This is a genomic window from Aeromonas sp. DNRA1 (genome assembly GCF_963888745.1).
GTDB lineage: Bacteria > Pseudomonadota > Gammaproteobacteria > Enterobacterales > Aeromonadaceae > Aeromonas > Aeromonas hydrophila.
This window is the reverse complement of the sequence record NZ_CAWPKQ010000002.1, coordinates 1-57,671: the sequence shown is the minus strand read 5'-3', so window position 1 is coordinate 57,671 and position 57,671 is coordinate 1. Positions and strand designations below refer to the sequence as shown.

The following is a 57,671-nucleotide window of genomic DNA, read 5'->3' as shown; positions in this document are numbered from 1 at the left end:
GGCATAACTGAGCAGAAAGGTCGCCAGCCCGAAGAAGGCGGTCACCGGCAACCTGTCCTTGATGAGACCCCACACAGGTTCGTAATAGCGGGTCGATTCGCCAAGATCCAGTACCGCCAGCTTCTGCAGCCACTCCCAATAGGCGACCAGCATGGGCTTGTCGAGCCCGTAAAAGGCCTTGAGCTCCTCGATCTGTTCATCGGAGAGCGCCTGCGCGCCCTTGCTGCCGCTGGAGCGGCCCGATTCGTTCTGAGAAACCTGAGCTTGCAGCAGCATGCGTTCGACCGGGCCGCCCGGCACGAAGCGGGTGATGGTGAAGACGAGCAGGGTGATACCGAGAAACGTCGGGATGATCAAAAGCATCCGACGTAAGAAATACGACAGCATGGTGGAACCTCGTCCTTGTTGTTCTTTTATGGCCAGTCACATCCGGTGACGGGCCTGTCCTTCCTGGCATTACTCACTGGATAGCCGGTTATTGACAGACTATCCGCTCGGTCACTGTAAAAGCTCTGCAACAAAAATCAAGTAGAACGAAGGGCATGACATGCCCCTTTGGCAAACCATGGAATTTACTGTGAGTTTTTTATGAAAAAGCCAACTTCAAGATAAAAAACTGCGAGATGAACAATTTAAATAACGTTTAAAACTTAAATAAAACCCATAAAAACAGTCTCAACAAAGGATTTTTTGATTACAAAACAATGACATAATTGAAATTCAAAATAAAACTCCCTTCTTTATATGCAAAAGCTGAAATCCGCTTCGACTATGCAATCTGAACCTCAGCCGAACACGCTACCAAAACAGAAAATAATGCTGAAAAAGTCTTGGTTAACAATATAAAAACTATCGGGACATCGCCCTTATCGATAAGTTCAAAATTAATCAATAAAATGGGAAGCGTTCATTTTAACATCGATTTCACATCGTAAAATATCATCAAGTCAGAATAAATCGCTGCAAAACCAGAACTATTAAAACATAGTCAGCTTATTGCGCTCTCCTTCCCCATCCGCACCGCCTCAATTGACGTCAGCCGTCAAAGCTTGATAAGCCTTACGCATCGCTCCAACGAGGGCGGTATGGAAGCAAACAAAAAAACAACCAGGAAGGATATAGCGATGCTTAGGAAAAGCAGACTCTCTGCTGCCGTAGCGTTTGCCTTGGCGAGCGCGGCAGTAGTGGCCACCCCTGTCTTGGCCGAAGAAGGCCAAAACGTCGAAAAACTCCAGAAGATCAAGGTTACCGGCTCACGCATCTCCCGTGTCGACGTGGAAGGCGCCACTCCGGTCGTCGCCATCAGCAAGGCCAAAATCGAGCAATCCGGTCAACAGACCGTGGCTGACTACCTGAAACAGGCCTCCTACAACTCCTTCGGCGGCTTCTCCCCCTCCTCCGGCAGCTCAGCCCAATCCCAGGCCACTGTTGGCCTGCGTGGACTAGGTTCCGAGCGCACCCTGGTGCTGCTCAACGGCAAACGGGTCGCCGGTTCTCCTTCCATGGGGGGCAGCTCCATCAACCTCAACTCCATCCCCATGGCGGCGGTGGAGCGGGTGGAAGTGAACCTGGACGGTGGCTCTGCCCTGTATGGTTCCGATGCCATCGGTGGCGTCATCAACGTCATCCTGAAACAGGACTATGAAGGGCTGGCATTCCAAGGCCGTATCGGCTCTCCCACCGAAGAGGGTGGTGACGAGAAGAGCGGCTCCATCGTCAGCGGCATCACCGGGGAGAAAGGCGCCCTGATGATGGTCTACGAGCACGACGTCAAGGACGAGATCTACTACAAGGATCGCGACTACCTGGCCCGTGAAGGTGCCTCTGCACCCAGCCTGTATGGCCGCAACATCAAGGGCATCGACGCCGCCACCGGCAAGACCGTGACCCGTACCCTGGATGGCATCGACTGTGCCAATACCGGCCCCGGCTTCGTACCGGTCGGTACCGCCTGTCGCTTCGACTTTGCCCAGGTCGCCGCCAAGACCGCTTCCCGTACCCGGGACACCGTCTACGTCAACGGTCGCTATCACATCAATGACAACGTCGACTTCGTACCCCAGCTGATCGGCTCGCGGGTCACCAGCTTCGGCCGCTTTGCCCCGGCCGCCGGCCCCTTCTCCATCGACGGCACTACCCCGGGCGGCGCCGAACTGCTGGCCGACAACGGCTTCATCGGCGACAAGGCCACCGTCTACTACCGCTTCAGCAACGTCGGTCCCCGTGACAACCATGTCACCGACATGACCGGCAGCATGAACCTGGGCTTCGAAGGCACCCTGCCGACCGAAGCGGTGGGCGATGTGGAGTGGAATGCGGGCTACATGTATTCCAAGACCGACAACAAGAACCGCGGCACCGGCTATGTGCTGAACCCGGCGGTCCAGCAGGAGGTCGACAGCGGCAACTTCAAGAACGGCGAGTTCTCCAGTGCCGCCACCAACAGCCTCTCCTATGACACCAGCCGCACCTCCAAGATGGACTTCTTCCAGTGGTACGGTGGCCTGGGCTGGAGCATGGGTGAACTGCCGGCCGGCCCCATCGGCTGGTACCTGGGGGCCGAGTACAACGACTGGGTCTACTCCGACACCTATGACAGCCAGTCTGCGGCCGGCAACGTCATCGGTTCTTCCGGCAACTCGGGCGGTGGCGTGCGCGACGTCTTCGCTGCCTATATTGAGAGCCTGATCCCCATCACCGAGCAGATCGAGCTGAACCTGGCCGGTCGTTTCGACAAATACAGCGACTTTGGCAGCGCCTTCTCGCCCAAGGCGAGCCTGCGTTACCAGCCACTGGACAACCTGTTGTTCCGTACCTCCTGGTCGCAGTCCTTCCGCGCCCCAGGCCTGGAAGATCTGTATGCAGCCGATGCCGACTCCGCCGACTTCGCCAAGGACTATGTCTCCTGCCAGGCCAACGGTGTCGCCAACTGTCCGGAAGAGCAGTACTCCACGGTGCGTCAATCCAACAAGAACCTGAAGGAAGAGACGGCTGACACCTTCGGCATCGGCGCGGCCTACAGCCCGATCGACGATCTCAACCTCTCGCTGGACTACTACTACATCAAGATTGATGACGTGATCCAGCTGGCCACCACCCAGACCCAGTTCTATCAGGAGCTGAACACCGGCAGCAACCCGAACGTCATCCGCGATGCCAACGGCGATGTGGAACAGGTTTACGCCGGCATGGTCAACCTGGGTCAGCTCAAGACCAGTGGTCTGGACTTCAAGGCTGACTACAAGTACGACTTCAACGTCGTAACCGTGCGCTACGACTTCGGCAGCACCTACATTCTGAAATACGAAGAGGGTCTGTTCGCCGGTGGTCCCATGGTCGACAAGAAGGGCTGGAATGCCAAGCCTGAACTGCGCTTCAACTCCGGTGTCGGGGTCAATGTGCCGCAGTGGTGGAACATGGACGCCTACCTGAGTGCCAACTACATCGACTCCCAGAGCCAGGACTACGTGGATGGTCAGACAGAGGGCCATATCGCCTCCCAGACCACCTGGAACCTGAACGTCGGTGTGGACACCCCCTGGAACGGCAAGCTGCAAGCCGGTGTGAAGAACATGTTCAACGTAGGCCCCTCGCTCTCCAGCGACGGCTTCACCTACGACGAAGATCTCTACAGCATCGACGGGCGCATCGTCTACCTCGACTACACCCAGAAGTTCTAATCAACTCCCGTTGAGATATAAACCCAAGCCGGCCCGGTCGGGCCGGCTTTGCCCAACGTCCAAGGAAGTTACGGAGATAGGGTAATCCTATGAAAACAAGGACAATTACAATGAAGAAAGCGCTCCTCGGCAGCCTGGTTTCTGCTGCCTTGCTGACCAGCTTCAATCTGAGTGCCGCCTCTGCCAGCCAGGCAGTGGACGCTCAAGCCGCCACCGACAATGCATCCAAAGTTTCCCAGCAGAAGATCGACAACTACGCCGACTCTGCCGAATCCGCCCTCGCCCAGTACAAGGCCGCCTTGCGTCAGGTCGACAGCCTGCGTACCTACAACGAGCAGGTGGGCAAGATGGTCGACTCCCAGAGCAGCGAACTGGCCTCGATGCAGCGCCAGATCGCCCAGATCGATCAGACCAGCACCGAAGTGGTGCCGCTGATGCTCAAGATGATCGACTCCCTCGAGCAGTTCGTGGCGCTGGATCTGCCGTTCCAGAAGGTCGAGCGGGAGGATCGCGTGGCGGCCCTGACCGACCTGATGAACCGGGCTGACGTCACCATCTCCGAGAAGTACCGCAAGATCCTGGAGGCCTACCAGATCGAGGAGGGCTTCAGCCGCACCATCGAATCCTACAAGGCCAGCCTGGCCAAGGATGGCGGCGAGAAGACCTATGAGTTCCTGCGCGTCGGCCGCATCGCCCTGCTCTACCAGTCCCCGGACGGCAATGAGACCGGCATGTGGAACAAGAAGACCCGTCAGTGGGAAGAGTTGCCCCAGGAGTATCGCAGTGCAGTGGAACAGGGCCTTCGCATCGCCAAGAAGCAGGCGCCTCCCGCCCTCATCAAGCTGCCGGTTCAAACTGCGGAGAAAGCATCATGAAAGGAATCAAACTTGCCATCGCCTCGCTGATCGCGGGCGCTACCCTGATCACCCTGCCGGTGACCGCCGCAGAGAAACCGGTGGATCTGAACGCCCTGCTCAATCAGGTCAAGGCCGCCAGCACCACCGAATCCCAGCTCAACAAGGAGCGGGAAGCCCGCTTCCTGGCCGACAAGAACGAGCAGGCCGCCCTGCTGGCCAAGGCCAAGGCAGAACTGGCCGCCGAAACGGCCAAGGGTGAGCGGCTCAAGGCCACCTTCGATGCCAACGACAAGCAGCTGACCGAGCTGACCGAGACCCTGCGCCAGCGTGCCGGCAACATGGGCGAGATGTTCGGGGTGCTGCGCCAGTTCGCCGGCGAGTTCAAGGGGATCTTCAACGCCTCTGCCCGCCGGGTCGAGCATCCGGAGCAGACCGCCCTGCTGACCCGCCTGGCCGAGAGCAAGGAGCTGCCCTCCAGCGATGACCTGACCGCCTTCTGGACCACCACCCTCAGCCGCATGGTCGACGGTGGCAAGGTGAGCCAGATCCCGGCCACCGTGGTCTATGGCGAAGGCAACCAGGCCGAGAAGACCGTCACCCAGATCGGTGAGTTCAACACTGTCTCCGAAGGCAAGTACCTGACCTTCGTGCCGGAGACCGGCAAGTTCGAACAGCTGCCCCGCCAACCCGACAAAGGGGTGCTGGAGCCCATCGCCGACTTTGAACAGGGTGGCGGCGGCGTCAAGCCGATCTTCGTCGACCCGTCCCGCGGCGTGATCCTCTCCCTGCTGGTGCAGTCGCCGACCCTGAAGGAGCGGATCGACCAGGGTGGTGAAGTGGGTTATGTCATCATGGTGCTCGGCGTGCTCGGTACCCTGCTGGCGCTGTTCTGCGGCGCTCGCCTCTCCCTCATCGGCGGATCCATGCGCAAGCAGCTCAAATCCGATCAGATCATCAAGGGCAATCCCATCGGCGAGATGCTGGGGGCCTACCAGAGCCATCGTGGCGACAACATCGAGGATCTGGAGTCCAAGCTCGACGAGATCATCCTGCGCAACGTGCCCAAGTTCGAGAAGGGCATCAGCATCATCAAGCTGATCGCCTCGGTCGCACCGCTGCTGGGTCTGCTGGGTACCGTGGTCGGCATGATCGCCACCTTCCAGGCCATCACCCTGTTCGGTACCGGCGATCCCAAGCTGATGGCGGGCGGTATCTCCGAAGCCCTGGTCACCACCATGCAGGGTCTGGTGGTCGCCGTGCCCATGCTGTTCCTCTACACCATCGTGCAGACCCAGAGCCGTCGTCTGATCCAGGTGCTGGAAGAGCAGAGCGCCGGTTTCGTCGCCCGCTACCAGGAACGTCTGCACGCCTCCAAAGCCGCAGCGTAAGGAGTCACCATGTGGTTCTGGTTGATTGAAGAAGTCGAGTCGGTCCGCCGGTTTCTGGGATTGGGGGGCGACGTACTGGTCGCCCTGTTCTTCCTGACCCTGATGATGTGGGCCCTGCTGCTGGAGCGCTGGTTCTACTTCATGGCGGTCTACCCCAAACAGGTGAAGCAAACCAAGGCTACTTGGCTGGCCCGCAGCGATCACCTCTCCTGGTCTGCCAAGCAGATCCGCCGCGAGCTGGTCTCCCGGGTGGCCATGGCGGTGGACAAGGGGATGCCGGTCATCAAGGTGCTGATCGCCCTCTGCCCGCTGATGGGGCTGCTCGGGACCGTGGTCGGCATGGTGCAGGTGTTCGACACCCTGGCCATCACCGGCACCGGCTCACCGCGGGCGATGGCCTCGGGGATCTCCAAGGCGACGGTACCGACCATGGCGGGCATGATTGCCGCCCTTTCCGGCCTGTTTTTTGTCAACCAGCTCGATCACAAGGCCAAGCTGGCGGTCGAGAAGCTGGAAGACAACCTGAAACACGGTTGATGCAGGATGCACTCCCCCGCCGGGCCCGGCTCTGGCGGGGGCACAGAACAAGCAAGGAGTTTTTGCCATGAGAAAACGTCACAGCGACAGCAGTGCTGATGAGGCGGCCATCGATTTGACCCCCATGCTGGACATAGTGTTCATCATGCTGATCTTCTTCATCGTCACCACCTCGTTCGTCAAGGAGTCCGGCGTGGAGATCAACCGCCCGAGCGCCAGCACGGCCGAGACGGTGAAGAAGGGGAACATCATGGTCGCGGTCCGTGAAAACGGCCAGGTCTGGGTCGACAAGCGCATCGTCGAAGTGGGTGCCGTGCGCGCCAACATCGAGCGGCTGCGGGCCGAGAACCCGGAGAGCGCCGTGGTGATCCAGGCCGATACCGAATCCCGTTCAGGTCTGGTGGTCCAGGTCATGGATCAGATCCGCATGGCCGGTGTCCAGAACATCTCCATCGCGGCGAGCAAGAGCAGCTGATGCCGGAGCGAGCACCATGAGATACCTGATATCGTTGGCGGTCTCCTGTGTGGTGGTGTTCTTCCTGTTTCTGGGAATGAACAAGCTCATCACACCGGATCACCGGGAGTTGGTGGAGAAGGAGGACGTCAGCATGACCGACTTCATCCGCATCAAGCCTCAGGAGACCCTGCAAGAGAGACAACGCGAGCTGCCCAAGCCGCCGCCCCCGAACCGGCCCCCTCCCCCTCCCGAGATGGAAGTGGCCAGCACGGATCGGCCGCAGATGGAGAGTTCGCCGATGGACATGCCCAAACTCGACATCCCGGTCAACATCGGTGGTGGCAACGCCCTCGGTGCCTACAGCACCGGTGGCGGTGGTGGCGGCATGGGCGGCAACAACGGCGCCATTCCGCTGGCGACCTTCGAGCCCATGATGCCCCGCAAGGCGGCGCTGGCCGGCCTCGCCTCCGGCAAGGTGCTGGTGGAGTTCACCGTCACCGAGCGCGGCACCGTCAGCAACGTGCGGATCGTCAAAGAGGATCCCCGCAGCTACGACCTCGGCAAGGCAGCACGCCAGACCATCGCCAAATGGACGTTCAAGCCGGCCATGGTGGATGGCAAGCCGCAGGCCACCCGCATGCAGCAAGAGATCGAGTTTGCGACCAACTAAGGAAGGTGGCGATGAAAAAGTTACATACCCTGATCCTCGCCCCGGTCGCCATGGCGGTGCTGCTCAGCACCGCCGGCTGGGCCGCCGAGCAGCCCGCCCTCTCTGACCGCGCCTACCGCGCGGTCAACAAGGCGCAGGCACTGATCACCGAGAAGAAATACGGCGAGGCCAATGCCAAGCTGCAGGAGGCGCTGTCCGGCGCCGGCGAGCGGGTCTACGACAAGGGGGTCATTCTGCAGACCCTGGGCTTCGTGGCAGCGCAACAGGAGAAGTACGGTCAGGCGACCAAGTACTTCGCCGATGCCATCGCCACCGGCGGACTGCCCCAGCCGGTGGCCCAGCAGGTGCGCTACAACCTGGCCCAGCTCTACATGGCGGAGGGGAACTTCAAGGCCTCCATCAGCACCATGAACCAGTGGTTCGCGAACCTCGGCAAGGACGAGAAGCCGACCCCGCACGCCTACATCACGCTGGCCAACGCCCATGTGCAGCTCAAGCAGTATCGGGAAGCCATTCCGGCGGTGGACAACGCGATCAAGCTCTCCGCGGGCAAGGCACCGGAGTCCTGGTATTTGCTGAAGATGGCGGCCCACTACGAGCTGAAACAGTACAAGCCGGCCACCGAGGTGCTGACCGCGCTGGTCGACCGCTATCCGGAGAAGAAGAAGTACTGGACCCAGCTGTCGGCCATGCATATGCAGGCGGGCAACGATGGCAAGGCGCTGGCGGCGCTGGAAGGGGCCTACAACCTCGGCATGCTGACCGAGGCGGCCGAGTTGCAGCGTTTGGCCAACTACCTAGCCTTCGCCGGCATCCCCCACCGCGCCGCCCGCGTGATGGAAAAGGCGATGAAGGAAGGGACCATCGAGAGCAACGCGGCCAACTACAAGACGCTGGCCAACTACTGGCACCAGGCCAAGGAGCTGGACCCGGCCATCGATACCCTGGCCAAGTCCTACAAGCTGGCCCCCAGCGCCGATCTGCAGCTCAAGATGGCACGCATGATGATCCAGAGCAAGCGCTACCAGGATCTGGTGGCCTTCGCCGCCAAGCCCGCCGCCAATGCCAGCGGCGAGCAGCGGGCGGATCTGAAGTTCCTGACCGGGGTCGCCTATTTTGAGCAGCAAAAACCGAAGGAGGCGCTCAGCGCCTTCACTCAGGCTGCCCAGAACGGCAACGTCAGTGGTCGCGCTTCTCCTTGGATCAGCTTCTTGAAAGAGCAGCAGGGCGGCGCCGTCACCCAATAAGCAACCCAGGCGTGCCGGCCTGGGGCATTTGTTCCCGGCATGGCACGCAATGACACCCGGCAGGACAGGCACCCTCCCCGCCCTGCCGATCAACAACAAGGGGGTCACCCCGCAGATTGCCTTGGTGGCAATTGGCCGCTCCCCGGAGCGGTCTTTTTTATGACTCTGCCTTTATTATCCCGCCATAAAAAAATCCGGAGCCTGGGCTCCGGATTGGGTCATTGCCTTGCGAGAGGACAGGCTGAGTACCGGCCTTCCTCTGAAATGGTCATCAGTTCAGTAGCTGCATACCAGCTTCCAGCTACCATCGCCCGCTCTGAGCTCGCTGCTGGTACAGCAGCCTGGACAACTCAGTAGCTGCACACCAGCTTCCAGCTGCCATCGCCCGCCTTGGGCTCGCTGCTGGTCCACCAGTTGGCCTGCCACACCGCCTTGTTGTTGGTCATCCGGTCACCGCCGTTGGCGTGATCCCCCTGTGGCCAGGTCGGATAGGCCTTGTAGGCGGCCGGGTTGACGTTCTGGCTGCTGCAGGTGGCGCCGCCCGGGTTCTCGCCGCCACCACTGCTGCCCAATACGGCCTCCGGCAGGGTCGGGAACTCGGCCTTGAGGCCCGCAGTCTGGGTGCCGCTGATGATACGGATACCGCTCGGCACACCGGCGGCCGGCAGATAGTAGGTCATCGTCACTTCCACGTCGCTGCCCGGCGCCCACGCCTTCCAGGTCGGCAGCGTAAAGGCCGCCTTGTGGAAGTCCTTCTCGCCCGCGATGCCGTCGGAGTTCTGGTTGCCACCGCTCTCCACCACTTTCAGCCCCATCCCGCTTTGGTCGGTGATGGTGTCGGAGGTGGAGGTGGGCACCAGGAACTCGATGCGGGTACCGCCCGGAATGGTCTGGGTCGAGTTGTTGGTGAGCTTCAGGGTCGGGTTGATCGGGTAGTTGGAATCCCCCTCCTTGAAGCCGGAGAGGCTCACCGCGATGTCGAGCTGGACGGTTGGCGCCGCCAGATCGTTCTGCTTGGTGTTGTACTTGGTCGCCTTGGCAAACTTCTCGTAGGCGAGCGTGGTCAGCGTGCTGCCCATGCCGTACTCGTTCTTGGCCGGATCGAAGGCGTAGTCACCCGCCATCTCCCAGAACATGACCCCGCCCAGGCCCCGCTTGATGATGTAGTCGAGCTTGTGGCCCATGGACTCTTCATCTTCGGTGGAGAGGAACACCTTCTTCTCTTCGTTCCACAGCCAAGGCGCCTGCGCCTTGTCATCGTAGTAACGCACATACTTGCCCTGCATCACGTGGGCCGGGTTGTTGGGATCCAGACCCCAGGCCTGGCCGTAGCTCGGCATGGTGGTGATACCCAGGCTGGCGGCGTTCTCCAGGTTCTTGGCATGCCACATGGGCACGGCGCCACCGCCGATCTCCTTGCCGTTCTTGTCGAGATCATGCCAGATGTTGTCGATGCCGACCGCCCCGTTGCCACACGGAATGGTGCTGCCACCGGTGCCCGGCTGACAATCGCTCTGGCTCGGCAGGGCTGCCTTGCCGGCCAGGCCGTGGGTGCCACCGCTGACCCCCTGCCAGCCGCGGGTGTAGTAAGGCACGCCCACGTTGATCTTGCCGGCCGCCAGGGCGCCACGGAAGTAGTGGGCAGACCAAGCCGCGTTGAGGTAGCCGATACCGCCAAACTGGCTCTGGGTATAGACACCCCAGTGGGCAAGTTCGGCATCAGCCTTGTTGTCAAACAGGGCCGCGTTGTGACCGACGAAGTTGTTCCAGGCGCCGTGGAAGTCGTAGGTCATCAGGTTGACGTAGTCGAGGTACTGGGTGACCTGGAAGTTCTCCATGCCGCGCAGCAGGTAGGCCGAGGCCGGCGAGGCGATGGTCAGCATGTACTTGCGACCATCCTCGCTGCCGGCGCTGTCGAGTTTGCTGCGCAGGGTCTGCATCAGCACCTTGTAGTTGGCAAACAGCTTGCCGCGGCACTGGTTGGAGAGCGGGAAGTCATTGGGGTTGCCCGCATCCTTCATAGAGGTGGGGTATTCGTAGTCGACGTCGACCCCGTCAAAGCCGTACTGACGGATGAAGCTTACCGCCGAGTTGGCAAAGGCGTTGATGCCGTCATTGTTGACCGAGCAGTCACCCTTGGTGGTAGCGGTATAGAAGCCGCGGGTATCGGCCCAGCCCCCCACCGAGATCAGGGTCTTCACGTCCGGATACTGCTTCTTGTACTTCGACAGCAGGTTGAAGTGGCCCTTGTAGGCAAACTCCGGATCCATCTCGGCACCCGGCACGCCGTCCCAGGTCATCTTGGTCGCCGAGTCGTCCACCTTGATGGTGTGGCTCTGCTCGTCCACCGCCGCGAAGGCATAGTTGATGTGGGTGATCTTGTCCCAGGGGATGTCGCTCACCAGATAGGAGGGCAAGCCGTTCTTGCCGGTGCGCCAGGAGGTGAAATAACCGATGACCCGACGGGCGTGGTCATCCCCCATGCACTCGTAGCCATCCGGGCGGTAGATCTGGCGAATGTCGCAGGAGAGGTTGCCACCGGTGGGAGGCAGGGCTGCCTCTTCCACCTGTACGTCGACCTGGCTCGATTCGCCGCTCAGGTTCTCCTTGTCGGTCGCCACCAGCTTGAGGCCGGCCAGCCCCTTGCTCTGGGGCGTCCAGTTCACCTGCCAGGGGGCACTGGTGTCTTCGCCCACCTTCTTGCCATCGACGAACAGCTCGACCCTGGCGACGTCGTTGTTGGCATCGGTGACGTTGCCACTCACCGCCACGCTGCGACCCAGGGTCACCTTGGCGCCGCTGGCCGGGCTGCTGATGCTCACCTTGGGCGCCTCCGGCGCCACCACGGCGGCGACGTTGAAGCTCGAATCCGCCTCGCTCAGCACCTTGCCATCTTTATCCAGTGCCCGTGCCTTGAGGGCGTGGGCGCCGACACCGGCGGCACTCCAGCTGCCGTTCCAGGGCGAGGCGCTCGCCGTGGCCACCAGCTTGCCGTCGATGAGGTATTCCACCCGAACCAGCGCCGTCACCGGGCCGCTCAGGGTCACCGCCAGCGCGACGCTCTCCCCCTCGTTGAAACTGGCGCCGGCAGCCGGCGAGCTGACGGATACGCCGAGCACAGGGGGCGGCACGTCCCCGCCATAGAGTTTCCAGGCATCGGCCCAGACCACACCCACTCCGGGAGCGTAGTGATAGGGCGAGGCCCCGCACCAGCCGGAGTAGGGAAATTCTTTGCACTCATAGAGATTGCCGACGTTGCTGACGATGTCGCCGGCCTTGTAGGCGGTACCGGCCTGATAGGCGGGATAGGCGGCCTGTGCCCAGGCGGGCATGGCAGCCAAAGCCACCAGCATGGCAAGCCTGCTGGGCCTTAGGGTCTGTTGCATATTGTTATCTTCCTTGTTTTGTCTTGGCATTGGTCACCAAGGCAAGGGACAAGCGCAACCTGCGTGATGGGCGCAGACAACTGGCAATGGACCTGCCACAAACGTCACCCTCACCCTGGGAAGCCCCGCTATCTGGATCGCGCGATCTGAAGACCGGAGGCATTGCGTCCCGGCATCTCGACCGGTTTGCCCTTTACCTGGGTTCCGTGAGGAACAAACCGAGTATAGGAATCAACCAGCCGAGTCTCAATCTTCATTCTCGAGGAAAAATATGTGGATGCCAGCCAGATCACATTTTCACTGACGTGACGAAATAACTGTTTTGTCATTAATTTCATACTGTTAGCCAAGTCAAAAAAACCGGCATTGCCCTCATTTGTATCCCCGTAATGTGCGTTGGCTCACTGGTATGACATGCCAGAAATGTGACAATGCGCGCCCTTGGCCGATGCGCCAAGGCTATGGAAACACTGGCAAAAAATAAAAAAGGAACAGTTATGAAAGGAACACGTACCCTGCTGTCGCTGGCCGTGGGGCTTGCGCTCGCCTCCCCGTCCGTCTATGCCGCCGGCTTCAGCTGCCCGGCCGACAGCGCCCTCACCCCGATCCCGGTCATTCAGGGCAGCGGCGACAAGAGCCCGCTCATTCCCGCCGACAAGTTCGAAAGCCCCCAGAGTGTCATGGTCAAGGCAGTGGTCTCTGGCCTCGGCGAGAGCCTCAACAAGGGGTTCTACCTGCTGGATGTGCAGGGCGACGGCAACCCCCAGACCTCGGACGGCATCTTCGTCTTCCTGAACGACAAGAACTTCGCCAGCAAGTACCCGGACATCAAGCCGGGTGCCGAAGTCTGCCTGGAGGCCAAGGTCGAAGAGTATTACAACCACACCCAGCTCAAGCCGGTGTTTGACAGCGGCACCCCGCGCCTGCAGGTCGTCGCCCAGGGCTCGGTCCCGGCCGCCATCCCGCTGCGGGTGCTGGAAAACGAAACCCTGGCCCGGGCGCTGGAGCGCCACGAAGGGATGCGGGTACGGCTCGACGCCGACAGCGCGCTCAAAATCAGCCGCAACTTCAGCTATGACTACGCCGCCCGGCGCAACAACCTGGTGCTCTCCCACCAGGCGCCGCTGATGAAACCGACCCAGCTGCACGACGCCGACAGCAAGGCCGCCAAGGCACTGGCCAAGGCCAACGCCGGTAACCGGGTGTTCCTCGAATCGGACTTCAAGGCCGCCGACGGCAAACTGCCCTGGCTGCCGGCCTGGGAGCCGGAGCAGGGTTACCTGCGCATCGGCGACGCCCCGGTCAATCTGGACGCCATGGTGGGCTACAGCTACAACGAGTACCGGCTGATCGTGCCGCAGGATCAGGTGATCACCGCCGGCGATCTGCTGCGCACCAGCGACAATGACCGCCAGAGCGCCCCGGCCCGTGCCGACGGCACCGATCTGCGCGTCGGCAGCTTCAACGTGCTCAACTACTTCACCAGCCACTCCAGTGTGGGCGGTGCCCTCAACGTGCTGTGCAAGGATCAGGCGGATGCAGACAGCGCCAAGGGCTGCAACCGGGGCGCCAAGAATCTGGAAGATTTCCAGAAGCAGCGCACCAAGATCGTCAACGCCATCACCGAGATGGATGCCGACCTGCTCGGCCTGATGGAGATGGAGAACAACGGCTTTGACAGCCACTCCGCCATCAGCGACCTGGTACAGGCCCTCAACGCCCAGCAGAAAGAGGCGGGCAAGCAGTACGCCTTCGTCACCCTGCCCAAGGCGCTGCTGCAGGGCGAGCACTACTTCGGTGGCGACGCCATCATGGTGGCCATGATCTACCGGCCGGCCAAGCTGGCACCGCAAGGGGACGCCAACGTCATCACCCTGCCGGTGCAGAAATACCTGGATGCCAAAGGGGTCGAGAAACAGGCCTCTCAGCGTGACTCCCTGGTGCAGACCTTCACCGTCGAGGGCAGCAAGGATCCGCTGACCCTGGTGGTCAACCACCTGAAATCCAAGGGTTCAGGCTGCCTCGAGAACCTGGACGGCAAGGAGCCGGCCGATCTGCAGGGCAAGTGCACCGAGTTCCGGGTCAGTGCCGCCAAGGTGCTGGGCGATGCGGTGAGCAAGCTGCCCGGCCAGGTGCTGCTGGTGGGCGACTTCAACTCCTACGCCCGGGAAGATGCGATCCGGGTGCTGACCGACTATGTGCCGACCGACGGTCAGCGCAAGATTGTCTCCGCCTCCCAGACCTTCCTCGGTGACCAGGTCTTTGAGCAGACCGGCAGCGAAGTGGCCAAGAGCTACGGCCTGGTGGACATGAACGTCAAGTTCAACAAGGAGAAAGCCATCTCCTACAGCTACGAGGCCGAGCTCGGCACCCTGGACTATGCCCTCGCCAACCCGGCGCTGGCCGGCAAGGTGATCGCCGTGGCCGACTGGCACATCAACTCGTTCGAGAGCAACCTGTTCGAATACGGCCGGGACTTCTCCGGCGACATGATCAAGTCGGACAACCCGTTCAGCGCCTCCGACCACGATCCCATCATCGTCGACCTCAAGCTGCAAGAGGAGAGCAACGGCGGTGGCGGAGCCATGGGCGCCCTGCTGCTGGCGCTGCTGCCGCTGGCCTGGCGTCGTCGCCACGGCTGATGAGCCATCGCCATCAAACCAAAAGCCCGCAGCGATGCGGGCTTTTTTATGGGCCGGCCGGCACGCCCGGTGAACGGAGCGCAAAACAAAAAGGCCACCGCAGTGCGGTGGCCTTTTCTACTTTCGTTACGAAAGATGGTGGAGCTACGCGGGATCGAACCGCGGACCTCTTGCATGCCATGCAAGCGCTCTCCCAGCTGAGCTATAACCCCGATATATGTGAGCGACATTGAGTCACTCTGAATTTGGTGGAGCTACGCGGGATCGAACCGCGGACCTCTTGCATGCCATGCAAGCGCTCTCCCAGCTGAGCTATAACCCCAAATTCGGCACTGAATGAATGGTTCTGGCGGCCATTCATCCTCAATAATGGTGGAGCTACGCGGGATCGAACCGCGGACCTCTTGCATGCCATGCAAGCGCTCTCCCAGCTGAGCTATAACCCCACAAAGGTCGGCCTGGGTGATACACACCGCACTGCCCTGGGTACTTCATTTCAATCAGGAACCTGGTGGAGCTACGCGGGATCGAACCGCGGACCTCTTGCATGCCATGCAAGCGCTCTCCCAGCTGAGCTATAACCCCTTTGATTCCAGATTGTTCGAGGAGAATTTGGTGGAGCTACGCGGGATCGAACCGCGGACCTCTTGCATGCCATGCAAGCGCTCTCCCAGCTGAGCTATAACCCCAACTCACCTCGGCGCTACCAAAGTTATCTCCGGCAACGGAGGCGCATGATAGGCACCGACCGCTTTGCTGTCAACCCAAAAATAACGCCGATTCACGCGTTTAGTCAAAATTCAAGCAGTTAGCCGATTTAACCGGCAATGACATAGCTATCTCGCTGTTTTATGTCACAAAACCGGCCTTTGACCAAAAACAAAGGGCCCCCGTACGGGAGCCCTTTCGCAAGCACTGACTGGCGCTTATTCAGCGGCCATGCGCGCTTCGATATACGCCAAAGCGCGGTCGATGCGGGCCAGTACCCGCTCCTTGCCCACCAGCGCCATCACGGCATCGATGGCAGGAGAGAGATTACCCCAGACCGGTGACGGCAATGTGCGACGGCAAGCTTACTCGGCGGCCATGCGTGCTTCGATGTACGCCAGGGCGCGGTCGATACGGGCCAGTACCCGCTCCTTGCCCACCAGCGCCATCACGGCGTCGATGGCAGGAGACTGACCCAGACCGGTGACGGCCACACGCAACGGCATACCAACCTTGCCCATGCCCTGACTCAGCTCGGCGGCGGTCGCTTCAATCAGCTCGTGCAACGCTTCGGTGGTCCAGCTATCCAGGGCAGCCAGCTTGGCCTTGGCCAGGGTCAGCGGCTCGGCAGCCACACCGCGCAGGTGCTTCTTGGCAGCCGCTTCGTCGAGCGCTTCGTACTCTTCGAACAGGTAGCGGCTCTGGGCAGCCATCTCGACCAGGGTGTTGCAGCGCTCGGCCAGCAGGGTGACCACGTCGGCCAGCGCCGGGCCATTGCTGGTGTCGATCTTCTGGTTTTCCATGTGCCATGCCAGATGCTTGGCAACATAAGCCGGGTCCAGGCTGCGCATGTAGTGGTTGTTCAGCCACAGCAGCTTGTCGGTATTGAAGGCAGAGGCGGACTTGGAGATGGCATCCAGGCTGAACAGCTTGATCATCTCTTCCAGGCTGAAGATCTCCTGATCGCCATGGGACCAACCCAGACGCACCAGATAGTTCAGCAGCGCTTCCGGCAGGTAGCCGTCGTCGCGGTACTGCATCACGGACACGGCACCGTGGCGCTTGGAGAGCTTGGCACCGTCGTCACCCAGGATCATGGAGACGTGGGCAAACTCCGGCACCGGCGCGTTCAGCGCCTTGTAGATGTTGATCTGGCGCGGGGTGTTGTTGATGTGGTCTTCGCCACGCACCACGTGGGTGATCTCCATGTCCCAGTCATCGACCACCACGCAGAAGTTGTAGGTCGGCGCGCCGTCGGTACGGCGGATGATCAGATCGTCCAGCTCGGTGTTGGCGAACTCGATGCGGCCACGGACGTGGTCATCGAACACCACAGAACCTTCGGTCGGGTTGCGGAAGCGGATGACGTGCGGCGCATCGGCCGGGTGATCGTGGGCGTGGTCGCGGCACTTGCCGTCGTAGCGGGGCTTCTCGCCGTTGGCCATCTGGCCTTCGCGCAGCGCTTCCAGCCGCTCCTTGGAGCAGTAGCACTTGTAGGCACGGCCGTCAGCCAGCATCTCGTCGATCAGCCCGTTGTAGCGATCGAAGCGCTTGGTCTGGTAGTAGGGACCCTCATCCCAGTTCAGCTCCAGCCATTCCATGCCCTCAATGATGGCGTCGATCGCCTCCTGAGTGGAACGTTCCAGGTCGGTATCCTCGATACGCAGCACGAACTCACCGCCCTGGTTCTTTGCAAACAACCAGGAATAGAGTGCGGTACGGGCACCGCCGACATGCAAAAAGCCGGTCGGGCTGGGAGCAAAACGGGTTTTGACTTTCATCTTTAAGCCTTGTGTAGAGGGCCTTGGGCCAATTCGTTAAAAAAACCGTCGCATTTTAGCACCGACAATGACGGATGGGAAAACCATGCAGTCGCAGCGGGCAAAAGTAGGGGGTTGCACAGGCGTCCCAGCCGCTTGCCGCCTGATATTTGAAGGGGATCGCAAAACAAAATCCCGGTTTCCGTTTTGCTATGACAAGTGTTGGAGAGCTGCCTCCTCCGGCCGATATCCAAATAACGCTCACCAACAAGGAAGAGACGATGCAGTTCCGTTCTATCCAGAATCGTATTCTGGTGATGGCCGGGATCGCCATGACCGCCGCCCTGGTCATCCTGATCCTGCTCAACCAGTACTCGGGTCAACAGACCCAGAAGCTGACCATCAGCTCCAGCCGCGCCGCCCTGCAGCAGGAGGCATGGCAGAAGGTCAGCGCCAACGCCCGTGCCGAGGCCGCCACCATCACCCAGTTGCTGCAAAAGGGGCTCTCCTATACCCAGCAGATGGCCAGCGCCCTCGCCCTGCAGCAGGAGGGCAAGCTGCCGCTGGATCGCCAGCAGGCCACCGATCTGCTCAAGGCCCAGCTCGCCCTCGAACCCCAGCTCTACGGCGCCTTCGCCGGCTTCGAACCCAACGGTTTCGACGGCCAGGATGCCAGCTTCGCCGGCCAGACGGCGCTGGGCAGTGACAGCAAGGGGCGCTTCGTGCCCTACTTCTATCGCGACAAGGAGAGCATCGGCACCGACCTGCTGCTCTCCATCGAGAAGAGCGATCCGGACGAGTTCGGCAATCCGGCCAACGACTACTACGCCTGCCCGAAACGGGAGGGACGTTCCTGCCTCATCGACCCCTTCAAGGTGGACATCAACGGCCAGCAGGTGCTGGTGAGCACCATCACCACCCCCATCATGGTGGGCGGCCAGTTCAAGGGGATCGCCGCGCTCGATCTGGCGGTGGACTCCATCAGCCGTCAAGCCCAGTCCCTCAACAGCAACATCTATGACGGCAAAGGCGAGACCCTGATCGTCAGCGCCGCCGGCGTCATCACCGGCACCAGCGGTGATGCCAGCCTGCTCGGCAGCCGCGCCGACAAGCTGCTCGGCAACGGCTGGCAGCAGTACCTCAAACCCGAGGTTCAGCGCCAGGAGCTCGACGATGCGTTCCGGATCTCGGTGCCCATCGCGGTGCCGGGCATGAGCCGCAACTGGGCCATCATCGTCACCCTGCCCTACAAGGTGGTGCTCGCCGGGGCCGACCAGCTGGAAGCCCAGCTGAGCGACATGAACCGGGCAGCCATGACCCAGCAACTGGTGGGCGCCGTCGTCGTGCTGGTGCTGGCGCTGGCCACCATGCTGGTCATTGCCCGCAGCATCACCGGCCCCATCCGCCAGATGGTCAGCCTGGTGGATGACATCGCCGATGGCGAAGGAGATCTCACCAAGCGGCTCAATACCCAGTCCAGCGATGAATTGGGGGACTTGGCCAAGGGCATCAACCGCTTTATCGACAAGCTGCAGGTGCTGCTGGGGGATGTGCTCAAGACCGCCAGCGAGGTCAACCGTCACGCTGGCGACACCGATCGCATCGCCGGCCAGACCGACACCAACCTGCAGCACCACCAGGCGGAGATGGAGCAGATGCTGACTGCGGTACAGGAGATGTCCTACGTCAGCCAGGAGGTGGCCACCCACGCCAACAACACCGCCGACTCGGCCAAGCAGGCCCAGGGGGCGGCGGATCAGGGCAAGGTACGCTTCCAGCAGGTGATCCAGTCGATGCACAAGGTGGCCGCCGAGGCCGGCAAGGGTGCCGAGGTGGTCGAGGGGCTGGCCCACGACAGCGAGCAGATCACCAGCATCCTCACCGTCATTCAGGGGATCGCCGATCAGACCAACCTGCTGGCGCTCAACGCCGCCATCGAGGCGGCCCGGGCCGGCGAGCAGGGCCGCGGCTTTGCGGTGGTGGCCGACGAGGTTCGCAAGCTGGCGGGCAACACCCAGCAGGCGGTGCAGAACACCCAGGAGCTGATCGAGAAGATCCGCCACAGCTCGGCCAACGCGGTCAACGCCATCAACCAGAGCCAGCAACTGACCCATCAGGCGGTGGGCGAGGCGGATCTGGCGGAAGAGGCGCTCGGCAGCATCTATCAGGCCATCTCCACCATCAACGACATGACCTACCAGATCGCCTCCGCCGCCGAAGAGCAGAGCTCGGTTTCCGAGACCGTCTCCGGCAACCTGTCAAAAACCAACGCACTGGCCAACGACATCGCACTGGATGCGACCGAAACGGCCAAAGCCAGCCAGGCGTTGCGCCAGGCGGCCGAGCGTTTACAGCAATTACTGGGACAATTTCGTCTCAGCTGATAATTTTCCACCTCAGGACTCTCCCCCTCGGGGGCGAGTCCGTTTACCATAGGCACGAATTTGCCTGATGGCAGGCAATGTAGTGAGAGGTAAATGCCGTGCCCACCCCGGACCGTCGCCCCCGTGGCCACAACAGACGAGCCCAGCAGCGTCGCCAAGACGAATCACAAGGATCCCTGCTCCATCGTATCAATACCGCCACCCTGCCCCTGCGCCAACGCATCGGCCAGGGCATGAGCGGACTTGGCCAACGCGGCCAGGAAGCCAAAACAGGCAAGTTCAAGCTGGCGAGCCCGCTGCCGCGCAAGCACACCATTGGGCTGCTGATCCTTATCCCGCTCTGGCTGCTGGTGCTGGCCTGGGAACCGGCCGCCCCCGCGCCCAAAGCCGCGCCGTCCGGTTCGCTGGCGGTCCCCATCGCCGTACCGGCGCAGGCCCTCACCGTCGGCAATGGCGCCGCAGGCAGTGCAACGGCAGCTGCCAAACCGGTCGAAGAGAAGGTGGATGGCACCTGGCTGCAGCACGACGTGCAAGCCGGCGAGACCCTCTACTCCATCTTCCGCAAGTTCGAACTGCCGGGCGCCGAGCTCAGCCGTCTGATCGCCATCGAAGGGCCTGATCGGCCGCTGACCCGCCTGCAATCGGGCCGTGCCGTGTTCATCCTGATCGATGACACCCGCCGCATCCAGCGGGTCGAGATCCGCTCCTACGGTCAGGCCATCTACCGCTACGACCGACAGGGCGAAGGATTCGCCCTCAAGGAATGAAACAACGGGAGGCCTGATGCCTCCCGTTTTTTTGACCTGAATCCATGAAATAAGCCGCTGAGTTCACAATATTTTTAGCTTGCTCAAAAAATGAAAAGTGCCAAATTGACAAGGGATCGCGCTCACGTACAATCGTTTGTGCTTTAGACAGGGATTGTTCTACATGCTACTGGGACAAATTGACGTGGTCAGTCATGCTTCAACCCCTGATTTCTAGGCAAATGCTGCCCAACAAGGCTTAGTTTCATTTTGTTATAGATAGGACTTACCACATGTCTGACATTCGCACCGGCCAAGTAAAATGGTTCAATGAGACCAAGGGTTTTGGCTTCATCGAGCAATCCCAGGGACCGGACGTTTTCGTTCACTTCTCCTCCATCCAGAGCGCCGGTTTCAAGACCCTGGCTGAAGGTCAAAAAGTCCAGTTCACTGTGACCCAGGGCAAAAAAGGCCCTCAGGCTGAGAACGTTACCCTGCTCTAAGCCACGCCAGTGAGCCTGTAGGAGGAGCCATCGGCCCTCCTATTTTTTTGCCCGCCGTTTCCCCTTCCCCGCCACGCTCACAAGCCTGCCCGCAGCAACAGCAACAGCAACCCTCCCCACGACAATCATAAGCTTGCCTATAACCACAGCCCTCCCCAGCACCTGTGTACCACGCGGGTGCAGAAGACATGGGCCTGATCTGGCTGAACGCCGGATACGACAAATCATCGCGGCGCGATGTGATGGGCAATTCAAAGGGATGATGAGAACTTCGAAGAGAGATTGGAGCGGGAAACGAGACTCGAACTCGCGACCCCAGCCTTGGCAAGCGCGGATCATGCCCTACCAACTGAATATGGCAGCGATTGTATTGAGAAACTGGATTCGTGAGCTTGGGGGGAAAGAGATTGAATTTGAAGAGAAATTGGAGCGGGAAACGAGACTCGAACTCGCGACCCCAGCCTTGGCAAGCACGGATCATGCTCTACCAACTGAATGTGGCAGTGACTGTATGGAGAAACTGGATTCGTGAGCTTGGGGGAGAGATATTGAATTTGAAGAGAGATTGGAGCGGGAAACGAGACTCGAACTCGCGACCCCGACCTTGGCAAGGTCGTGCTCTACCAACTGAGCTATTCCCGCATCGGAATATCACTTACAAATTTTTGGAGCGGGAAACGAGACTCGAACTCGCGACCCCGACCTTGGCAAGGTCGTGCTCTACCAACTGAGCTATTCCCGCAACATTAGGTTGTCTTGAGGCTGTGCTGATGATTGGAGCGGGAAACGAGACTCGAACTCGCGACCCCGACCTTGGCAAGGTCGTGCTCTACCAACTGAGCTATTCCCGCATCGGAACGTCATCAGCAAACTTTTTGGAGCGGGAAACGAGACTCGAACTCGCGACCCCGACCTTGGCAAGGTCGTGCTCTACCAACTGAGCTATTCCCGCAACTACCTTAAAACGGCCGTACAGCATTTGGTTGCTTGCGCTACTGTACGGGAGCCGAATTATAAGAGCAGACATTCCAATTGCAAGGGCTTTTTTGTCTAGTTGCGCGCGTTCGCTCAAAAGCTGGTCGAACTGTCGATTTTAGCAACCGGGAGAGCGCAAGACCTTGCCACAGACTCAGATCTTGAAGACGTGGCTGCGGTAAAACTGCAGTTCGGCAATGGATTCGCGGATGTCGTCCAGCGCCTGATGGGTACCGCTCTTCTTGAACTGGTCCAGCAACGCCGGTTGCCAGCGACGCACCAGCTCCTTGATGGTGCTGACGTCGACGTTGCGATAGTGGAAGAAGGCTTCCAGATCGCTCATGTGCTTGACCATGAAACGGCGATCCTGACCGATGCTGTTGCCGCACAGCGGGCTGGTACGCTCCGGCACCCACTGGCGAATGAACTCGAGGGTCTCGGCGACGGCTTTCGCCTCATCATGCTGGCTCGCCTTGACCCGGGCCACCAGACCGCTGTTGGTATGGGTGTTGACGTTCCAGTCGTCCATCTTGGCCAGCTCTTCATCGCTCTGGTGAATGGCGATGACCGGCCCTTCGGCCAGCACGTTCAGGTCCTTGTCGGTGACGATGGTGGCGATCTCCAGTACCACATTCTGTTCGGGGTCCAGACCCGTCATCTCCATGTCGATCCATACCAGGTTCTGCGCGCTGACTGTCATGATTGCTCTCTCTATTGGGAGGAATGGCGGAATTTTGCCAATTTGCATGTATCATACTGGCTTTGGATCTGTTCATAAACTGGCGAATCGAGTGGCAAAGAAAGCAAAACTCAATCTGGGTCAACAAAGGCGCGTCCAGGCCAACCGCGAGCGGCGGCTGCAAAAAGAGCACACCACGGTCGTGGATGACACCCTGTTTGGCCCGGCCATCGAAGGGGTGGTGATCAGCCGTTTTGGTCAGCACGCAGACGTCGAGGCGAGCGATGGTGCCATCCACCGCAGCAACCTGCGGCGCAGCAGCATCAGCAGCCTGGTGTGCGGTGACAAGGTGGTGTGGCGTCCCGGCCTCAATGCCGCGACTGCCGGCGTCATCGAGGCGGTGCATCCGCGTCACTCGGTGCTGACCCGGCCGGACTTCTACGACGGGGTCAAACCCATCGCCGCCAACATCGACCAGATCATCATCGTCTCGGCGGTGATGCCCGAGTTCTCCACCAACATCGTCGACCGCTATCTGGTGGCCGCCGAGGATGTGGAGATCCGCCCCCTGATCGTGCTGAACAAGGTCGACATGCTCGATGACGCGGCCCGCGCCCGCATCGAGCGCCAGCTCGAAACCTACCGCAAGCTCGGTTACGAGGTGTTGCTGGTAAGCTGCGAGAGCGGCGAAGGGCTCGATGAGCTTAAAGCCGCCCTGACCGACAAAATCAGCATCTTCGTCGGCCAGTCCGGGGTGGGCAAGTCGTCCCTCACCAATGCCCTGATGCCGGGGCTGGATGTGCTCACCGGCGAGATCTCCGAGAACTCGGGGCTCGGCCAGCACACCACCACCACGGCGCGACTCTATCACTTCCCGAGCGGCGGCGATCTCATCGACTCCCCCGGAATACGCGAGTTCGCCCTCTGGCATCTGGAAGCCGACCGCATCACCTGGTGCTTCGTCGAGTTTCGCGACTACCTGGGTGGCTGCAAGTTCCGCGACTGCACCCACAAGGACGATCCCGGCTGCGCCCTGCGGGCCGCCGTCGACAGTGGCGCCATCAGCGCCGATCGCTTCCACAACTATCACCGCATCCTGGAAACCATGCAGGAAGCCCGTCACGGTCGCCAACAGGCGCGGCTGTGACCCTATTCAACCTACCTTGATGATGAACATGAGCATTACTGACAACCTGAAAATTGCCGGTCAATACTGTCTGCCCAAACACGCCCTCTCCCGCCTGGTCGGCAAACTTGCGGCTGCCGAAGCAGGCAACCTCACCACCAGGGTGATCGAGGCCTTTATCAAGCAGTACCAGGTCGACATGAGCGAGGCGCTGCACGAGAGTCCGGCCCACTACAAGAGCTTCAACGAATTCTTCACCCGTGAACTCAAGCCGGGGATCCGCCCCCTGGTCGAGGATGCCATGACCCTGGCGCTGCCGGTGGATGGCACCGTCAGCCAGCTCGGTCCGATCCAGCAGGGTCGCATCATCCAGGCCAAGGGCCACGACTACAGCGCCCGCGAGCTGCTGGGCGGTTATGAGGATCTGGTGGCACCGTTCAAGGATGGCGACTTCGCCACCATCTACCTGGCGCCCAAGGATTATCACCGCATCCACATGCCGCTGGACGGCGTGCTGGAGAGCATGGTGTTCGTGCCGGGGGATCTCTTCTCCGTCAACCCGCTCACCGCCGAGAACGTGCCCAACCTGTTTGCCCGCAACGAGCGGGTGGTCGCCACCTTCCGCACCCCGCACGGCCCCATGGCGCTGGTGCTGGTTGGTGCCACTATCGTGGCCAGTATCGAGACCATCTGGGCCGGCAACATAGCGCCAACCAAAGAGAAGCGTGTCGTGCGCTGGGACTACACCGGCGACGAGGCCATTACCCTGCAAAAAGGTGCCGAGATGGGCCTGTTCAAGCTGGGCAGTACCGTGGTCTGCCTGTTTGGCCCGGGCATGCTGGCCGGTTTCGAGCCCCATCTGGCCAACGGGGTCACCACCCGCATGGGTCAGCCCTTTGCCAAGCTGGCGACGCAGGCATGAGCGAGCAGCCCGCCTCCTCGCAGAAGAACAACCCGCTGCACGGGCTGACCCTGGAGGCGATTGTCACCGCCCTGGTCGCGCACTACGGCTGGGAAGAACTGGGGCAGCAGATCAATATCCGTTGCTTCACCGATAACCCCAGCATCAAGTCCAGCCTGAAGTTCTTGCGCAAGACCCCCTGGGCCAGAGAGAAGGTCGAGAGCCTCTATCTGTACGTCCAGCGCAAGCAGGCCAAATCAAAGGAATAACGCCATGGCGTTCAAGATTACCTACACCTACGGCAAAAAAACCAAAGAGATTGGCTACGCCAACGACAAGTTCAACAGCATCTACGATGCCATTGCCGCTGCCGAGGGGATCAACCTGGCCAGCTTCCATGCCATGGAAGAGCAGCTGGCTCAGGTATGCCGGCGCGACAAGAAGAGCGTGAAGGATTACCGGGAGAACTACTTCAAGGAGCTGGGCTTCTCCAACATCGTCATCGAACGGGACGCCAAGGAGTAAGCATGCGCACCCTGACCCTGATGGCCGCCTCCCTGCTGTTGGCGGCCTGCAGTACCCCGGAACAACATCTGGTTGGCAGCGATCGCGACAGCCACGGCTGCATCGGCAGTGCAGGCTATCAGTGGTCGGCGCTGACCAAGCAGTGCGTGCGGCTGTTCGAGCAGGGCATCCGGCTCAATCCGACCGATGCCGGCCAGACCAGCAGCGCCTTCGTGCTGTTCAACGCCGATCAGAGCCAGGCCGAGCTCACCCTGCCGAGCGGCGAGCAGCACCTGCTCACCCGCCAGGGGGCGGAAGGCAACTGGTCGTGGCAAGGCAGCGGCTACACCCTCTTCCCCTGGAAGGGCTATGTGCTCAAAGCCGGCGAGCAGACGCTGTTTCACGGCGACGTCGCCCGCTAAGCCACCCGTATCTATTCAACCCCCGTCCCTGCCGGGGGTTGTTTTTTGCGGCTATCGACAACGGCTACATGTACCTTGTCGCCAGGCCGGAAACAAAAAACCCCGTTGCAGGCAACGGGGTTTTTGCTGGCACTCGGCGCAACTTAATTGCCGAGGGTAGAGAACAGGCTCTGTTCCAGGCTGCCGCGGGAGACGCACACCGGAGTGATGGAAGGTGCCAGCACCCGCTCGCCGGAGGACTCGACGAAGTAGAGCTGGGTGTTGCCCTTGACATTGACGGTCGCCACGCTGTTGTTGCCGCTCTGGGTGATGATCAGGTTGATCTGCAGGTTGGGGTTGCCCAGTGCGACCTTGGAACCCATGGTACCGCAATCCAGCCACTCCAGACCGTCGGCCGAATTCTCGACGTTGGCGGTCATCAGGCCGGAGCCGCGCTGGCTGTTCTCGATGTTAAGACCGTGATCGCCAAACCACTTCTCGGCACGGGCCCACACCAGATCCACCGGGATCTGCATCTCCTGGGTGTTGTTGGTCGCCTTGGCTACCGGCGGGGTATAGCGGTACTGTTCGCCGCCATTGTTGTCGCTGGCACAACCGGCCATCAACAGGGCCAGTGCTACTCCCACAATCTTTTTCATGCTGCTTCTCTCATCCATATAATCCGGCCATCGGCCGACCGGCGGCTATTATGGCGTCAGCGACACAGACTGTCAGCAGGGATCGGCAGAAATGAGTCAGCCTTAACCCAAGCTTTACAAAACCAGCCTGCTATCATAGATTTGCTCGAAATTTCCCCCGTGAGTGTCTGTGTGAACTCCTTGCTCACCCTGCCCCTGCTGCAGCAGATCATCGACCAGCTACCCATGAATATCTTCTGCCGGGATACGGATGGGCGCTACCTGTTTGCCAACCGAGCCTTCACGGAGCAGGCGGGCCTGTCGCAACCGGCGGATCTCATCGGCAAGACCGATGCCGACATGCCCTGGGGCGACATCTTTCGGGAAGAGGATCTGCGCCTGCTGGCGGAGGGTAAACCGCTGCTCTATCAGCAGTTGCACTGCAACAGCGGCGATGCCACCAGCTGGATGGAGATCCACAAGATCCCGCTCTACGACGCCCAAGGCAAACCGGTGGCCCTGTTCGGCATGGTCAATGAAATTGGCCAGCGCAAGGAGCTGGAGCAGACCTTCCGCCAGCAGCAGCTGCTGCAACGCCGCCTGCTGGACGCCATCCCGGATCCGATCCGGCTGGAAGACCACCAGGGGCTGCTGATCGACTGCAATCAGGCCTTTCTCGACTTCATGGGCATGGTGGCGAGCGAGGCGCTCGGCCAGCGGGTCGCCCACCGCCTCTCCACCGAGCTGCCGATGGGGCGCGGTGAATACTGCCTGGTGGACGCCAACGGCCAGGGCCGCCATCTGGAAGTCACCCGGGTCGATGTGCCGGATGACGAGGGCAACTCCCTCGGCATCCTCACCCTGAGCCGCGACATCACCGGACTGCGCACCACCCAGGCCCAGCTGCAGCAGGAGCAGCACTACGACAGCCTGACCGGCCTGCTCAAACTCTCCCACTTTCTGCAGACCAGCCGCCATCTCGGCGCCCGCAAGGCGAGCCTGGTGCTGGTCGATTTGCAGCACTTTCGCGAGATCAACGACCGCTTCGGCATCCGGGTCGCCGACCGGCTGCTCAATCAGGTGGCCCGCCGCCTGCAACAGCTGGCCCCGCCCCAGTCGCTGGTGTGCCGGGTCGCTGCCGACGACTTTGCCATGCTGCTGCCCGAGCTGAGCGAGCCGCTGACCAGCTGGAGCAGCCGCCTGCAGGGGGCGCTGATGGTGCCCTACCAGGTGGAAGAACACAGGATCCAGATCCCGGTGTTCCTCGGCATCGCCCACGGCAAGGCCAACGACGCCGAGCGCCTGCTGAGCCACGCCGAAGCCGCGCTGGCCCAGGGCAAGCGCCAGCAGCAGCACTGCACCCTGTTCGACCCAGAACTCGATGCCAAGCTCAAGCGCCGCCAGCTGATCGCCGCCCAATTGCCGCTGGCCATCAAGTCAGGCCAGCTGACGGCCGTCTACCAGCCCATCATCAGCACCCGCACCAGCCAGTTGCACGGGGCCGAGCTGCTCTGCCGCTGGCCCCACCCCGAGCTCGGCATGATCTCGCCGGACGAGTTCATCCCGCTGGCGGAAGAGCTGGGGCTCATCGGCCTGCTCGGCAGCCACATGCTGGAGCAGGGCTGTGCCCAGCTGGCCCGCTGGCAGGTGGCGGCGCCGGATCTGGTGCTCTCCATCAACCTGTCGCCGCTGCAATTTCGCGACCCCGAGCTCTGCCCGCAGATCTTCGCCTGCATCGAACGCCACGGGCTCGCCCCCTGGCAGCTGGAGCTGGAGATCACCGAAGGGGTGCTGATGGAGAATGCCGACGAGATTGAGAGCAACCTGGCCAACCTGATCGAGGCGGGCTTTCAGCTTGCCATCGATGACTTCGGCACCGGTTACTGCTCGCTCGCCTATCTGCCCAGGCTGCAGGTGGCCACCCTCAAGCTGGACCGCAGCTTCACCCAGGGGCTGGCCACCAACCAGGCGACCACCGCCATCGTGCGCTCCGTCATCGGGCTGGGCCACGAGCTCGGCATCAAGATCACCGCCGAAGGCGTGGAGACGCAGGAGCAGCAAGCGTGGCTGGTGCAGGCCGGCTGCGATCGGCTGCAGGGCTACCTGTTCAGCCGCCCCCTGCCCCCCGCCGAGTTTGCCCGCAGCTACCAGCTGCCGGAGCAGTAAGCCAGCAACAACAAGGCCACCCTAGGGTGGCCTTGTTGTTTTTGCAACGCGTGCGTGAACGGGCGCCTTACTCCTGGAAGTAAGTACCCCAACCGTCGTAGTCCACGCCGTATTTCTGAAGGATAGGCAGCATTTTTTCGATATCGGCGACTATGGTCTCGATGTCCAGCTTGCACTCGGTGGTGGCGTCGAAGCAGAAGATGGTGGCGCCGTCATCCAGCTCCATCTCTTCGGCATCGGTCACTTCGAAACCGGCCTTGAACAGGTCGACCGCCGCCTTCTCCAGCAGATCGAAATCCTGGCAGGCAAAGTGGTGCTCAATCTCGTATTCCAGATCCGGGTTGCTGCCATCGGCCAGCAACTCGTTGACGATGGCGGTGGTCTCTTCGCGCCACTCTTGCATATCAAGACTCATATTAACCCCAGATGCGACTGTGTTGGTATCAAATGCCCGCGCGGGCGAGTGCCGTATCGGCTGTGCCCCTGCCCCGCAGGCATGGTTGCGGCAAAGCATACCCGCACAGCCACCTTGGCTCAATGCGGCAAGCCAAGATAAGCAGCAGGCGGCGGCCACCCCAAATGGGGTGCCATCACAAAAGGTTAATAAAGCGTAATCTTTTGCCGGGAATGAATTGCTCCATATGGAGCTTCAACGAGACACAGGAAAACCGCACAACCCCCGCAACAAGCCGTTTGAAATCAGCAGGATCCACCAGCAGCGCCCCGGTGACAAAGGCCATGAACGAGGTGTATCAAGGGACGCGGGCGGAGCACTGCCCGTACGGAAAGAGGAGCCAGCCAGGCTCCCTTTTTATCATGTGAAGGAGCACATAGATAATGCCTAAAAAAACAATAATGAGCCTGCTTGTCGGCTCAACCCTTATGATTGGAAACCAGACCATGGCCGCCCCGGTCCACGGTCCGTTCGATGCCCCCTTGGCCGACGAGGTGAAGGTGCTGGAGATGCTTAAAAAAAGCGGCCGCATCCCCACCCTGGCCTCCCCCGAGCAGGAGCAGGCGGCGCTCGCCAGCTACTATCGCGAGAAATCGCGAGCCTATCAGGGCAACAGCGGCACTCTGGCGGTGAAAGAGGGCAAGGTGCGCGAAACCATCCTCAAGAAGATCCGCCTCAACGGCACTGCCCGTCCCGGTGATCGGGTGCCCACCCTGCTGCTCAAGGCCATCGAGCGGGAGCACTACCAGGGCCAGATGCGCAAGGACAAGATCCTCGCCATCCTGGTGGACTTCCCCGACTACCCGAAGAACAGCGTGCGCCCCGAGCTCACCAAGATGTACTACCCGGATTACACCCCGGCGCACTACAACGATCTGCTGTTCTCGTCCAAGGGCTATGCCGGCCCGAACGGCGAGCGGTTCATCTCCATGCGCCAGTTCTACGAGCAGCAGTCCGGCCAGAGCTACAGCGTGCGCGGTCAGGTGGCGGGCTGGTATACCGCCGACAAGAACGCCGCCTACTACGGCGCCAACGCCACCCCGAATACCATCCGGGAGCTGGTGAAGGAGGCGCTGATCCAGGTGGCGAACGACCCTTCCATCGATCTGGCGCAGTTTGATCAGGAGGATCGCTACGATCTCAACGGCAACGGCAACCGCAACGAGCCGGACGGTCTCATCGACCACCTGATGATCTTCCACTCCAGCGTCGGTGAGGAGGCCGGTGGTGGCGATCTCGGCGAAGACGCCATCTGGGCCCACCGCTGGAACTTGGGTACCCCCTACCCCATCCCCGGCACCAGCAGCCCGAGCCAGAACTTCGGCGGACAGTTTGCCGCCTACGACTACACCATCCAGCCCATCGATGCGGCCGCCGGGGTCTGTGCCCACGAATATGGCCACGATCTGGGGCTGCCGGACGAGTACGACACCAAGTACACCGGCAAGGGGGAACCGGTGGCGACCTGGTCCATCATGTCGTCCGGCTCCTGGGCCGGGGTCATCGGCGGCACCGAGCCGACCGGGTTCTCCGCCTGGGCCAAGGAGTTCCTGCAGGCCTCCCTCGGCGGCAACTGGCTGCACGGCAGCAACGTGCAGCTCGCCGATCTCAGCCCCCGCGGCAACGTCTACATGCTGGATCAGGCCAACGACAAGGGGCGCAACGACGACGTGGTGCGCATCAACCTGCCGGCCAAGCAGATCCCGCTCAACCCGCCCTACGCCGGCCAGTACCAATACCATGGCGGCAAGGGCAACAATCTCGACAACCGCATGAGCCTCAAGCTGGATCTGAGCGGCAAACAGAGCGCCAGCCTCGGCTTCAAGGCCTGGTATCAGATTGAAGAGGGATACGACTACGCCAGGGTGCTGGTCAACGGCCAGCCCATCGCGGGCAACCTGACCACCAGCGACGATCCCAACGGGGTTGGCTTCGGGATCGGCATCACCGGCAACTCCAACGGCTGGACCGATGCCGAGTTCGACCTCACCCCCTGGGCCGGTCAGCAGGTCACCCTCACTCTGCAATATCAGAGCGATGGCGGCGTGGCCGAAAACGGGCTGTTCGTGGACGAGCTGCAGATCCTCGCCGATGGCGACACCCTGCTGAGCGATGGGGCCGAGGGTAGTTCCCCCTTCACTCTGGCCGGCTTTGTGAAGAGCAACGGCAACGAGGCCAAGGATCACTACTACCTGGCCGAGTGGCGCAACCACGCCGGGGTGGACAAGGGGCTGGCCCACATCAACGTGGCCGACCAGCTGATGCGCTACGAGCCGGGCATGCTGCTCTGGTACGTGGACAACAGCCAGGCCAACAACTGGGTGGGTGTCCACCCGGGTGAGGGCTTCCTCGGGGTGGTGGATGCGGATCAGCGCACCCTCAAGTGGAGCGATGGCGCCGTGGCCGGCACCCGCTACCAGATCCACGACGCCACCTTCAGCCTGGGCTTCCAGCAGCCGCTCAACCTCAAGCACCCGAGCGGCTCCCTGCTGCGCGACTTCTGGATCACCCCGAACCGGGTGTTCAAGGATTCCCGCAGCTACCAGAGCAAGGAGATCCCGGATGCCGGTCGCCTGGTGCCCGAATACGGGCTCAAGATCAGCGTCACCGGCCAGGCCCGTGACATGAGCACCGGGCGGATCATCGTCAGCCGCCACTGAGGAGTACCACAGTTGTGACCAGGGGGCCTCAGGCCCCCTTTTCTTATCTGCTGACCTGCCGCCCAGGATGAAAACGGGCCAAACCGCCCAACAAACACCCCAATTGCTCACTTGTCGAGCGAACAGTTCAACTGTCTGCACCCTGTGGTTGACACATCCGTTCAGAAAGGGTTTAATGCGCGCCGTTGCCCAGATAGCTCAGTCGGTAGAGCAGGGGATTGAAAATCCCCGTGTCGGCGGTTCGATTCCGTCTCTGGGCACCACAATTCCTCCTTAGTTCAGTCGGTAGAACGGCGGACTGTTAATCCGTATGTCACTGGTTCAAGTCCAGTAGGAGGAGCCAAATTTGAAAAGCCCGCTCATCGAGCGGGCTTTTTTCATTTCGGTCAGCTGCCGTTGCAAGTTGCCAGCAGCAGGGTCGCCCCGCAGGTGGCACTGAACAGCAGCAAGCCGGTCTGCAGCACACCCTCCGGGTTTACCCGTTTCTCTTTTTTGCGAAATCGTATCCACTTAGGCTTCATCAAGCCCACCTCGTCCTGTTACGACCCCTGCCCTGTCGGCAGGCGAGCCATCTTTGTGCAGCCGCCCGCTGCCGTCAACTTCCTTGCCGACAATAAATTCATCACGCTGCCAGCGCCCGTTTTCCCTTCGTGACAATGTTAACAATTTGGAAAACCGGCGTGACCCGTTCCCACGCCGGGGCTATGATGAGGCCGACGATTTTCCTACCCTCAGGGAGACCCCAGATGAGCAGCCCGTTGCGTTACGTGCTGGACGGCATCCATTGCGAGCCCCGCTTCTTCACCGTGCCCCTCGACCACCAGCGACCGGATGACGAGGAGACCCTCACCCTGTTCGGCCGCACCCTCTGTCGCCAGGACCGGCTGCACGACGATCTGCCCTGGCTGCTGTTCCTGCAGGGTGGGCCCGGCTTTGGTGCCCCGCGTCCGACCGCCGACAGCGGCTGGATCAAGAGGGCCCTGCAGGAGTTTCGGGTGCTGCTGCTCGATCAGCGCGGCACCGGCCACTCCAGCCCCATCAGCGCCGAGGCGCTGGCCCAGCTCACCGCCCCACAGCAGGCGGAGTACCTCGGCCAGTTTCGCGCCGACAGCATAGTGCGCGATGCCGAATACATTCGCGAAGTGCTGAGCCCGGGTCGCCCCTGGAGCCTGCTCGGCCAGAGCTTCGGCGGCTTTTGCAGCCTCACTTACCTCTCCCTGTTCCCGGACAGTCTGCACGAGGTCTACCTCACCGGCGGGGTGGCCCCCATCGGTCGCAGTGCCGACGAGGTCTACCGCGCCACCTACCAGCGGGTGGCCGACAAGAACCTCGCCTTCTTCGCCCGCTTCCCCCACGCCCAGGCCATCGCCAACCGGCTGGCCAACCACCTGCACAGCCATGAGGTGCGCCTGCCCAACGGCCAGCGCCTGACGGTGGAGCAGTTGCAGCAGCAGGGGCTGGATCTGGGTGCCAGCGGCGCCTTCGAGGAGCTCTACTACCTGCTGGAGGACGCCTTCATCGGCGAGCGGCTCAACCCAGCCTTCCTCTACCAAGTGCAGGCCATGCAGCCGTTCAACACCAACCCGGTGTTCGCCATCCTGCACGAGTCCATCTATTGCGAAGGGAGCGCCAGCAACTGGGCGGCCGAGCGGGTGAGAAGCGAATACCCGGCCCTGGCCTGGGCGCCGGGCAAGGATTTTGCCTTCACCGGCGAGATGATCTTCCCCTGGATGTTCGAGCAGTTCCGCGAGCTCATCCCGCTGAAAGAAGCCGCTCACCTGCTGGCCCAGAAAACGGACTGGGGCCCCCTCTACGACCCTGTGCAACTGGCCCGCAACACTGTGCCGGTGGCCTGCGCCGTCTATGCCGAAGACATGTACGTGGAGTTCGACTACAGCCGCGACACCCTCAAGGGGCTTGGCAACAGCCGCGCCTGGATCACCAACGAATACGAACACAACGGCCTGCGGGTCGATGGTGAGCAGATCCTGGAACGGCTCATCCGCATGAATCGGGATCGCTGATCCCGCCGGGCTCGCGCCCGCAGCAAGACGACAATATCGAGGGCGACCCATGAGTCGCCCCGCCCCTCTGGAAGCAGCACAGAATAATAAGGACACCCATTGGATCATCCGGAAATCTCGGCGGGCTGGCTGAGCCGCCTCTTCTATCACTGGACCGGCCCGCTGCAGCGCAAGGGGCTGAGCGAGCCCCAGGTCAACCTCGACGATCTCTATCCCCTGCTGCCGGAAGACAGGCGCGATGGCCGCGCCGACGCCTTCCTCGCACTCACCGCCGCCCAGCCGGTGCGCCCCTGGCCCATCACCACCTTCATCTGGCGCCATTACCGTGGGCGCATTGGCCTGCTCACCCTGCTGCAGATGCTCGGCATGCTGGCCACCCTGGCCAGCCCCTGGCTGCTCAACCACAGCATGACCCAGCTCGGTGCCGGCGCCCCCACCGAGCAGAAATTGCTGCTGGCGTTCGCCCTGTTTGCCTCGGTGCTCGCCTCCGGCATGCTGGCGGAGCACTCGCTGCAGCTGGCACTCAAGATGCACGTGCCCATCCGCCGTCTGCTGGCCGAGTCCCTGCTCGCCAAGGTGATGAAGCTGGGTGGCAAGAGTTTCGACGACCGGGCCGGTGGCCGGGTGCAGAACCTCATCAACCGGGACGTGTGGGACATCACTTGGATCCTGGCTGACCCCGCCATGCCGCTCACCATGCTGCTGCAACTGCTCGGCACTATCGCCCTGCTGGTGTGGCAGGTAGGCAGCGCCGGTCTGGTCGGCTTTGCCGTGCTCACCCTGCTGCTGCTCATCTCCACCCGAGTGGTGCGACGCATGAACCAGCAGGAGCAACAGCTCAAGCGTCAACAGGACGAGCGCAACGGCATCCTGGCGGAGTACATCAAGAAGCTGCGGCTGGTGCGCCAGAACGGGCTCGGCGCCTTCTTCACCCAAGCCGCCGGCCACAAGCGCCAGCAGGAGCTGGGGGTGCTGGGGCGAGTGCTCAGGCTCGATGCCATCAACGAGAGCCTGATGCTGAGCACCCCGTTGCTGGTGACCCTGGCCACCTTCACCACCTATCTGGTCTCGGGCAGAGAGCTCACTCTGCCCCAGGTGTTCACCACCATCGCCCTGTTCACCGTGCTGCGCATCCCCATGATGCGGCTGCCCTACCTCATCCGCACCCTGATCAACTTCAACACCGGCTTCAACCGGCTGTGCGAGTTCCTCAACAGCCCCGAGCAGCACCGGGATCTCATCGATCCCAGCTTGCCGGTGGGCAGCCTGCGGCTCGACAACGTCACCGCCCTGCACCAGCAAAAACCGGTGCTGGAGGGGATCAGTCTGCACATCGAGCCGGGGGAACTGGTGGGGATCACCGGTGCCACCGGGGCGGGCAAGAGCTGTCTGCTGCACCTCATCGCCGGTTTCGACAACGGCTTCGAGGGCAGCATTCGCCGCCACGGCCGGGTCGCCCATCTGGGCCACAAGCCCTGGCTGATGAACGACACCATCCGCAACAACATCCTGTTCGGTCAGCCCTGGCATGGCGAGCGCTATCGCTGGGTGCTGGGGGCCTGTGCGCTGGGTGCCGACCTCACCCTGCTCAGCCATGGCGATCAGACCCTGGTGGGGGAGCTGGGTACCCGCCTCTCCGGCGGCCAGCAACAGCGGGTCGCGCTGGCCCGCGCCCTCTACGCCCAGGCCGACATCCTGCTGCTGGACAACCCGCTCTCGGCGCTCGACCCCATCGTCTCAGCCCAGGTACTGGAGCAGGGCCTCGCCTTCAAGCCGGGGCCGACCCGGCTGCTGGTGAGCCACGACCCGGACGTGCTGGCCCACTGCGATCGGGTGATCCGCATCGAGCAGGGCCGACTGGTGGAGCTCGATGCCCACCAACTGGCGGATCTCATCCAGCATCCCCGCCCCACCCCGCCGGTGCCACCTCAGGAAGCAGAGCAGTTCAGCGAGGAGAAGGTGGTGGAGGGCAAGGTGGACTGGGGGCTGTTCGGCTTCATGTGGCAGCGCCTGGCCGCCCCCGGCGCCATCCTGCTCGCCCTGCTGCTCACCCTGGGCCAGGAGGGGCTGCGCATCGCCTCGGATCTCTGGCTCGGCGGCAAGGCCGGGGTGACCGAGGTGAGCGAGCTGCTCGGCATCTATGTGCTGCTGGGGGCGGGCTCTCTCACCTGCATCATGGTGGTGCGGGTCATCAACTACAAACTCGGCCTCAAGCTGGCCTGGACCCTGTTTGACGGCATGCTGGGACGCATCAGCCGCGCCCCCATGGCCTTCTTCGACAAGGTGCCGCAGGGACGCATCCTTAACCGCTTCGATCGGGATCTGGGGGAAGCTCAGGAGATCCTGCTGTCGATGCTAATGGGGCTGTTCGGCATGCTGGTGTCGGTGGCGCTGCAGGTGGTGGTGATCGGCGTCAACATGCCGCTGTTGCTGCTCATCGCCCCCCTGGTGGGCTGGGCCCTCTACGTGCTGCAGCGCCGCTACCGGGCGGTACAGCTCAAGCTGCGGCGACAGGCATCGGTGCTGCGCTCGCCGCTCTACATCAGCATCAGCGAGACCATCCGCGGCGCCCCCGCCCTGCGCCTGGCCGGGGCCGAGCGTTTCGCACTAGATCAGGTGCTGCTGCACTATGACAACAACCTGCGCAGCTGGTACACCACCACCTCCATCAACCGCTGGCTCGGCATGCACCAGACCCTGCTCTCCGCCGCCCTGGTGGGCGCCGTGGCGCTGATGGTGGCCTTTGGCAACAGCTCGCTGCTGGGGGCCGTGGCCATCACCTACGCCTTTACCGCCTCCGCCATGCTCAACTCCCTCATCCGCACCTTCGCCGAGGTGGAGCAGGTGATGAACTCGGTGGAGCGGGTGCGCGAATACAGCGAAATAGAGAGCGAGCGCCAGGAGGGGGAGGCCCTCGCCACCCCTCACCCTGCGGTGCGCTTCGACAACCTGGGGCTGCGCTATCCGCAGGCCAGCCAGTGGGCACTGCACAAGGTCAACTTCGAGCTGGCCCCCGGCGAGAAGGTTGGCGTGTGCGGCCGCACCGGCGCCGGCAAGAGCTCGCTGCTGGGGGTGCTGCAAGCCATGTATCCCGCCTCCCAGGGGGAGATCTACTACGGCGAGCAGCCGCTGTCCCGGCTGGCACCGGAGGCGGTGCGCGATCTCTATGACACCGTTTCCCAGATCCCGCTCACCTTCTTCGGTACCCTGCGTGCCAATCTGGCTCCCCTGACCGAGCACGACGATGCGGCACTGGAGCAGGCGCTGGCCCGGGTGGGGCTGGCCGAGCGCTGCGCCGGCCGGCTGGACGAGGAGCTCGACAAGCTGCAGTTATCCGCCGGCGAGACCCAGCTGCTGGTGATCGCCCGCATCCTGCTGTCGCGCCGCCCGCTCATCGTGCTGGACGAGGCCACCTCGGATCTCGATCACATCGGCATGCGCAAGATGGCGGAGCTGCTCTATCGCTACCGGCCCGAGGCCAGCTATCTGGTGATCGCCCACCATCTGGAGCCGCTGCTGTCGGTGGACCGGGTGGTGGTGATGGAGGCCGGCACCGTGGTGGAGCAGGGCTCGCCGGTGAGCCTGCTGGCCAACTCCCACTCCCGCTTCCACCAGCTGTTCGTGGGTCAGGTGAACCGCCAGGTGCCCCAGACGGTGTGAGGGCTGAAAATGACAAGGGCTGCCCGCAGGCAGCCCTTTTGGCTTGAGGAGAGCCTCAACGCTCCATGATTTGAGTGACGTCATCCTTCTTGATCATCACCTCCCGCCCTTCGGTATCGTAATAGCGGTACATGCCGGTGCTCTCGTCCAGCTTGGGTTTGCTGTCGGTGGTGATCATCTTGCCATCCTTGGTGCTCATGATGTACTGGGAGCTGCACGCCACCAGTGCCAGGGCACACACCAGGATCATCATCAGTTGCTTCATCGCCTGTTTTGCCTCCCGCCTCACCCTCACCACGAGGGTGGTGTCTGAAGCCTAGTTCAACCAGATGAGCCCCGTTAACTCTGGTTACCGTAACAAGATCCACTCAAAGAATCAGTCAGTTAGCCACTGAGGATGGACTCTTCCCGACCAGTCGGGAAAAGAAAGGCCGGACATGGGTCCGGCCTGTTCTGTCATCGTCGTCGGTTACTTGGCGGGCTTGCGCTCGCCGGTCACGATGGGGTTCTTGGGATCGGCGCTCCACTCGTACCAGCCGCCGTCGTAGACGCTGATCCGCTTCCAGTCCATCAGCCAGGCGTAGAAGAACGCCTCGGAGGCGCGCCAGCCGGTCCCGCAGTAGAAGGCGGCCTGCTGGGTCGGCTCAATGTCCCACTCGTCCCACATGGCGAGGATCTCGCGGGCCGGCTTCATGGTGCCGTCCGGGTTGTGGAAGTCGCTCATGCTGTTGGCATCGACACCACCACGACCCCACTTGGCACCGGGAATGTCGCCCTTCGGCTTGATGTAGCTGTAGCCGGAGGTGTTGCCGACGAACTCGTCCCAGGTGCGCACGCTGACCAGGGCGCCGTCGGGCTGCTTGAGCAGCTCTTTCGCCTGACTGAGCGTGGTGTAGTACTCGGGATGGGCCGGAATGGCGACGCCGAACTCCTTGGCCGGAGTGAACTTGTTGGCCAGCCCGGTCTCGGTGCGCAGATGCTGCACAAACCAGGCATCCAGGCCGCCGTCCAGCAGCCGCACGTCCTGCACGCCGGCATACATCATCAGGTGGGCCGCACGGGCCGCCGCCATGGTGTTGCGGCCGTAGAGGATGACGGTGGTGTCGTGGCGGATACCATTCTCCAGCAGCAGCGCCTTGAGCGCCTCGTCAGAGACCTTGTTCCACAGCGGCTCCTCTTCCAGCCGGTTGGTGTCGATGTAGCCGGCACCCGGGATGTGGCTCAGCAGATAGGCCTTGGGTGAGCCCCATGCCACCTCGAACAGCTTCCAGTCGCCCTTGGGGGCAGCCACCACCGGTTTGCCTTCCTGCAGGTCGGCCAGCCAGCGCGGGTAGACCAGCTGCTGCCAGCGGGCCAGATGCTCGCGCGGCGCGGTTTTCCAGCCCTGCAGCTCGAACAGCTGCTTGATGCCCTGCTGGCGCAGCAGGCGGGCCACTTCGGCCACCTCGCGCGGAGCACCGTAGAGCGCCACCGGCCGATCGGCCTTCAGCCCCTTGGTCGCCAGTGCCGCCGGCCACTCCTCATCGCTGTACTTCCACTCGGCGGAGAGGTTCTCGGCGCCGACCACGTGGCCGCCCTGCTGCTCGCCCTCCATCGGCCAGCCCTGATAGAAGTAGCTGGCGCGGGTATCCAGAATGACCGCCTGCTTGGCGTTGGCATCCGCCAGCGAAAGCGGTGGCAGTTCGGCAGCCAGGGTCGGCAAGGCATGCCAGAGCAGCAAGGTTGCCATGGTGGCCCGTAACAAGCTCATTATTCGTTTCATGGTGATCTCTCGATTCAGAGTGACAAGGTTAAAAAATGGAGCGGCCCAGACGCTCGGCCAGCAGTTCCAGCGCCGCCGTGCCCGCCAGCGAGTTGCCCGCCTTGTTGAGCTCGGGCGACCAGACACAGACGCACAATTCCCCCGGGATCAGGGCGATGATGCCGCCACCGACCCCAGATTTGCCCGGCATGCCGACCCGATAGGCAAAATCCCCCGCCTCGTCATAGAGGCCGCAGGTGGCGAGCAGGGCGTTGACCTGTTTGGTGGTGCGGGCCGGCAGCAAGGGGGTCGTCGCGCCCAGCGGCACCCCGCGATTGGCCAGATAGATGAATGCCCGCGCCAGATCGACGCAACTCATGCGGATCGCACAGGCATTGAAGTAGCTCTGCAGCACCTTGTCCACTTCGTTCTCGAAATTGCCATAAGCCTTCATCAGATAGGCGATGGCCGCGTTGCGGGCAGAGTGCTGATATTCGGAGCGAGCCACCACTTGATCCGCCATGATGGCCTGGTTGCCCGAGAGGCGGCGCACCAGCTCCAGGGTACGCTGACGCGGCGCGGTGAGCCGGGTCTCCAGCAGATCGCTCACCACCAGGGCACCGGCATTGATGAAGGGGTTGCGGGGAATGCCCTGCTCGAATTCCAGCTGCACCAGGGAGTTGAAGGGCTGGCCGGAGGGCTCCTTGCCGACCCGGGCCCAGATCTCCTCCTCCTGATAGAGGGTGAGCGCCAGCGTCAGGCTGAGGGCCTTGGAGATACTTTGGATCGAGAAGGGCTCGCAGGCATCACCGGCGGTGAACAGCTCCCCTTCCACGGTACAGACGGCGATCCCGAGCCGATCGGCCGGCACCTGGGCCAGCGCCGGAATGTAGTCGGCCACCTTGCCCTGTCCGAGCAGCGGGCGCACCTCATCCAGGATGCTGGCCAGTAATTCGGATGACAACACCATAAGCGATTCCATAACTAACGTGGCGATCCCATCACCACCGACAAAAATCCCGCCAGCGGCGGGACTTGTCTATCTGCTGTCGCAGGCTGTCGACACCGGGGCGCCTGCCACAGCCAGCCTGTCATCAGGCCGGTTCACCGTACCAGAGGTCGAACAGCTCGGTGACCACCACGGCTTCCATCCCCTTGCCTTCCAGCCAGGCTTTGACGGCGGCGCGGTCTTCTTCGCTGCATTTGCCCAGCTGCTGGGTGCAGATCATCCCTTCCCAGGCCAGGTGGCCGGAGCCGGCGAAGGCCAGCTTGCGGGGTTCGATCACTTCATCGATCATCGCGTCGACTACCGCATCGATGGTCTCTTCGGCGGTACCGACCGGGAAGTTGAAACTGATGTCGAAGCCCATTTCCTGGAATTCATCGACGCGCAGTTTCTTGCGCAGGCGGCGGCTACGATTGGCCATGATAGCTCCTTCAGTTAGTTGACACGTTTGAAAATCAGATCCCAAACCCCGTGGCCGAGACGGTGGCCACGTTGTTCGAATTTGGTCAGCGGGCGCCAGTCGGGACGCGGCACCCAGTTGCCGGTGGCGGAGGTGTTCTCATACCCCTCGGCGGCACTCATCACTTCCAACATGTGCTCGGCGTAGTTTTCCCAGTCGGTGGCCATGTGGAACACGCCACCGATGGCCAGCTTCTGGCGAATGTCCTGGGCAAAGGCCGGCTGCACGATGCGGCGCTTGTGGTGACGGCTCTTGTGCCAGGGATCCGGGAAGAACAGCTGCAGGCAGGCAAGCGAGCCGTTCGGGATCATGTGTTCCAGCACCTCGACCGCGTCGTGGCAGATGACACGCAGGTTGGTGACTCCCGCCTCCTGGGCGGTACCGAGGCAGGCACCGACACCCGGCGAGTGCACTTCGATGCCGATGAAGTTCTTCTCGGGGGCATTCTTGGCCATCTCCACCAGGGAGGCGCCCATGCCGAAGCCGATTTCCAGCACCACCGGGGCCTCGCGGCCAAACAGGGCAACCAGATCGAGCGGCTCCGGTGCGAAATCGATACCCATGACCGGCCAGAGCTCTTCCAGGGCCTTCTCCTGCCCTTTGGTCAGGCGGCCTTCGCGACGGACAAAGCTGCGGATCTTGCGCATGAACTTGCCGTCTTCGTTAAACACATCTTGGGTCACTGGCATAATCAAATTGCTCGTTATTGCATCGGTCTGGGTCACAGACGACATAAATGGATTGCTCGTTATCTCGTCGTACTGGTCACAGACGACCGAGATGAATTGCTCGTTGTTTCATCGTTCCACCTCGCCGACGAACGCGAACTTGTTCGTCATTTCATCGCTCGGCGAAACAGGGTAGCGAATTATCCCAAGATAGGCTCAGGGCGCAAGTGTTTCGCGCAACAAATCCCCCGCCACTGACCAATTCCGCCACCGCGATTGACAAATGCCACCCCCTTCACAGAATCTGCCAGGCGCCGGGTGCATGCTGACCTGCGCAAATAAAACCATACACAACAAAGGATTGCAGTATGAAACACACAGCATTGGCGTTTGCCATCACAGCCCTGCTGGCCGGGTGCAACACCTCCAGCAACGATTCACAGGCCCCCTCTGCCGCCGAGCAGGCCTATGAATACCTGGTGCAGCTGAGTTCCACCGCCGAGGGGATCGGCGCCAGACCCACCGGCAGCGAGGCCGAGACCCGCGCCGCAGCCTGGATCCAGGACCATCTGGCTGGCTGGGGCTATGAGGTGCAGAACCAGCCCTTCACCTACACCAAGAGCGGGGCCAGCAAGACCTCCCAGAACCTGGTCGCCGAGCTCAAGGGCAAGAGCGACAAGGTGATCCTGATCGGTGCCCACTATGACAGCACCGGCGACAAGAAGGGCTCCGAGGGAGCCACCGACAACGGTGCCGGCGTCGCCGCCCTGCTGGCGGTGGCCGAAGCGCTCAAGGGGCAGGCCCTGCCCTACACGGTGCGCTTCGCCTTCTTCGGCGCCGAGGAGAACGGCCTCAACGGCTCCAAAGCCTATGCAGCCAGCCTCGACAGCGCCGCCGTTGCCAAGCTGCTGGCGATGGTGAACTACGACACCATCGCCGGAGGCGACATCGTCTACGTCCACTCGGCCCACTCCGACGTGGCCGAGTACAACTGCGCCGATCCGAGCCGCTACAGCTTCGATCCCAAGGTGCGGGATCGCCTGCTGGCCATCTCCAAACAGACCGCCACCCCGTTTGCCATTCACCCCAGCTACAGCGGCTACCCGGAAGGGGAGACCGGCAGCTGGTCTGATCATGCGCCGTTCGCCTGCCTCGGGGTGCCCATCGCCTACGTGGAGGCCACCAACTTCACCATCAATGGGGCGGATGGCTACGACGGCTACTCCCAGACCACCAATCCGGCGCTGTGGGACTGCTACGACGATGCCACCAAGAGCGCCTGCGATCGGGACAGCGAAACCCAGTGGGGCAAGATCTGGCATACCCAGTATGACCGCCTCGACAAGATGGCCGAACTGTTCCCGGGCCGGGTGCAACAGCAGCTCGGTGCCAACACCGAGCTGATGATCCGCTTCCTCAAGGAGCCGGGACTGTAACGGGTCACGCCGGGGCTTTTGCGCCCCATGACCGTCCCCGACCGATAAAATTCGGGCAGGTGCCAAACCTGCCCTTTTTTATCGATTTTTGTTACAGCCATTGCCTCATTTTTTAAATCTGATACAAACGGATAACTTGGCGGTCGAATGGAGCGACCGCTCACCATGCCAGAGAGAATCCTATGCAGCCGTTTTTTGCCCAGCGCTTCGAGAAGGTAGAGCCTTCCTTCATCCGCGAGATCCTCAAGGTCGCCGCCAATCCGGAGATCATCTCCTTCGCCGGCGGTCTGCCCAATCCGCACCTGTTCCCGGTCAAGGCCATCGACCAGGCCTGCCAGGACGTGCTGCGCGAACAGGGCGCCGCAGCCCTGCAGTATGCCGCCACCGAGGGCTTCGCCCCGCTGCGCCAGTACATCGCCGACCGCTATCTGGCCCGCCACGGCATGCAGGTCAATCCGGACAACATCCTCATCACCAGCGGCTCCCAGCAGGCGCTGGATCTGCTGGGCAAGGTGCTGATCGATGAGGGGCAGGATCTCATCATCGAGGAGCCGGGCTATCTCGGTGCCATCCAGGCCTTCTCCGTCTATCAACCGGCCTTCAAACCCATCACCCTGGGTGAAGAGGGGCTGGATCTGGCGGCGCTGGATGCGCTGCTGGCGAGCGGCTCCAACGCCAAGCTGTTGTACGGCGTGCCCAACTTCCAGAACCCGAGCGGCGTCTCCTACAGCCGTGCCAACCGCGAGGCGCTTGCCGAGCGGCTGGTGCGCCACGAGCTGTTGATGGTGGAAGACGACCCCTATGGCGAACTGCGCTTCGAGGGCGAACACCTGCCCCCCATCGCAAAGCTGGCGCCGAACAATACCGTGCTGCTCGGCTCCTTCTCCAAGACCGTCGTCCCGGCCTTCCGCCTCGGCTGGATGCTGGTGCCGGACTGGCTGCGCAAGAAGGTCACCATCGCCAAACAGGCCACCGACCTGCACAGCAACGCCTTCAGCCAGCAGGTGCTGCACCGCTTCCTGATCGACAACTCGCTGGATGCCCATCTGGAGAAGATCAAGGAGGTCTATGGCCGCCAGCGTGCCGCCATGGAGGCCGCCCTGGCCCGTCACTGCCCGCCCGGAGTCAGCTATACCCGACCCGAAGGTGGCATGTTCCTCTGGCTGACCCTGCCCGCCAGTGTCAGCGCCATGGCGCTGTTTGACGAGGCGATCAAGGAGAAGGTGGCCTTCGTACCGGGCGCCCCCTTCTATGTGCGCCCCGAGATCCAGAACACCCTGCGCCTGAGCTTCTCCTGCGTGGATGAAGCCACCATCGAGGAAGGGGTCAAGCGTCTGTGCCGCGCCCTCGCCCGCATGCTCTGACCAGCTTCGGGGCGAAAAAAAACCAGCGACCAAGGTCGCTGGTTTTTTTATGCGGGCAATTTGGCTCAGCCCTGCGCCAGCAGGCCGGCAAACTCCTTCATCGGCATCGGCCTGCCATACAGATAGCCCTGCAGGAAGTTCACCTGACGTGCCCGCAGATAGGCGGCCTGCACCTCGTTCTCCACCCCTTCGGCAACCAGCAGCAGACCAAGCCGGGTCGCCAGATCGATGACGTTCTCGACGATGTGGCTGGAGAGGGCATCGGAGCCGATCATGCCGACGAAGCTCTGGTCGATCTTGAGAAAATCCACCTGGAACTGCTGCAGATAGGTGAGGCTGGAGTGGCCGGTACCGAAGTCGTCGATGGCGATGAAGACCCCCAGCTGATGCAGCTCGGCAAACAAGCGGTCGGTCGTCTCGTCGGCCACGATCAGTTCCCGCTCGGTCAGCTCCAGCACCAGCTTGATGGGGTTATCCCGAAACGCATTGATGAAGTTGCGGCAATCCTCCAGCAGACTCATGTCCTTGCAGTGGCTGGCGCTGATGTTGAAGCCGAAGTGGAACCCTCTTGGCAGGCTGTGCACTCGGCCTGCGAACTGTTCGCGCACTTGCTCCATCAGCAGCCTGGTCATGGGCACGATGAGACCGCTGTCTTCAGCCAGCGGAATGAAGCGATCCGGCGAGATGAGGCCCTGGCGCGGATGCTGCCAGCGCATCAGCACCTCGCAACCGCTCCAGTGGGCGTCGTCACCGGTCACCACCGGTTGCAGATAGGGGATGAACTCCCGCTGATCCAGCGCCCGCCGCAGCTCTTGGGAAGGCGAAGTCGAGCGGCCAGCCAGCCAGTAGACCAGGCCGCCCGCCAGCAGACCCAGCAATGGGTAGATGATGAGACTGGCCCGAGAGTAGCTCCAGATATGGCTGCCGTACTCGTCGTGGGAGAGATCCGTGACCACCCGAAACGGATACTTGCCGGAGGTCTGTTCCAGCGACCCCAGCGCCACGTGCGGCACCTCGTCGTGGATCTGGCCGTCGGCCAGCATGCTCTGCGCCCCGATCACCAGGGTCAGCGGCGAGTTGCGGCTGAGCATGTCGAGGATGTTGTGCAGGTAGTAGCCATCGATGCCGACCAGTACGCTGTACTCCCCTACCGGTTGGCGGTAGACCACCAGTGGCCGATCCGGCGTCACCGGGTTGCCCCGCATCAGATCCAGCTGGCCATTGGCATAATCGGCCAGCGTGAAGGGGCCCTGATAGGGACCGTAGAGCGAGGAGCAGTAGACCACTTCCCCTTTGGCCAGGTTGACGGTGCGCACGTCCGGCACGGTCGCCACCTGATCCCGCAGCCCCTGCACCACCTCCTCGCAGGGGCGTCCCACGCTGCCCTGCACCATGGCCGCCGCCTGATGGGCGTGATCCAGGGTGCGCTCCAGCATCTCCCTGGCATGGAGCAGACGTTCTTCGGCATCCTGCTTCATGCCGGCAAAGGTCTGCCAAGAGACGATCAGTACCCCGAGCAGCAGGGGGAGCAGGCCGGCCAGCAACGCCGCCCCCAGCCTGGTATAAAACTGGCGCAACCTCAAACGACGAAACGGCATACCCACCCTCGCGGCAACGGTGAAAAAGCGGACGAGTCTACTCCTATCCCCTTCTCTGACAACCCTTTCTGACAATTCTGACGGCAGAGCGGAGCGCTCTGACGAACACTATATCGCGTCTGCAGCGGGGCGACAGCGGCAGTCGCTGCCATCCCTTCGCATGCGCGCAGTGCTCGCTGCACACCCCTTGGCGCGATGCGCCAGATGCCTGCTGTGACGATTATAATCTTTGCAAAAACAGCTGCTTGTTCATCTGGTGCCGGCCCACTAGAGTAGAGCCAACAGCGTCAGGGAGTCTGCATATGAAAATATTGATCACGGGAGGGACAGGCTTCATCGGTCGTCGTCTGGTGGCCCATCTCAAGGTGGCCCACGAGGTGCTGGTACTGACCCGCCAGGGTAGCCGCGCCTATGATCTGCTCGGCCACGACGTCAAGCTGCTCGACAGTCTGGATCGGCTCGACAACCTCAACGACGTGGATGCGGTCATCAACCTGGCGGGGGAGCCTATCGCCAACGGCCGCTGGAGCGAGCGGCGCAAGCAGCTGCTGTGTGACAGCCGCTGGCTGCTGACCGAACAGCTGGTCGACTTGGTCAAGCTCTCCGATACGCCGCCCAGGGTGCTGATCAACGCCTCCGCCATCGGCTGGTATGGCCGTCAGGGCGATGAACCGCTGGACGAGCAGTGCCAGACCCCTCACGACGAATTCACCCATCAGCTCTGTCAGCAGTGGGAAACCCTGGCCCGCGAGGCCCGCAGCAAGCATACCCGGGTCTGCATTGTACGCATCGGGCTGGTGCTCGGCACCGACGGCGGCGCCCTGCCCAGGATGCTGCCGCCCTATCGTGTCGGCCTCGGTGGCCCCATGGGCACGGGGCACCAGATCATGAGCTGGATCCACATTCAGGATCTGGTGCGCGCCATCATGTTCTTGCTGGAGCACGACGAGTGCGATGGCCTCTTCAACGGCACGGCGCCGCAGCCGGTCAGCAACCGAGAGTTCAGCCAGACCCTGGCAGGCACCCTGCACCGGCCGCACCTCTTCTTCGTGCCGGCCCCCCTGCTGCAGTTGCTGATGGGCGAAGCGGCCGATCTGCTGCTCACCGGCCAGAAGGTGCTGCCGACCCGTCTGCAGCAGGCCGGTTTCCACTTCACCTACCCGGCGCTGCCCCAGGCCCTTGCCAATCTGCTGAGCACTGCCCGCTGACTGGGCTCTTCACCAACCGGATAACAATCAGCCCGGCCATTGGCCGGGCTGATTGTGCCTTGCGGCATACGCACAGGATGCGGTGATCAGAGCAGGCCCTGCCCCAACCCACGCAGCCGATCGCTCAGGGTGCCCGCCAGCAGCTGGCGCTGCATGCCCTGCCCCGCCAGCGTCACCAGCACGGCACCCAGCAACGGCAGACCAATCCAGATGGCCCAGTGGAACTGCCATTGCCCCTCGAACCACCACCACTGCAGGCCGAGGGAGCAGAGCTCGACCACCATGGCGGCGCACAGCCCCGCCAGCAGGCCGCTGGCAACCAGCTCCCAGCGCAGCATCTTCCGAAGCAGCTCGCTGCCGGCCCCCAGGGTGCGCATCAGCAGCAGCTCCCGGCGCCGATGGGCCATGCTGGCCTGGGTCTGGGTCAGCAACACCAGCAGCGCCGCCACCGTCACCAGCCCCAGCATCAGTCCCAGCGCCCGGCTCACCTGATCCGACACCGCCGTCAGCCGCACGATCAAATCGTCCACATCGATCAGGCTCACCGTGGGGTGTCGGCGGATCAGCTCCACTTCGGCCACCCGCCCCTGCTCCGGCAGACGATAGCTGCCGAGCCAGGTCTGGGAGAAGGGAGTCAGCACGTCCGGCGAGAAGATCATGTAGAAGTTGGGCCGCATGTTGTCCCACTTGATGGCCCGCAGGCTGGTCACCTGCGCCTTGAAGCTGCGCCCCTCGATGGTAAAGCCCAGGGTATCGCCGAGGGCGATGTCGAGCCGTTTGGCAAGATCCTTGTCTACCGATACCTGGCCGGGACCATCCAGCCAGCGTCCTGCGGTCAGGGTATTGTCCGGCGGCAGGGTAGCGGTGGTGGTGAAGTTGAGCTCGCGATTGACCCCTTCGCGGCCATCTTCATCCGTGTCGCGCACCGCCTCGCTGGCGATGCTGACCAGCCGGCCGCGCACCATGGGGTAGAAGTCCGAGGTCACGGCCCCCGCCTGGCGCAGATCGGCCAGGATCCCCTCCCGTTCTCCGTCTGCCACGTTGACCAGGAAGCGGTTGGGGGCATCCGCCGGCAGCCGGGCCGAGAACTCGCCGAGCAGGTCGACCCGCGCCGCCCACAGCAAACCGAACAGCATGAGTGCCAGCGCAAAGCCCGCCAGCTGGAACAGGCCGCTGCCCCGCTCGCGGGAGAGATGGCTGATGGCCAGCCGTAGCGCGTGGGGCCCCTGCACCCGGCGCCCCAACAGCAGCAGCAAGGAGGCGATCAGCGCCAGCAGCCCCATCAGCAGGCCCATGCCGCCGATCAGCCCCAGCGCCAGGGTCGCATCGGCGGTGAAGCCCCACACCAGCCCAAACAAGCCGAGCAACGCCACCGGCAACGCCAGCCAGGGCGGGATCCCCGCCTCCAGCTCGCGCCGCAGTACCCGCAGCGGCGGCACCTTGAGCAGGCGCAGGAAGGGCACGAAGGCCAGCAGCAGGGTGATGAAGAAGGCCACCGCCAACCCCAACGCAAAGGGTCGCCACGACGGCGGTGGTAGATCAGCGGGCAGCAGGTTGCCCAGCAGATGCAGGGTCAGCCACTGCATGGCGCTGCCCGCCACCAGACCGAGCAGGGCGCCGACCAGCGTCAGCGACAGCAACAGGGTGCCCATCAACTGCCAGAGCGAGCGACGGGAGGCCCCCAGGGTCTTGAGCAGCGCCACCATGTTGGTCTGGCGCTCGGCAAAGTGACGCACCGCGATGCCCATGGCCAGCGCCCCCAGCAGCACTCCCGCCAGAGAAGCGAGCCGGAAGAAACGCTCGGCATTGGCCAGCGAGCGGCCCACCTGGGAGCCCTGGTCGTCCGGCTTGATCAGCTTCTGCCCCGCCTTGAGTCTGGGTTTGAGCCAGCGTTCGTAGTCGGCCACCTGCTCGCGGGTGCCCTTGAACAGGTAGCGCCACTGCTGACGGCTGCCCGGCAGCAGGGCACCGGTCGCCTCCACATCGGCGCTGTGGATCAGCGCCCGCGGCGCCAGCAGGAAGGGGCTGAAGCCCTGATCCGGCTCCTGACCCAGTCCCCCCGCCACCTTGAGCACCGTATTGCCCACTTCCAGCACATCCCCCGGCTTGGCCGCCAGCAGCTGCATCACCCGGGCGGAGAGCCAGATCTCGCCGGGCGCCGGCGCCCGCTGGGGGCTCAACTCCAGCTTGCCGTAGAAGGGGAAATCCTCAGGCACGGCGCGGATGGAAGCCAGTTGCAGGGCATCGCCATGAAACAGCATGCTGTTGAAGCTGACCGTGGTCTGCACCGCCAGGCCCGTTTTTGCCGCCTGTTCGAGCCAGGCGGCCGGCGCCGGCGTGGCCGAGCGCAGCACCCGGTCGGCACCGATAAAGTCGCGGCCCGAGGCTTTGAGCCCGGCATCCAGCCGATCCGCCACCAGGGCCACGCTCAGCACGCAGGCCACGCTCAGCGCCAGCGCCAGCACGAACCAACGCAGCTCGCCGTTGAATCCTTCCCGGCGCAATAACTTGAATCCCAATCGCCACTGACTCATGACGTGCTCCTCACCTGCGCCAGTCCGGGCAGCCCCTTGTCATTGACGCCTTCCCCACACCATAACTTGAATCCCAGTCGCCACTGACTCATGACAGCTCCCTGACTCTTGCTGCAGAGGTGGCTTCGGATGCTGACGCATCCGCCGCCAGCCGTCCGGCCGCCATCACCAGTTGCCTCTGGCAACGCTGAGCCAGCTCGTGATCATGGGTCACCACCACGAGCGTGGTGCCATGCTCGCGGTTGAGCTCGAACAGCAGCTCGATCACCCGTTCCCCGGTCTTGCTGTCGAGGTTGCCGGTGGGCTCATCGGCCAGCAGCAGGCTGGGCCGGGTCATGAAGGCCCGGGCAATGGCGACCCGCTGCTGTTCACCGCCGGAGAGGCGCGGCGGCAGATGGTGCAGCCGCTCACCGAGGCCGACCGCCGCCAGCAGCTCGCGAGCCCGCGGCTCGCAGCGGGTCTCGCCACGCAGCTCGGCAGGCAGCATGACGTTCTCCAGCGCGCTCAGGGTGGGCAGCAGCAGGAAGGACTGGAACACAAAGCCGACCTGCTCGGCCCGCAGCCGGGCACGCCCCTCCTCGTCCAGCTGCAGCAGCGACTGGCCGAGGATCTCGATATCCCCCTGGCTCGGCAGATCCAGCCCGGCCAGCAGCCCCAGCAGAGTGGACTTGCCGGAGCCAGAGGCGCCGACCAGCGCCACCGTTTCTCCGCTATTGACTTGCAGGTCGATCCCTTCAAGGATGGTGAGGCTTTCCTGGCCCAGGCGCACTGTCTTGCCCAGGCCCTTGACGTTGATAATGGGAGTTGAATTCATGACGCGTTTCCTGTTTGCCTTGTGCTGCCTGGTGTCATCGGTGCAGGCCCAGACCCTGCTGGTACTGGGCGACAGCCTGAGTGCAGGTTATCAGATGCCGGCGGAGCAGAGCTGGCCTGCGCTGCTCAATCAGAAATGGCAGCAGCAGGGGGGTAAACATCAGCTTATCAATGCCAGCATCAGTGGTGAAACTACGCAAGGGGCGCTGGCCAGATTGCCGGCCCTGCTCAAGGAACATCAACCGGACTGGGTGCTGATCGAGCTGGGTGGCAACGACGGGCTGCGCGGGTTCGCGCCGGCCATCACCCGGGACAATCTCACCAAGATGGTGGCGCTGACCAAGGCACAACAGGTAAAAACCGTGCTGACCCAGATCCAGCTGCCGCGCAACTACGGCGCGCGCTACCTGCGCCAGTTCGAGCAGATCTTCCCGGAACTGGCCAGCGCCAATCAGCTGCCGCTGATGCCCTTCTTCATGGATGATATTGCGCTGCGCCCTGAACTCATGATGAACGATGGCATCCACCCCACCGCCGCCGCCCAGCCGCAGATCCGCGACCGGGTTGCCAGCTTCATCGAGCCGCTGCTGACACAGTGATCCCGGTGTCATGGTCTTGGCCATCTTCCGGGTTCCAACCCCAATAAAAATCCCGCCAAGGCGGGATGTTTATTGCTCCTGTCTCAGCGTTCCAGGATCTGGCGCAGCCGCTCCTGAGCCACCCCGACCAGCAGGTCTGGCTGGAACTTGGAGATGAAGCGATCGCAGCCAACCTTCTTGACCATGGCCTCGTTGAAGTTGCCGCTCAGCGAGGTGTTGAGGGTGATGAAGAGATCGGACATGCGGGCATCACTGCGAATTTCGTGGGTCAACCGGTAGCCATCCATCTCCGGCATCTCGGCATCGGTGATCATCAGCAGGATCTCGTCGGTCACCTTCTTGCCCGCATCGCACCACCCCTTGAGCAGATTGAGCGCCTGCAGGCCATCCTGGCATTCGATCACCTCCAGCCCCAGCTGCCCCAGGGTCTCGCGCACCAAGTTGCGGGCCGTGCTGGAGTCGTCGACGATGAGCACCTTGCGGCCGTGCATTTCCGGCAGGATCTCCCGATCCAGCACCTCTTCCGAGATACGGATGTCATAGGTGATGATCTCGGCCAGCACCTTCTCCACGTCGATGATCTCGACAATCTGGTCAACGCCATCCTCGGGAATGCGGGTGATGGCGGTCAGGTAGTTCGCCCGCCCGGCCGAGCGCGGCGGCGGCAATATGTCCTTCCAGGTCATGTTGACGATGTTGGCCACCTGCCCCACCAGAAAACCCTGAATGGTGCGGTTGTACTCGGTGATGATGAGGTTGGACTCGGCATCGATGGGCATCGGGCGCATGCCGATGGCGCTGCGCAGGTTGATCACCGGGATGGAGGTGCCACGGATGTTGGCCACCCCGCTGATGTTGTGGTGTGCACCAGGCATCTTGTTGAGATGGGGCAGCTTGACCACTTCCCGCACCTTGAACACGTTGATAGCAAACAACTGTTGGGATCCCAAACGGAACATCAACAGCTCCAGGCGGTTCTCCCCTACCAGCTGGGTACGTTGGTCCACTGAATCCAATATGCTCGCCATATAAAGCCCTTACGTCCGTTGCCCGAGTCTCGCCATAGTATAGAAGGGTCAGAATCCCAACACGACCCGTATTCTTATCCTATGTCGGCCAGATGATGCAGGAACTTGATAAAAAAAAGCGAGACCCGGCTCGCGGCCGGGCTCTCTTCAAGCTTGTCAGTAACCATTCGTTCCCAATCCTGTGGCAACGATGATACGGCCCTGATTATCCGATACAAATCAGCGCCCTCCTCAATTGTATGACATAAAAAAAGCGGCAGATGAATCTGCCGCTTTTTGCCTGGGATCGACCGGATTACTTGTCGATATCCAGCATGTTGTTGTTCAGCATGTAGTCGATCACCTGGGACGAGGTGGCCGATGCGCTGCCGGTGAGGCTGTCGAACGTGTGGTTCATCAGCACTATCTCCTGAGTCACGGGGGCGGCGCTGCTCTCCTTGACCTGCAGGTGAACCCCTTCGCTGTCCTGGAAGACAGAGAGCAGGCTCTTCAGATCGTTCTGGTTGCGAGAACCATCGTGATCCAGCAGGTCGCTCAGATCCAGCTTGTCACCTTCTGCCTTGGAGAAGTCGACCACGTAATCCTTGGCCACGCTGCCCGCAGCGGTATCGCCCTGCAGCCAAGTAAAGGTATCGGCGCCGCCATCACCCTTGAGGATGTCATTGCCAAGCCCGCCGACCAGGATGTCATTGCCCAGACCACCGCTCAGAGTATCGTCACCGCTACCGCCGTACAGGGTGTCGTTGCCGCTGCCACCGTACAGGGTATCGTTGCCGCTCTCGCCGTACAGGGTGTCGTTGCCGGCACCACCGAACAGGATGTCGTTGCCCGCCCCGCCGAACAGGAAGTCATCGCCACCCTGACCGAACAGGATGTCGTTGCCATCGCCGCCGATCAGCACGTCCGCCTTGTCGTTGTTGGAGGACTGGTCGAACTCGCTGGCATGATCCGTGATGTAGTCATGAACCTGGGCATCGGTCACCGAGCCTGCACTCAGCTTGCCGGCCACATACTGCTTGATAGCCGCGTAGCCTTCACCGTTGATGCCGGCGAAGTGGATGGCATCACCGAACAGGATGTCGTCACCGGCACCGCCGTCGATCCGGTCGCTGCCCGGCAGGTTGTTCACCGAGGTACCCAGGATGGCGTTGGCCAGGTCGCTGGCGTTGACACCGGTCATGATGACGCCGTCAGAGTCGTAGGACTTGAGATCGTTGTAGGAGATGTTGGCCCCCAGTCCGATCGCTTCCACCGTGACCCCCATGCCCGTCAGCAAGCCAAAGCCAGCAACGGAGTTCGTAATTGTAGTATTGGTGGTATTACGGCCATCACCGTCCAATGTCGAGTAGGTATAACCACCCAGACCATCAGGGCGCATATAGCCGATCTTGGTTGAATCCCCCCTGGTATCAACTTTATAAACCGCTCCTTGAGCATCGATAATGGTATATCCGCTGCTCTTGTAGACTTGGCCGGGAACATAGCCGTTCTGCAACAGCTGATTGAGATAGACATCACGAGAATCATTCGGATAGTCATCGATCAGCGGATTGCTGCCTTCATTGCTCAGATAGTAAGTCGGCTTACCATCGGTAATGAAGTAGGTCAGGTTCTTGGCATTGGTGTTGTTCTGTACGGTCGAGCTGTTGAACCAGTTGGCCGTGGTCTTGAACACATCCTCGTAGTTGGTGCCACCACCGTTGCTGGAGCTGCCATCCATGCTGTCGAGAATGGCTTGCAGCTGGCTCAGGGCGTTGCTGTCCTTCAGGTTCACGCTGACCGACTTGTTGGCCATGGTGTCGAAGTCCACCAGGAAGATGTTGACCGTCCCGGCCCCATCGGTCCCGGCGCTCGCCTTGAGGCTGGAGAACACCTGTGCCAGCTGGCTCTTGATGGTGTTCATGGCGTTGGTACCGATACTGCCCGAGCTGTCGACCATGAAGGCGATGTTGTAGTTCTGGCCCGGCAATACCACGCTGCCATCCAGATCCCCGACCACGATATTGTGCTCGCTGCCATAGGTACGGTTCTGATCGCCAGGCTCCCCTTCGGTGGAAAGGAAGTAGCTCATGCGGATCGAATCCTGATCCGATGCACTGCTGGTCTGATCGGTCGCCACTTCCTTGGCAATGGCTTCTACCTTCAGGTCGAACTGGCCGGCACTGCTGCCCGGTACCCGCAGGCTCAGACCGGTCAGTTTGACGTCCAGCGCGCTCTGGTTCCATAGACCGGTCAGCGTCAGCTTGCCATCGGCCCCCACGGTGCCGAGCACGGTGGAGCCCTGATACAGAGTCGACCCCGTCGGCATACCGGTCAGCACCAGGCTGTCGAACTGCTCGCTGCCATCCCGGTCGGTCAGGGAAGCGCTGATCTCGAGCGGGTAATCCACCACGCTCGGCTGTACCGCCGTCAGGGTGCCGTCGGTCTGGTTGAACTGGTAGATACCGTCATCAAACTGCACCAGCTCGATGTCGTAAAGCGACTTGCTGATGGTGACGCCGTTCTCCTTCACCAGGAAATTGAAACCGCCATCACTTCTGCGCTCGATGACATAGTTGGCACGCGAGCCCATCAGTACGGCCAGGTCGGTACCGGCGCCACCATACAGGGTATCGCCACCCAGTCCGGCCACCAGGATGTCGTTGCCGGTGCCGCCATCGAGGGTATCGCCGGAGACCGAGTTGCCGCCGACCAGAACATCATTGCCGGCACCGCCGACAAAGTAATCACCGCCCCCCTTCACGCTGACGATGTAGTCGTTGCCGCTGGTCCCCACCACGCTGTCCTGGGTCGTGGTGCTGTCGGTAAAGCTGCTGGTGATGCCAAAGTTGCCCTTGTTGAAGTTGCCGCTCTGGAACGCCCCGGTGGAGATGCCGGACGATGGGTACTGGGTATAAAGCGGGATGCCGTTACCCGTCAGGCTGATGTCGACCACCGGCTTGTCCGCAACCGCCGTGATATCGATCACCAGCTTGCCGCTGTTGCTCAGGTTGGCGCCGTCGCTGATCTGGTAACCAAAGCTGGCGTAATCTCCCTGCAGGTTGCCGGTCACGACGCCATTGCCGTTGCTGGCATTGGTACTCGACTCGTTGAGGCCTGGCACGAAGCGCAGGTGGCCGCTGTCGATATCAGCGTAGGAGAGAAGATCCCCCACCTTCACCGCGATCCACTGGCCGGCTGCGTTCAGGTACTCCAGCTTGCCGTTCAGCGGCAGGCTGTTGATCTGTACGCTCAGGTCAGAAGCGGCCTGATCATCGCTGGCACCAAACTGGGCCCACTTCAGCACCAGCGGCGTGTCTTCCTTGCCGGCACTGTAGCCACCCGTGGTCACCGGCGCACGATCGTTGTCGATGATGGTACCGATGCCGTTCTGACCACCCACGGTCACCGTCAGGGTCTCATTCGCTTCGACCAGACGATCGTCCACCGTCGGGATGGTCACGGTAAAGCCCGACACCCCGGCCGGCACTGTGATCTTGCCGGTGGTGCTGTTGTAGGTCACCCCGTTGCTGAACTGGGCAGTACCCCAGTCAAGGCTGGAAGCCGGGTTGGTACCGCTGCCCTTGATGCCGAAGTCATACTGGGTCGCTTCCTGGGTCGCATCAGAGAGCGTCACCGTGTGCAGCAGGTTGCCGCCTTCGGCCGCACTCTCGCTGGAGACCGACTGTACGATAGGCGTAAACAGCGGCTTGGTTGCGAAAGAGCCCAGGCTGTAGTCGCCGTCGCCATCCACCACCTTGATCTGGAAGTCGATGTCGCCATCCCCCAGCGGCTTGGACATGTTCTGATACTGGAAGAACTCCCACTTGCCGGTGGCTGGAGTAAATTCCAGACGGAACACCAGGGTGCCATCGCTGGCCTTGCCGACCAGAGTATTGACCGATTCCATCGTAGTGGTGATCAGCTTGCCGGTCGCCGTGGTCAGCCCGGTCTCGGTAGAACCGAGCAACTGCATATAGCCCTTGCCGTCGGCGCCCCACTGCGGGGTGACCGTGCCGGAACCGTAGGCGATGGCCGGTGCCGTGGTGGCACCGAGGAACTCGATGCTCTTCACGGTGAAGTCGCTGTTGTCGGCATAGAGGCCGTTACCATTGTTGGTGGCCTTGATGACCATGGTATCGAAGCCACCCTGCTGCACCTGGAAGTTGCCGGCATAGTCGCCACCCGCCGCGTTGGAGCTGAAGGTCTGGGTACCGATCAGCACGCCGCCACGGTAGAACTCGACCACGCCACTCTCCAGCTCGCCACCGAACATCTGGCTGAACTTGATGTTGGCGCCATAGGCCACCTTGCCCGCATCCAGCTTGACGATCAGCTGCTCGGAAGCAGAAGTACCGTTTGCAAAGTGGCGGAAGTCCACCTCGTTGGCGAGGTTGTGGTTCGGTGAGCCGACACTGGAAACCCCCAGACCGGCGCTGGAACCATTGACATTGGCGGTGATCAGGGTCGAGTTGGTCGACGAGGTAAAGCCCAGCGCCGTGATGCTGAAGCCGCTCACGTTCAGGGTCGTCTGGTTGCTGCCACTGTACTTGGTCAGATCAAACAGGCCGGTCAGGGTATCCGGGATGTTGGTCTTGATGACGGAGACGGCCGCCATGTCACCGGCCACCGGCGAGTCATCCTCGACCGAGATAGGCAGACTGCCGGTGGTGGTGGTCTTGCCATCCGATACGGTCACACCGATCTGGAAGTTGAGTACGTCTTCACTGCCCTTGACCGGATGATCAAGCGGAGCCTTGAGCGTCACGTCATAACTCCAGTCGCCCTTGCCGTTGCCGGCGGGAGCGGTCAGTTTCACATCCATGACCGCCTTGTAGTCGGCGCCGCCCGGTGTACCGGTATAACCGGTCAATACCTTGGTGGCGGCATTCCAGCTCCACTGCACCGCGGCACCGCCAGTCGTCAGGCCAGCAGGCCCGTTCAGGCTGATGGTAAGCGTATCCTGGCTGTCAACATCGCCGACCGAGATCTTGCCGCTGGCGGCCACGCTGTCGGTGGTATCGCTGCTGCCTGCCGTATCGGCAATACCGCCGGCAAGCCCCTCTTCGGAGACCACGGCCCCCTTGTCGATACTCAGGGTTGGTGCATCGTTGGTGCCGGTGATGGTGACCGAGACGGTATGGCTGGTGCCATCCACACTCTTGACGGTGAAGCTCTCGACCCGGGTTTCGCCCAGGCCCAGGTACTGCACCTTGCTGTTGTCGACGTTGTAGCTCCAGGTACCGGTCTCGGTGATGGAGAGGCTGCCCAGTGCCCCCGCGCTCGGGGTGCCGTTGCCGGCCACAAACTTGGCCTGACCCTGGTCCGCATCGCTGATGGTCAGCACGCCGCTGTCGCTCAGCTTGCCACCCACCACGTTCAGATCTTCGGTCACTGCCCCCAGGTCATCCCCCGCCACCACGGCGCCATCGTTGACGCCGGTGATGGTGATGGTGACGGTGTGGGTGGTGCCATCGACACTCTTGACGGTGAAGCTCTCGACCCGGGTCTCGCCCAGGCCCAGGTACTGCACCTTGCTGTTGTCGACGTTGTAGCTCCAGGTACCGGTCTCGGTGATGGAGAGGCTGCCCAGTGCCCCCACGCTCGGGGTGCCATTGCCGGCCACAAACTTGGCCTGCCCCTGGTCCGCATCGCTGATGGTCAGCACGCCGCTGTCGCTCAGCTTGCCACCCACCACGTTCAGATCTTCGGTCACTGCCCCCAGGTCATCCCCCGCCACCACGGCGCCATCGTTCACGCCGGTGATGGTGATGGTGACGGTGTGCTCGGTGCCGTCCACGGACTTGACCACAAAGGTCTCCACCTTGGTCTCACCCTCGCCCAGGTACTGCACCTTGCTGTTGTCGACGTTGTAGGTCCAGGCGCCGCCTTCGGTGATGGTCAGGCTGCCCAGTGCGTCCGCACTCGGGGCACCGTTGCCGGCCACAAACTTGGCCTCGTCGGCACCGTCCACGTCGGTGACGGTCAGGGTACCGGTCTCGGTCAGGGTCGGGGTGGTCTCATCTTCCACCACGCTACCGGTATCGGTGCCGGTAATGACCGCGGCATCGTTCACGCCAGTGA

General features: G+C 62.1%; 41 protein-coding genes, 11 tRNA genes, 2 pseudogenes and 1 riboswitch (1 of these 55 running past the window's edge). Of the genes and pseudogenes, 27 read left to right on the top strand and 27 right to left on the bottom strand.

Annotation, left to right across the window (positions count from 1 at the left end; genetic code table 11):
• On the bottom strand, positions 1 to 387 hold the start of the coding sequence (locus tag AACQ43_RS06270) for an ABC transporter permease subunit (RefSeq protein WP_024943518.1). Its footprint begins 639 nt before the window's first position; only the first 387 of its 1,026 coding nucleotides appear in the window; the start codon lies at positions 385 to 387; its stop codon lies off the left edge, out of view.
• 737 nt (positions 388 to 1,124) lie between these two features.
• Here AACQ43_RS06270 and AACQ43_RS06265 point away from each other — a divergent pair.
• The 7 genes from AACQ43_RS06265 to AACQ43_RS06235 all read left to right on the top strand — a co-directional run bounded on the left by AACQ43_RS06265 (position 1,125) and on the right by AACQ43_RS06235 (position 8,836).
• Complete coding sequence (locus AACQ43_RS06265) at positions 1,125 to 3,680, top strand: TonB-dependent receptor (protein WP_168966525.1); 2,556 nt, start codon at positions 1,125 to 1,127, stop codon at positions 3,678 to 3,680.
• A gap of 110 nt (positions 3,681 to 3,790) precedes the next feature.
• Positions 3,791 to 4,555: a DUF3450 domain-containing protein gene (locus AACQ43_RS06260; RefSeq protein ID WP_016351821.1), complete on the top strand. Its 765-nt coding sequence runs from the start codon at positions 3,791 to 3,793 to the stop codon at positions 4,553 to 4,555.
• Entirely contained in the window at positions 4,552 to 5,925 is a 1,374-nt protein-coding gene (locus AACQ43_RS06255) for a MotA/TolQ/ExbB proton channel family protein (RefSeq protein WP_017410944.1), read from the top strand. The genes AACQ43_RS06260 and AACQ43_RS06255 overlap by 4 nt, the downstream gene beginning before the upstream one ends.
• Positions 5,926 to 5,934: 9 nt before the next feature.
• The gene (locus AACQ43_RS06250) at positions 5,935 to 6,462 is read left to right on the top strand and encodes a MotA/TolQ/ExbB proton channel family protein (RefSeq protein ID WP_016351823.1); all 528 of its coding nucleotides are present in this window, start codon (positions 5,935 to 5,937) and stop codon (positions 6,460 to 6,462) included.
• A 67-nt stretch (positions 6,463 to 6,529) separates the two neighbouring features.
• Positions 6,530 to 6,937: an ExbD/TolR family protein gene (locus AACQ43_RS06245; protein WP_010633018.1), complete on the top strand. Its 408-nt coding sequence runs from the start codon at positions 6,530 to 6,532 to the stop codon at positions 6,935 to 6,937.
• A 16-nt stretch (positions 6,938 to 6,953) separates the two neighbouring features.
• Positions 6,954 to 7,589, top strand: a complete 636-nt coding sequence (locus tag AACQ43_RS06240) for an energy transducer TonB (protein WP_016351824.1) — start codon at positions 6,954 to 6,956, stop codon at positions 7,587 to 7,589.
• Between the two features lie 11 nt (positions 7,590 to 7,600).
• Entirely contained in the window at positions 7,601 to 8,836 is a 1,236-nt protein-coding gene (locus AACQ43_RS06235) for a tetratricopeptide repeat protein (protein WP_016351825.1), read from the top strand.
• Between the two features lie 350 nt (positions 8,837 to 9,186).
• On the opposite strand, the gene AACQ43_RS06230 is transcribed toward AACQ43_RS06235, so the two are convergent.
• Positions 9,187 to 12,222, bottom strand: coding sequence for a glycosyl hydrolase family 18 protein (locus tag AACQ43_RS06230; protein ID WP_411584365.1), 3,036 nt, complete (start codon positions 12,220 to 12,222; stop codon positions 9,187 to 9,189).
• Between the two features lie 115 nt (positions 12,223 to 12,337).
• Positions 12,338 to 12,423: riboswitch (cyclic di-GMP riboswitch) on the bottom strand.
• Between the two features lie 296 nt (positions 12,424 to 12,719).
• Here AACQ43_RS06230 and AACQ43_RS06225 point away from each other — a divergent pair.
• Positions 12,720 to 14,864 (top strand): ExeM/NucH family extracellular endonuclease, encoded by a 2,145-nt coding sequence (locus AACQ43_RS06225; RefSeq protein ID WP_168966523.1) that lies wholly within the window; start codon positions 12,720 to 12,722, stop codon positions 14,862 to 14,864.
• A 136-nt stretch (positions 14,865 to 15,000) separates the two neighbouring features.
• On the opposite strand, the gene AACQ43_RS06220 is transcribed toward AACQ43_RS06225, so the two are convergent.
• The 7 genes and pseudogenes from AACQ43_RS06220 to gltX form a co-directional block, all read right to left on the bottom strand.
• A tRNA-Ala gene (locus AACQ43_RS06220) sits at positions 15,001 to 15,076 on the bottom strand.
• Between the two features lie 34 nt (positions 15,077 to 15,110).
• A tRNA-Ala gene (locus AACQ43_RS06215) sits at positions 15,111 to 15,186 on the bottom strand.
• Between the two features lie 48 nt (positions 15,187 to 15,234).
• Positions 15,235 to 15,310, bottom strand: a tRNA-Ala gene (locus AACQ43_RS06210).
• 63 nt (positions 15,311 to 15,373) lie between these two features.
• Positions 15,374 to 15,449 (bottom strand) — tRNA-Ala (locus AACQ43_RS06205).
• A gap of 28 nt (positions 15,450 to 15,477) precedes the next feature.
• Positions 15,478 to 15,553 (bottom strand) — tRNA-Ala (locus AACQ43_RS06200).
• A gap of 237 nt (positions 15,554 to 15,790) precedes the next feature.
• A pseudogene (locus AACQ43_RS06195) lies at positions 15,791 to 15,926 on the bottom strand (glutamyl-tRNA synthetase); the annotation flags it as partial.
• An 11-nt stretch (positions 15,927 to 15,937) separates the two neighbouring features.
• On the bottom strand, positions 15,938 to 17,353 hold the full coding sequence (gene gltX, locus AACQ43_RS06190) for a glutamate--tRNA ligase (protein WP_168966521.1): 1,416 nt from the start codon (positions 17,351 to 17,353) through the stop codon (positions 15,938 to 15,940).
• Positions 17,354 to 17,613: 260 nt separating this feature from the next.
• Here gltX and AACQ43_RS06185 point away from each other — a divergent pair, with 260 nt between their 5' ends.
• The 4 genes from AACQ43_RS06185 (at position 17,614) to AACQ43_RS06170 (ending at position 21,497) form a co-directional block, all read left to right on the top strand.
• Positions 17,614 to 19,716, top strand: a complete 2,103-nt coding sequence (locus AACQ43_RS06185; RefSeq protein WP_043120834.1) for a methyl-accepting chemotaxis protein — start codon at positions 17,614 to 17,616, stop codon at positions 19,714 to 19,716.
• A gap of 98 nt (positions 19,717 to 19,814) precedes the next feature.
• Positions 19,815 to 20,483: a LysM-like peptidoglycan-binding domain-containing protein gene (locus AACQ43_RS06180; protein WP_168966519.1), complete on the top strand. Its 669-nt coding sequence runs from the start codon at positions 19,815 to 19,817 to the stop codon at positions 20,481 to 20,483.
• A 272-nt stretch (positions 20,484 to 20,755) separates the two neighbouring features.
• Complete coding sequence (locus tag AACQ43_RS06175; RefSeq protein WP_011707209.1) at positions 20,756 to 20,965, top strand: cold-shock protein; 210 nt, start codon at positions 20,756 to 20,758, stop codon at positions 20,963 to 20,965.
• Positions 20,966 to 21,302: 337 nt separating this feature from the next.
• Positions 21,303 to 21,497, top strand: coding sequence for a hypothetical protein (locus AACQ43_RS06170; RefSeq protein WP_168966517.1), 195 nt, complete (start codon positions 21,303 to 21,305; stop codon positions 21,495 to 21,497).
• A 34-nt stretch (positions 21,498 to 21,531) separates the two neighbouring features.
• On the opposite strand, the gene AACQ43_RS06165 is transcribed toward AACQ43_RS06170, so the two are convergent.
• From AACQ43_RS06165 to orn, 5 genes are all read right to left on the bottom strand, one after another.
• Positions 21,532 to 21,607, bottom strand: a tRNA-Gly gene (locus tag AACQ43_RS06165).
• A gap of 24 nt (positions 21,608 to 21,631) precedes the next feature.
• Positions 21,632 to 21,707: transfer RNA gene (locus tag AACQ43_RS06160), tRNA-Gly, on the bottom strand.
• Positions 21,708 to 21,740: 33 nt separating this feature from the next.
• A tRNA-Gly gene (locus AACQ43_RS06155) sits at positions 21,741 to 21,816 on the bottom strand.
• 25 nt (positions 21,817 to 21,841) lie between these two features.
• Positions 21,842 to 21,917 (bottom strand) — tRNA-Gly (locus AACQ43_RS06150).
• A 177-nt stretch (positions 21,918 to 22,094) separates the two neighbouring features.
• Positions 22,095 to 22,640, bottom strand: a complete 546-nt coding sequence (orn, locus tag AACQ43_RS06145) for an oligoribonuclease (protein ID WP_045526077.1) — start codon at positions 22,638 to 22,640, stop codon at positions 22,095 to 22,097.
• 91 nt (positions 22,641 to 22,731) lie between these two features.
• Here orn and rsgA point away from each other — a divergent pair, with 91 nt between their 5' ends.
• The 5 genes from rsgA to AACQ43_RS06120 are packed head-to-tail and all read left to right on the top strand — an operon-like array spanning position 22,732 to position 25,572.
• A complete protein-coding gene (rsgA, locus tag AACQ43_RS06140) occupies positions 22,732 to 23,766 on the top strand; it encodes a small ribosomal subunit biogenesis GTPase RsgA (protein WP_039215125.1) in 1,035 nt (344 codons plus the stop codon).
• A 28-nt stretch (positions 23,767 to 23,794) separates the two neighbouring features.
• Positions 23,795 to 24,667: an archaetidylserine decarboxylase gene (asd, locus tag AACQ43_RS06135; RefSeq protein WP_168966515.1), complete on the top strand. Its 873-nt coding sequence runs from the start codon at positions 23,795 to 23,797 to the stop codon at positions 24,665 to 24,667.
• Positions 24,664 to 24,915, top strand: a complete 252-nt coding sequence (locus AACQ43_RS06130; RefSeq protein WP_029299157.1) for a VF530 family protein — start codon at positions 24,664 to 24,666, stop codon at positions 24,913 to 24,915. The genes asd and AACQ43_RS06130 overlap by 4 nt, the downstream gene beginning before the upstream one ends.
• A gap of 4 nt (positions 24,916 to 24,919) precedes the next feature.
• Positions 24,920 to 25,171 (top strand): DUF2960 domain-containing protein, encoded by a 252-nt coding sequence (locus tag AACQ43_RS06125; protein WP_011707214.1) that lies wholly within the window; start codon positions 24,920 to 24,922, stop codon positions 25,169 to 25,171.
• A gap of 2 nt (positions 25,172 to 25,173) precedes the next feature.
• On the top strand, positions 25,174 to 25,572 hold the full coding sequence (locus AACQ43_RS06120; RefSeq protein ID WP_029304354.1) for a hypothetical protein: 399 nt from the start codon (positions 25,174 to 25,176) through the stop codon (positions 25,570 to 25,572).
• A gap of 143 nt (positions 25,573 to 25,715) precedes the next feature.
• Here the strand turns inward: AACQ43_RS06120 and AACQ43_RS06115 are convergent, their stop codons facing one another.
• On the bottom strand, positions 25,716 to 26,210 hold the full coding sequence (locus tag AACQ43_RS06115) for a hypothetical protein (protein WP_017410927.1): 495 nt from the start codon (positions 26,208 to 26,210) through the stop codon (positions 25,716 to 25,718).
• A gap of 171 nt (positions 26,211 to 26,381) precedes the next feature.
• Between AACQ43_RS06115 and AACQ43_RS06110 the strand changes: the two genes are divergently transcribed.
• Positions 26,382 to 28,355: an EAL domain-containing protein gene (locus tag AACQ43_RS06110; protein ID WP_168966513.1), complete on the top strand. Its 1,974-nt coding sequence runs from the start codon at positions 26,382 to 26,384 to the stop codon at positions 28,353 to 28,355.
• 67 nt (positions 28,356 to 28,422) lie between these two features.
• Here the strand turns inward: AACQ43_RS06110 and rraB are convergent, their stop codons facing one another.
• The gene (rraB, locus tag AACQ43_RS06105; protein ID WP_073351504.1) at positions 28,423 to 28,770 is read right to left on the bottom strand and encodes a ribonuclease E inhibitor RraB; all 348 of its coding nucleotides are present in this window, start codon (positions 28,768 to 28,770) and stop codon (positions 28,423 to 28,425) included.
• Between the two features lie 485 nt (positions 28,771 to 29,255).
• On the opposite strand from rraB, the gene AACQ43_RS06100 reads away from it, so the two are divergent.
• The 3 genes from AACQ43_RS06100 (at position 29,256) to AACQ43_RS06090 (ending at position 31,812) form a co-directional block, all read left to right on the top strand.
• Positions 29,256 to 31,469 (top strand): immune inhibitor A domain-containing protein, encoded by a 2,214-nt coding sequence (locus AACQ43_RS06100; RefSeq protein WP_248280972.1) that lies wholly within the window; start codon positions 29,256 to 29,258, stop codon positions 31,467 to 31,469.
• Positions 31,470 to 31,656: 187 nt separating this feature from the next.
• A tRNA-Phe gene (locus AACQ43_RS06095) sits at positions 31,657 to 31,732 on the top strand.
• Positions 31,733 to 31,736: 4 nt separating this feature from the next.
• Positions 31,737 to 31,812: transfer RNA gene (locus AACQ43_RS06090), tRNA-Asn, on the top strand.
• A 43-nt stretch (positions 31,813 to 31,855) separates the two neighbouring features.
• Here the strand turns inward: AACQ43_RS06090 and AACQ43_RS06085 are convergent.
• On the bottom strand, positions 31,856 to 31,990 hold the full coding sequence (locus AACQ43_RS06085; RefSeq protein WP_011707223.1) for a hypothetical protein: 135 nt from the start codon (positions 31,988 to 31,990) through the stop codon (positions 31,856 to 31,858).
• 225 nt (positions 31,991 to 32,215) lie between these two features.
• Here AACQ43_RS06085 and AACQ43_RS06080 point away from each other — a divergent pair, with 225 nt between their 5' ends.
• Positions 32,216 to 33,493: an alpha/beta hydrolase gene (locus tag AACQ43_RS06080; RefSeq protein ID WP_168966509.1), complete on the top strand. Its 1,278-nt coding sequence runs from the start codon at positions 32,216 to 32,218 to the stop codon at positions 33,491 to 33,493.
• A gap of 99 nt (positions 33,494 to 33,592) precedes the next feature.
• Complete coding sequence (locus AACQ43_RS06075) at positions 33,593 to 37,153, top strand: ATP-binding cassette domain-containing protein (protein ID WP_168966507.1); 3,561 nt, start codon at positions 33,593 to 33,595, stop codon at positions 37,151 to 37,153.
• 55 nt (positions 37,154 to 37,208) lie between these two features.
• Here AACQ43_RS06075 and AACQ43_RS06070 read toward each other — a convergent pair whose 3' ends face one another.
• The 5 genes from AACQ43_RS06070 to trmB form a co-directional block, all read right to left on the bottom strand.
• Positions 37,209 to 37,418, bottom strand: a complete 210-nt coding sequence (locus AACQ43_RS06070; protein WP_016351843.1) for a YgdI/YgdR family lipoprotein — start codon at positions 37,416 to 37,418, stop codon at positions 37,209 to 37,211.
• A gap of 204 nt (positions 37,419 to 37,622) precedes the next feature.
• Positions 37,623 to 38,915 carry a sulfurtransferase gene (locus tag AACQ43_RS06065; protein WP_168966504.1) on the bottom strand — a complete coding sequence of 431 codons (1,293 nt, stop codon included), beginning with the start codon at positions 38,913 to 38,915 and terminating at the stop codon, positions 37,623 to 37,625.
• A gap of 28 nt (positions 38,916 to 38,943) precedes the next feature.
• Positions 38,944 to 39,864, bottom strand: coding sequence for a glutaminase B (glsB, locus tag AACQ43_RS06060; protein ID WP_168966503.1), 921 nt, complete (start codon positions 39,862 to 39,864; stop codon positions 38,944 to 38,946).
• Between the two features lie 124 nt (positions 39,865 to 39,988).
• Positions 39,989 to 40,321 (bottom strand): YggL family protein, encoded by a 333-nt coding sequence (locus AACQ43_RS06055; RefSeq protein ID WP_011707230.1) that lies wholly within the window; start codon positions 40,319 to 40,321, stop codon positions 39,989 to 39,991.
• A 14-nt stretch (positions 40,322 to 40,335) separates the two neighbouring features.
• On the bottom strand, positions 40,336 to 41,049 hold the full coding sequence (gene trmB, locus AACQ43_RS06050) for a tRNA (guanosine(46)-N7)-methyltransferase TrmB (protein ID WP_017410916.1): 714 nt from the start codon (positions 41,047 to 41,049) through the stop codon (positions 40,336 to 40,338).
• A 347-nt stretch (positions 41,050 to 41,396) separates the two neighbouring features.
• On the opposite strand from trmB, the gene AACQ43_RS06045 reads away from it, so the two are divergent.
• On the top strand, positions 41,397 to 42,464 hold the full coding sequence (locus AACQ43_RS06045) for a M28 family metallopeptidase (RefSeq protein ID WP_076360515.1): 1,068 nt from the start codon (positions 41,397 to 41,399) through the stop codon (positions 42,462 to 42,464).
• 182 nt (positions 42,465 to 42,646) lie between these two features.
• Positions 42,647 to 43,828 carry an aminotransferase-like domain-containing protein gene (locus AACQ43_RS06040; protein ID WP_039215118.1) on the top strand — a complete coding sequence of 394 codons (1,182 nt, stop codon included), beginning with the start codon at positions 42,647 to 42,649 and terminating at the stop codon, positions 43,826 to 43,828.
• Between the two features lie 65 nt (positions 43,829 to 43,893).
• On the opposite strand, the gene AACQ43_RS06035 is transcribed toward AACQ43_RS06040, so the two are convergent.
• The gene (locus AACQ43_RS06035; RefSeq protein WP_168966502.1) at positions 43,894 to 45,426 is read right to left on the bottom strand and encodes an EAL domain-containing protein; all 1,533 of its coding nucleotides are present in this window, start codon (positions 45,424 to 45,426) and stop codon (positions 43,894 to 43,896) included.
• 302 nt (positions 45,427 to 45,728) lie between these two features.
• On the opposite strand from AACQ43_RS06035, the gene AACQ43_RS06030 reads away from it, so the two are divergent.
• Positions 45,729 to 46,634, top strand: coding sequence for a TIGR01777 family oxidoreductase (locus tag AACQ43_RS06030; protein ID WP_168966500.1), 906 nt, complete (start codon positions 45,729 to 45,731; stop codon positions 46,632 to 46,634).
• Positions 46,635 to 46,720: 86 nt separating this feature from the next.
• Here the strand turns inward: AACQ43_RS06030 and AACQ43_RS06025 are convergent, their stop codons facing one another.
• Together AACQ43_RS06025 and AACQ43_RS06020 are read right to left on the bottom strand one after the other, a co-directional pair.
• The gene (locus tag AACQ43_RS06025) at positions 46,721 to 49,168 is read right to left on the bottom strand and encodes an ABC transporter permease (RefSeq protein ID WP_168966498.1); all 2,448 of its coding nucleotides are present in this window, start codon (positions 49,166 to 49,168) and stop codon (positions 46,721 to 46,723) included.
• An 88-nt stretch (positions 49,169 to 49,256) separates the two neighbouring features.
• Positions 49,257 to 49,982 (bottom strand): ABC transporter ATP-binding protein, encoded by a 726-nt coding sequence (locus tag AACQ43_RS06020; protein WP_168966496.1) that lies wholly within the window; start codon positions 49,980 to 49,982, stop codon positions 49,257 to 49,259.
• On the opposite strand from AACQ43_RS06020, the gene AACQ43_RS06015 reads away from it, so the two are divergent.
• Positions 49,981 to 50,580 (top strand): arylesterase, encoded by a 600-nt coding sequence (locus AACQ43_RS06015; RefSeq protein WP_029304382.1) that lies wholly within the window; start codon positions 49,981 to 49,983, stop codon positions 50,578 to 50,580. The genes AACQ43_RS06020 and AACQ43_RS06015 overlap by 2 nt on opposite strands.
• Positions 50,581 to 50,663: 83 nt before the next feature.
• Here the strand turns inward: AACQ43_RS06015 and AACQ43_RS06010 are convergent, their stop codons facing one another.
• Complete coding sequence (locus AACQ43_RS06010) at positions 50,664 to 51,608, bottom strand: chemotaxis protein CheV (RefSeq protein ID WP_017410908.1); 945 nt, start codon at positions 51,606 to 51,608, stop codon at positions 50,664 to 50,666.
• Between the two features lie 295 nt (positions 51,609 to 51,903).
• Positions 51,904 to 57,671, bottom strand: a pseudogene (gene lap-Ah / locus AACQ43_RS06005) (large RTX adhesin AhLap); the annotation flags it as partial.

What these genes read in the sequence shown, in the direction of transcription:
- AACQ43_RS06265 (WP_168966525.1), top strand. Translation starts at nt 1,125, where the DNA reads ATGCTTAGGAAAAGCAGACTCTCTGCTGCCGTAGCGTTTGCCTTGGCG.
- AACQ43_RS06260 (WP_016351821.1), top strand. Translation starts at nt 3,791, where the DNA reads ATGAAGAAAGCGCTCCTCGGCAGCCTGGTTTCTGCTGCCTTGCTGACC.
- AACQ43_RS06255 (WP_017410944.1), top strand. Translation starts at nt 4,552, where the DNA reads ATGAAAGGAATCAAACTTGCCATCGCCTCGCTGATCGCGGGCGCTACC.
- AACQ43_RS06250 (WP_016351823.1), top strand. Translation starts at nt 5,935, where the DNA reads ATGTGGTTCTGGTTGATTGAAGAAGTCGAGTCGGTCCGCCGGTTTCTG.
- AACQ43_RS06245 (WP_010633018.1), top strand. Translation starts at nt 6,530, where the DNA reads ATGAGAAAACGTCACAGCGACAGCAGTGCTGATGAGGCGGCCATCGAT.
- AACQ43_RS06240 (WP_016351824.1), top strand. Translation starts at nt 6,954, where the DNA reads ATGAGATACCTGATATCGTTGGCGGTCTCCTGTGTGGTGGTGTTCTTC.
- AACQ43_RS06235 (WP_016351825.1), top strand. Translation starts at nt 7,601, where the DNA reads ATGAAAAAGTTACATACCCTGATCCTCGCCCCGGTCGCCATGGCGGTG.
- AACQ43_RS06230 (WP_411584365.1), bottom strand. Translation starts at nt 12,222, where the DNA reads ATGCAACAGACCCTAAGGCCCAGCAGGCTTGCCATGCTGGTGGCTTTG.
- AACQ43_RS06225 (WP_168966523.1), top strand. Translation starts at nt 12,720, where the DNA reads ATGAAAGGAACACGTACCCTGCTGTCGCTGGCCGTGGGGCTTGCGCTC.
- gltX (WP_168966521.1), bottom strand. Translation starts at nt 17,353, where the DNA reads ATGAAAGTCAAAACCCGTTTTGCTCCCAGCCCGACCGGCTTTTTGCAT.
- AACQ43_RS06185 (WP_043120834.1), top strand. Translation starts at nt 17,614, where the DNA reads ATGCAGTTCCGTTCTATCCAGAATCGTATTCTGGTGATGGCCGGGATC.
- AACQ43_RS06175 (WP_011707209.1), top strand. Translation starts at nt 20,756, where the DNA reads ATGTCTGACATTCGCACCGGCCAAGTAAAATGGTTCAATGAGACCAAG.
- AACQ43_RS06170 (WP_168966517.1), top strand. Translation starts at nt 21,303, where the DNA reads ATGCCCTACCAACTGAATATGGCAGCGATTGTATTGAGAAACTGGATT.
- orn (WP_045526077.1), bottom strand. Translation starts at nt 22,640, where the DNA reads ATGACAGTCAGCGCGCAGAACCTGGTATGGATCGACATGGAGATGACG.
- asd (WP_168966515.1), top strand. Translation starts at nt 23,795, where the DNA reads ATGAGCATTACTGACAACCTGAAAATTGCCGGTCAATACTGTCTGCCC.
- AACQ43_RS06130 (WP_029299157.1), top strand. Translation starts at nt 24,664, where the DNA reads ATGAGCGAGCAGCCCGCCTCCTCGCAGAAGAACAACCCGCTGCACGGG.
- AACQ43_RS06125 (WP_011707214.1), top strand. Translation starts at nt 24,920, where the DNA reads ATGGCGTTCAAGATTACCTACACCTACGGCAAAAAAACCAAAGAGATT.
- AACQ43_RS06120 (WP_029304354.1), top strand. Translation starts at nt 25,174, where the DNA reads ATGCGCACCCTGACCCTGATGGCCGCCTCCCTGCTGTTGGCGGCCTGC.
- AACQ43_RS06115 (WP_017410927.1), bottom strand. Translation starts at nt 26,210, where the DNA reads ATGAAAAAGATTGTGGGAGTAGCACTGGCCCTGTTGATGGCCGGTTGT.
- rraB (WP_073351504.1), bottom strand. Translation starts at nt 28,770, where the DNA reads ATGAGTCTTGATATGCAAGAGTGGCGCGAAGAGACCACCGCCATCGTC.
- AACQ43_RS06100 (WP_248280972.1), top strand. Translation starts at nt 29,256, where the DNA reads ATGGCCGCCCCGGTCCACGGTCCGTTCGATGCCCCCTTGGCCGACGAG.
- AACQ43_RS06085 (WP_011707223.1), bottom strand. Translation starts at nt 31,990, where the DNA reads ATGAAGCCTAAGTGGATACGATTTCGCAAAAAAGAGAAACGGGTAAAC.
- AACQ43_RS06080 (WP_168966509.1), top strand. Translation starts at nt 32,216, where the DNA reads ATGAGCAGCCCGTTGCGTTACGTGCTGGACGGCATCCATTGCGAGCCC.
- AACQ43_RS06070 (WP_016351843.1), bottom strand. Translation starts at nt 37,418, where the DNA reads ATGAAGCAACTGATGATGATCCTGGTGTGTGCCCTGGCACTGGTGGCG.
- AACQ43_RS06065 (WP_168966504.1), bottom strand. Translation starts at nt 38,915, where the DNA reads ATGAAACGAATAATGAGCTTGTTACGGGCCACCATGGCAACCTTGCTG.
- glsB (WP_168966503.1), bottom strand. Translation starts at nt 39,864, where the DNA reads ATGGTGTTGTCATCCGAATTACTGGCCAGCATCCTGGATGAGGTGCGC.
- AACQ43_RS06055 (WP_011707230.1), bottom strand. Translation starts at nt 40,321, where the DNA reads ATGGCCAATCGTAGCCGCCGCCTGCGCAAGAAACTGCGCGTCGATGAA.
- trmB (WP_017410916.1), bottom strand. Translation starts at nt 41,049, where the DNA reads ATGCCAGTGACCCAAGATGTGTTTAACGAAGACGGCAAGTTCATGCGC.
- AACQ43_RS06045 (WP_076360515.1), top strand. Translation starts at nt 41,397, where the DNA reads ATGAAACACACAGCATTGGCGTTTGCCATCACAGCCCTGCTGGCCGGG.
- AACQ43_RS06040 (WP_039215118.1), top strand. Translation starts at nt 42,647, where the DNA reads ATGCAGCCGTTTTTTGCCCAGCGCTTCGAGAAGGTAGAGCCTTCCTTC.
- AACQ43_RS06035 (WP_168966502.1), bottom strand. Translation starts at nt 45,426, where the DNA reads ATGCCGTTTCGTCGTTTGAGGTTGCGCCAGTTTTATACCAGGCTGGGG.
- AACQ43_RS06030 (WP_168966500.1), top strand. Translation starts at nt 45,729, where the DNA reads ATGAAAATATTGATCACGGGAGGGACAGGCTTCATCGGTCGTCGTCTG.
- AACQ43_RS06025 (WP_168966498.1), bottom strand. Translation starts at nt 49,168, where the DNA reads ATGAGTCAGTGGCGATTGGGATTCAAGTTATTGCGCCGGGAAGGATTC.
- AACQ43_RS06015 (WP_029304382.1), top strand. Translation starts at nt 49,981, where the DNA reads ATGACGCGTTTCCTGTTTGCCTTGTGCTGCCTGGTGTCATCGGTGCAG.
- AACQ43_RS06020 (WP_168966496.1), bottom strand. Translation starts at nt 49,982, where the DNA reads ATGAATTCAACTCCCATTATCAACGTCAAGGGCCTGGGCAAGACAGTG.
- AACQ43_RS06010 (WP_017410908.1), bottom strand. Translation starts at nt 51,608, where the DNA reads ATGGCGAGCATATTGGATTCAGTGGACCAACGTACCCAGCTGGTAGGG.